This is a genomic window from Arthrobacter sp. CMU6 (assembly GCF_059090205.1).
This window is the reverse complement of sequence record NZ_JBNHFL010000007.1, coordinates 57,672-115,342: the sequence shown is the minus strand read 5'-3', so window position 1 is coordinate 115,342 and position 57,671 is coordinate 57,672. Positions and strand designations below refer to the sequence as shown.

46 protein-coding genes and 1 tRNA gene (2 of these 47 cut by a window edge) are annotated in these 57,671 nt (G+C 68.0%); 25 read left to right on the top strand and 22 right to left on the bottom strand.

From position 1 onward, the window contains the following. Both AC5RWD_RS06890 and AC5RWD_RS06885 read left to right on the top strand, forming a co-directional pair. Positions 1-131: the final stretch of a dicarboxylate/amino acid:cation symporter gene (locus AC5RWD_RS06890; RefSeq protein ID WP_494019304.1), read on the top strand. The gene continues 1,273 nt to the left of window position 1, outside the view; 131 of the gene's 1,404 nt are visible here — the last part of the coding sequence; its start codon lies beyond the left edge, outside the window; it ends in the stop codon at positions 129-131. Between the two features lie 136 nt (positions 132-267). Beyond that, positions 268-972 (top strand): alpha/beta fold hydrolase, encoded by a 705-nt coding sequence (locus AC5RWD_RS06885; protein ID WP_494019303.1) that lies wholly within the window; start codon positions 268-270, stop codon positions 970-972. Positions 973-1,042: 70 nt separating this feature from the next. Here AC5RWD_RS06885 and AC5RWD_RS06880 read toward each other — a convergent pair whose 3' ends face one another. Then, positions 1,043-1,606: a hypothetical protein gene (locus tag AC5RWD_RS06880; RefSeq protein ID WP_494019302.1), complete on the bottom strand. Its 564-nt coding sequence runs from the start codon at positions 1,604-1,606 to the stop codon at positions 1,043-1,045. A 190-nt stretch (positions 1,607-1,796) separates the two neighbouring features. Between AC5RWD_RS06880 and AC5RWD_RS06875 the strand changes: the two genes are divergently transcribed. The 4 genes from AC5RWD_RS06875 (at position 1,797) to AC5RWD_RS06860 (ending at position 7,794) form a co-directional block, all read left to right on the top strand. Next, positions 1,797-2,588 carry a TetR/AcrR family transcriptional regulator gene (locus tag AC5RWD_RS06875; RefSeq protein ID WP_494019301.1) on the top strand — a complete coding sequence of 264 codons (792 nt, stop codon included), beginning with the start codon at positions 1,797-1,799 and terminating at the stop codon, positions 2,586-2,588. A gap of 1 nt (position 2,589) precedes the next feature. Beyond that, complete coding sequence (locus tag AC5RWD_RS06870) at positions 2,590-5,145, top strand: MMPL family transporter (RefSeq protein WP_494019300.1); 2,556 nt, start codon at positions 2,590-2,592, stop codon at positions 5,143-5,145. 75 nt (positions 5,146-5,220) lie between these two features. Beyond that, positions 5,221-5,880: a Maf family protein gene (locus AC5RWD_RS06865; RefSeq protein WP_494019299.1), complete on the top strand. Its 660-nt coding sequence runs from the start codon at positions 5,221-5,223 to the stop codon at positions 5,878-5,880. 102 nt (positions 5,881-5,982) lie between these two features. After that, the gene (locus AC5RWD_RS06860) at positions 5,983-7,794 is read left to right on the top strand and encodes an acetyl/propionyl/methylcrotonyl-CoA carboxylase subunit alpha (protein WP_494019298.1); all 1,812 of its coding nucleotides are present in this window, start codon (positions 5,983-5,985) and stop codon (positions 7,792-7,794) included. A 114-nt stretch (positions 7,795-7,908) separates the two neighbouring features. Here AC5RWD_RS06860 and AC5RWD_RS06855 read toward each other — a convergent pair whose 3' ends face one another. Next, complete coding sequence (locus tag AC5RWD_RS06855; protein ID WP_494019297.1) at positions 7,909-9,321, bottom strand: MFS transporter; 1,413 nt, start codon at positions 9,319-9,321, stop codon at positions 7,909-7,911. A 279-nt stretch (positions 9,322-9,600) separates the two neighbouring features. On the opposite strand from AC5RWD_RS06855, the gene AC5RWD_RS06850 reads away from it, so the two are divergent. The 4 genes from AC5RWD_RS06850 (at position 9,601) to AC5RWD_RS06835 (ending at position 15,585) form a co-directional block, all read left to right on the top strand. After that, on the top strand, positions 9,601-11,034 hold the full coding sequence (locus AC5RWD_RS06850; protein ID WP_494019296.1) for an MFS transporter: 1,434 nt from the start codon (positions 9,601-9,603) through the stop codon (positions 11,032-11,034). 1 nt (position 11,035) lies between these two features. Beyond that, the gene (locus AC5RWD_RS06845) at positions 11,036-13,249 is read left to right on the top strand and encodes a molybdopterin oxidoreductase family protein (protein WP_494019295.1); all 2,214 of its coding nucleotides are present in this window, start codon (positions 11,036-11,038) and stop codon (positions 13,247-13,249) included. Beyond that, entirely contained in the window at positions 13,246-14,808 is a 1,563-nt protein-coding gene (locus AC5RWD_RS06840; protein WP_494019294.1) for an FAD-dependent oxidoreductase, read from the top strand. The genes AC5RWD_RS06845 and AC5RWD_RS06840 overlap by 4 nt, the downstream gene beginning before the upstream one ends. Positions 14,809-14,877: 69 nt before the next feature. Further along, positions 14,878-15,585, top strand: a complete 708-nt coding sequence (locus tag AC5RWD_RS06835; RefSeq protein WP_494019293.1) for a hypothetical protein — start codon at positions 14,878-14,880, stop codon at positions 15,583-15,585. 34 nt (positions 15,586-15,619) lie between these two features. On the opposite strand, the gene AC5RWD_RS06830 is transcribed toward AC5RWD_RS06835, so the two are convergent. Both AC5RWD_RS06830 and AC5RWD_RS06825 read right to left on the bottom strand, forming a co-directional pair. After that, positions 15,620-16,000: a hypothetical protein gene (locus AC5RWD_RS06830; RefSeq protein ID WP_494019292.1), complete on the bottom strand. Its 381-nt coding sequence runs from the start codon at positions 15,998-16,000 to the stop codon at positions 15,620-15,622. A gap of 182 nt (positions 16,001-16,182) precedes the next feature. Continuing rightward, complete coding sequence (locus AC5RWD_RS06825) at positions 16,183-17,598, bottom strand: NAD(P)H-quinone dehydrogenase (protein WP_494019291.1); 1,416 nt, start codon at positions 17,596-17,598, stop codon at positions 16,183-16,185. A 117-nt stretch (positions 17,599-17,715) separates the two neighbouring features. Between AC5RWD_RS06825 and AC5RWD_RS06820 the strand changes: the two genes are divergently transcribed. Further along, on the top strand, positions 17,716-18,534 hold the full coding sequence (locus AC5RWD_RS06820; protein WP_494019290.1) for a purine-nucleoside phosphorylase: 819 nt from the start codon (positions 17,716-17,718) through the stop codon (positions 18,532-18,534). On the opposite strand, the gene AC5RWD_RS06815 is transcribed toward AC5RWD_RS06820, so the two are convergent. Next, complete coding sequence (locus AC5RWD_RS06815; protein ID WP_494019289.1) at positions 18,531-19,025, bottom strand: RrF2 family transcriptional regulator; 495 nt, start codon at positions 19,023-19,025, stop codon at positions 18,531-18,533. The genes AC5RWD_RS06820 and AC5RWD_RS06815 overlap by 4 nt on opposite strands. Positions 19,026-19,157: 132 nt before the next feature. Here AC5RWD_RS06815 and AC5RWD_RS06810 point away from each other — a divergent pair, with 132 nt between their 5' ends. After that, positions 19,158-20,927 (top strand): phospho-sugar mutase, encoded by a 1,770-nt coding sequence (locus tag AC5RWD_RS06810; RefSeq protein ID WP_494019288.1) that lies wholly within the window; start codon positions 19,158-19,160, stop codon positions 20,925-20,927. Between the two features lie 32 nt (positions 20,928-20,959). Here the strand turns inward: AC5RWD_RS06810 and nirD are convergent, their stop codons facing one another. Beyond that, positions 20,960-21,322: a nitrite reductase small subunit NirD gene (gene nirD / locus AC5RWD_RS06805; protein WP_494019287.1), complete on the bottom strand. Its 363-nt coding sequence runs from the start codon at positions 21,320-21,322 to the stop codon at positions 20,960-20,962. A gap of 295 nt (positions 21,323-21,617) precedes the next feature. Here nirD and nirB point away from each other — a divergent pair, with 295 nt between their 5' ends. The 6 genes from nirB (at position 21,618) to AC5RWD_RS06775 (ending at position 28,686) form a co-directional block, all read left to right on the top strand. Then, positions 21,618-24,263: a nitrite reductase large subunit NirB gene (nirB, locus tag AC5RWD_RS06800; protein WP_494019286.1), complete on the top strand. Its 2,646-nt coding sequence runs from the start codon at positions 21,618-21,620 to the stop codon at positions 24,261-24,263. 2 nt (positions 24,264-24,265) lie between these two features. After that, on the top strand, positions 24,266-25,300 hold the full coding sequence (gene cobA / locus AC5RWD_RS06795; protein ID WP_494019285.1) for a uroporphyrinogen-III C-methyltransferase: 1,035 nt from the start codon (positions 24,266-24,268) through the stop codon (positions 25,298-25,300). Between the two features lie 14 nt (positions 25,301-25,314). Then, positions 25,315-26,466, top strand: a complete 1,152-nt coding sequence (locus AC5RWD_RS06790) for a uroporphyrinogen-III synthase (protein ID WP_494019284.1) — start codon at positions 25,315-25,317, stop codon at positions 26,464-26,466. A 252-nt stretch (positions 26,467-26,718) separates the two neighbouring features. Further along, the gene (locus tag AC5RWD_RS06785) at positions 26,719-27,579 is read left to right on the top strand and encodes an FAD-dependent oxidoreductase (RefSeq protein WP_494019283.1); all 861 of its coding nucleotides are present in this window, start codon (positions 26,719-26,721) and stop codon (positions 27,577-27,579) included. Between the two features lie 83 nt (positions 27,580-27,662). After that, the gene (gene deoC / locus AC5RWD_RS06780; RefSeq protein ID WP_494019282.1) at positions 27,663-28,406 is read left to right on the top strand and encodes a deoxyribose-phosphate aldolase; all 744 of its coding nucleotides are present in this window, start codon (positions 27,663-27,665) and stop codon (positions 28,404-28,406) included. Positions 28,407-28,452: 46 nt separating this feature from the next. Next, positions 28,453-28,686: a hypothetical protein gene (locus AC5RWD_RS06775; protein ID WP_494019281.1), complete on the top strand. Its 234-nt coding sequence runs from the start codon at positions 28,453-28,455 to the stop codon at positions 28,684-28,686. 75 nt (positions 28,687-28,761) lie between these two features. Here AC5RWD_RS06775 and AC5RWD_RS06770 read toward each other — a convergent pair whose 3' ends face one another. Continuing rightward, positions 28,762-29,583, bottom strand: a complete 822-nt coding sequence (locus AC5RWD_RS06770; RefSeq protein WP_494019280.1) for a metal-dependent hydrolase — start codon at positions 29,581-29,583, stop codon at positions 28,762-28,764. A gap of 5 nt (positions 29,584-29,588) precedes the next feature. Next, positions 29,589-33,302, bottom strand: a complete 3,714-nt coding sequence (gene mfd, locus AC5RWD_RS06765) for a transcription-repair coupling factor (protein ID WP_494019279.1) — start codon at positions 33,300-33,302, stop codon at positions 29,589-29,591. Positions 33,303-33,578: 276 nt separating this feature from the next. Here mfd and AC5RWD_RS06760 point away from each other — a divergent pair, with 276 nt between their 5' ends. The 4 genes from AC5RWD_RS06760 (at position 33,579) to AC5RWD_RS06745 (ending at position 36,233) form a co-directional block, all read left to right on the top strand. Further along, a complete protein-coding gene (locus AC5RWD_RS06760) occupies positions 33,579-35,093 on the top strand; it encodes an SDR family oxidoreductase (protein ID WP_494019347.1) in 1,515 nt (504 codons plus the stop codon). Positions 35,094-35,139: 46 nt separating this feature from the next. Further along, complete coding sequence (locus AC5RWD_RS06755; RefSeq protein ID WP_494019278.1) at positions 35,140-35,637, top strand: DUF2505 domain-containing protein; 498 nt, start codon at positions 35,140-35,142, stop codon at positions 35,635-35,637. A gap of 4 nt (positions 35,638-35,641) precedes the next feature. Then, the gene (locus tag AC5RWD_RS06750; protein ID WP_494019277.1) at positions 35,642-35,863 is read left to right on the top strand and encodes an SCO4848 family membrane protein; all 222 of its coding nucleotides are present in this window, start codon (positions 35,642-35,644) and stop codon (positions 35,861-35,863) included. A gap of 139 nt (positions 35,864-36,002) precedes the next feature. Beyond that, positions 36,003-36,233, top strand: a complete 231-nt coding sequence (locus tag AC5RWD_RS06745; protein WP_494019276.1) for a hypothetical protein — start codon at positions 36,003-36,005, stop codon at positions 36,231-36,233. Positions 36,234-36,260: 27 nt separating this feature from the next. Here AC5RWD_RS06745 and sufU read toward each other — a convergent pair whose 3' ends face one another. The 9 genes from sufU to AC5RWD_RS06700 form a co-directional block, all read right to left on the bottom strand. Continuing rightward, positions 36,261-36,710: a Fe-S cluster assembly sulfur transfer protein SufU gene (gene sufU, locus AC5RWD_RS06740; protein ID WP_494019275.1), complete on the bottom strand. Its 450-nt coding sequence runs from the start codon at positions 36,708-36,710 to the stop codon at positions 36,261-36,263. Positions 36,711-36,740: 30 nt separating this feature from the next. Then, entirely contained in the window at positions 36,741-38,066 is a 1,326-nt protein-coding gene (locus AC5RWD_RS06735; protein ID WP_494019274.1) for a SufS family cysteine desulfurase, read from the bottom strand. A 577-nt stretch (positions 38,067-38,643) separates the two neighbouring features. Then, positions 38,644-41,409: a LuxR C-terminal-related transcriptional regulator gene (locus AC5RWD_RS06730; protein WP_494019273.1), complete on the bottom strand. Its 2,766-nt coding sequence runs from the start codon at positions 41,407-41,409 to the stop codon at positions 38,644-38,646. Then, on the bottom strand, positions 41,387-44,125 hold the full coding sequence (locus tag AC5RWD_RS06725; RefSeq protein WP_494019272.1) for a helix-turn-helix transcriptional regulator: 2,739 nt from the start codon (positions 44,123-44,125) through the stop codon (positions 41,387-41,389). Before AC5RWD_RS06725 ends, AC5RWD_RS06730 begins: the two co-directional genes overlap by 23 nt. A 174-nt stretch (positions 44,126-44,299) precedes the next feature. Beyond that, on the bottom strand, positions 44,300-44,884 hold the full coding sequence (gene pth / locus AC5RWD_RS06720; RefSeq protein WP_494019271.1) for an aminoacyl-tRNA hydrolase: 585 nt from the start codon (positions 44,882-44,884) through the stop codon (positions 44,300-44,302). A gap of 118 nt (positions 44,885-45,002) precedes the next feature. Further along, positions 45,003-45,614 (bottom strand): 50S ribosomal protein L25/general stress protein Ctc, encoded by a 612-nt coding sequence (locus AC5RWD_RS06715; protein ID WP_494019270.1) that lies wholly within the window; start codon positions 45,612-45,614, stop codon positions 45,003-45,005. Between the two features lie 288 nt (positions 45,615-45,902). Continuing rightward, positions 45,903-46,883: a ribose-phosphate diphosphokinase gene (locus tag AC5RWD_RS06710; protein WP_494019269.1), complete on the bottom strand. Its 981-nt coding sequence runs from the start codon at positions 46,881-46,883 to the stop codon at positions 45,903-45,905. Between the two features lie 5 nt (positions 46,884-46,888). After that, on the bottom strand, positions 46,889-48,379 hold the full coding sequence (gene glmU / locus AC5RWD_RS06705; protein ID WP_494019268.1) for a bifunctional UDP-N-acetylglucosamine diphosphorylase/glucosamine-1-phosphate N-acetyltransferase GlmU: 1,491 nt from the start codon (positions 48,377-48,379) through the stop codon (positions 46,889-46,891). Positions 48,380-48,501: 122 nt separating this feature from the next. Continuing rightward, a tRNA-Gln gene (locus AC5RWD_RS06700) sits at positions 48,502-48,573 on the bottom strand. A 245-nt stretch (positions 48,574-48,818) separates the two neighbouring features. Between AC5RWD_RS06700 and AC5RWD_RS06695 the strand changes: the two genes are divergently transcribed. After that, positions 48,819-49,418: a TetR/AcrR family transcriptional regulator gene (locus AC5RWD_RS06695; protein ID WP_494019346.1), complete on the top strand. Its 600-nt coding sequence runs from the start codon at positions 48,819-48,821 to the stop codon at positions 49,416-49,418. A 22-nt stretch (positions 49,419-49,440) separates the two neighbouring features. Here the strand turns inward: AC5RWD_RS06695 and AC5RWD_RS06690 are convergent, their stop codons facing one another. The 5 genes from AC5RWD_RS06690 to AC5RWD_RS06670 form a co-directional block, all read right to left on the bottom strand. Then, positions 49,441-51,267: an ABC-F family ATP-binding cassette domain-containing protein gene (locus tag AC5RWD_RS06690; protein WP_494019267.1), complete on the bottom strand. Its 1,827-nt coding sequence runs from the start codon at positions 51,265-51,267 to the stop codon at positions 49,441-49,443. A gap of 33 nt (positions 51,268-51,300) precedes the next feature. Continuing rightward, complete coding sequence (locus tag AC5RWD_RS06685; protein WP_494019266.1) at positions 51,301-52,269, bottom strand: 4-(cytidine 5'-diphospho)-2-C-methyl-D-erythritol kinase; 969 nt, start codon at positions 52,267-52,269, stop codon at positions 51,301-51,303. After that, positions 52,269-53,156, bottom strand: a complete 888-nt coding sequence (gene rsmA / locus AC5RWD_RS06680) for a 16S rRNA (adenine(1518)-N(6)/adenine(1519)-N(6))-dimethyltransferase RsmA (protein ID WP_494019265.1) — start codon at positions 53,154-53,156, stop codon at positions 52,269-52,271. The genes AC5RWD_RS06685 and rsmA overlap by 1 nt, the downstream gene beginning before the upstream one ends. A gap of 194 nt (positions 53,157-53,350) precedes the next feature. Continuing rightward, entirely contained in the window at positions 53,351-54,538 is a 1,188-nt protein-coding gene (locus tag AC5RWD_RS06675; RefSeq protein ID WP_494019264.1) for a resuscitation-promoting factor, read from the bottom strand. A gap of 269 nt (positions 54,539-54,807) precedes the next feature. Beyond that, a complete protein-coding gene (locus AC5RWD_RS06670) occupies positions 54,808-55,695 on the bottom strand; it encodes a TatD family hydrolase (protein ID WP_494019263.1) in 888 nt (295 codons plus the stop codon). 305 nt (positions 55,696-56,000) lie between these two features. On the opposite strand from AC5RWD_RS06670, the gene AC5RWD_RS06665 reads away from it, so the two are divergent. Beyond that, a complete protein-coding gene (locus AC5RWD_RS06665; RefSeq protein ID WP_494019262.1) occupies positions 56,001-57,110 on the top strand; it encodes an AAA family ATPase in 1,110 nt (369 codons plus the stop codon). 13 nt (positions 57,111-57,123) lie between these two features. Continuing rightward, positions 57,124-57,671, top strand: the start of a protein-coding gene (locus tag AC5RWD_RS06660; RefSeq protein ID WP_494019261.1) for a DUF58 domain-containing protein. 877 nt of this gene lie beyond the right edge of the window; only the first 548 of its 1,425 coding nucleotides appear in the window; it begins with the start codon at positions 57,124-57,126; its stop codon lies off the right edge, out of view.

The window sequence follows — 57,671 nt, the reverse complement described above, 5'->3', positions numbered from 1 at the left end:
CCACCATCGTGGCCAAGCGCCAGGGAATCCTCAACGAAACCCTCTACAACGCACCGCGCACCGGGGAGGCCTTCCGCGAGGAAGAGGCTCCTGCTGCCGCCGAGCGTGAGCTGGCCGGGTCGCAGGCCTGACCTCTTTGTGACTGCGTGTGCCCCGGGGAGTTCCCCGGGGCACACGCATTTAAGTCCACCGCCTTTAAGTCCGCCGCCTTTAAGTCCGCCGCCCAAATGGGCCCCGGGCGGCGGACCGCAAGGGTAGGGTACCGGCATGGACATCATTCTGGTTCCCGGTTTCTGGCTCGATGGCTCATCCTGGTCCGGTGTCACTCCCCCGCTTGTGGAGGCCGGACACCAGATCCATGCACTGACCCTTCCGGGCCTCGAAGGGAAGGACGCCAAGCGGACCGGCATCGGGCTCCGCGACCACATCAACGCGGTCGTGGAAGCGATTGACGGCATTGAGGGCCCGCTGGTCCTCGTGGGCCACTCCGGTGGCGGCGCCATCATCCATGGCGCCGTGGACGAGCGCCCGGACCGCGTGGTCCGGGCCGTCTACGTGGACAGCGGACCGCTCGGGGAAGGCGGGGTCATCAATGATGAACTGCCGGCAGACGGTGACGAGATCCCCCTGCCCTCCTGGGACGTGTTCGACGACGCCGACCTCACCGACCTCGACGACGGGCTGCGGGAAGCATTCCGGGCACGGGCCATCCCACAGCCAAAGGCAGTGGCATGCGACAAGCAGCACCTGCACGATGTGCGGCGCTACGACGTCCCTGCCACGGTGATTGCCTGCGAGTTCCCGTCCTCATTGCTGACGGAGTGGATGGACGCCGGGCACCCCTACGTTGAAGAGCTCGCCCGTATCCGCGATGTGGAACTCGTGGATCTTCCCACCGGGCACTGGCCCCAGTTCACCAAGCCCGCGGAACTAGGAGCGGCAATCCTCGCCGCCGTCAACCGAACAAGCTGACCGCCAGCCCCCCCGGCGTGACCGGGCCACCGGCTGACCCGATCGCGGGTTTTCGGCCCGCCGGCCAAGCCTAGTGGCCGCCGATCACGCCCTTTTCCACGGCCTTCGTCACGGCGTCTGCTTCGGCCTGGGTGAGCGTGCCGTCCTTCACCGCCTGATCGAGCCGGCCCTTCAGGGCAGCCGCACGGTCCGCCTGCGCCTGGGTGCGGAGTTCCTCGAGTGCGGCCTTGACCTTGGCTTCATCAATGCCCAGGGACTTGGCCAACGATGCTGCCAGCGCCGCTTCCTTCGCTGCCTTGTCCGGCCTGGTGCCGTCCGCGCGGCGGCCGCCCGGATGGTTGGCCTGGCGGAAGTCCCGCAGCGCGTCCTCGAGCCGGGCCTGATCAACGCCCAGCTTGGCCGCCAGCGCCGCGGCATCCCTCTTGAGCACCCCGTGACCGCGCCCGTGTCCATGCCCGTGCCGCCCGCCCTCGAAACGCAGCCCGTCCGAGAGGCCGCTGGAGGGACTGCTTGCCGTAGGCGCAGGCGTCGGAGTGGCTGTAGTCGCGGCCGCCATTCCGGAGACACCGAAGCCTGCGCCAAGTGCCAGGGCAGTCGCGCCCAGTCCGAGAGCCACTTTCTTTGAACGCTCCATGGTCCGCTCCTCGATCCGCCGGCCTTGAGCATCATTGCCGCCGTGCCGGCCACGAGAACAGGATGCACCCTGCTCCTCAAGAACGGCTCTTGTCCGGCTGTGAAGACGCTGTGAATTTCTCCGGCCAAGCAGCGATTAAGCAATTCCGCCTCACTTGCACAGAGTGCAAACTTGCACATAGTGTAACTGGGTGTCCACTTCCACTTCCCCCTCTGCAGCGTCCTCGGACGCCGTCCCGGCCGAGGCCGGCGGGCCGGTTTCCCGGCGCGAGCTGAACAAGGCCGCCACCCGGCAGTCAATCACCGACTCAACGCTGGCCCTTCTGCGGCAGCACGGGCCGGGCAACTTCACGGTCGAGGACATTGCCGAAGCCGCGGGCATTTCACGCCGGACCTTCTTCAACTACTTCAGCAGCACGGAGGCCGCCATCGCCTCGGTGACCAACGGCTTCCTGGACAGCGCCCTCGAACTGTTCCGCCGGCGTCCCGCGGACGAACCCATCCTCGAGTCCGCCCGGGCCGCCCTCGTTGGACTGGCCGATCCCATGATCGTTGCTCCGCTGGCTGAGCTGTTCGGCCTGACCCAGGGCAACCCGCTCATGGCCCGCTCCGAACTTGAGGCCTGGGACCACTGCACCGAACAGATCATTGCCGCGGCCCGCGAGCGCTCCCCCCGGACCAAAGACGGCGCCGGCCCTGACCAGGACGGCACCGAACACAGCACCGGCGCTAAACGGGACGGCATTGACCAGGACGAGCTCTACGTCCGGGCCCTCGCAGGATCGGTCATCTCATGCGGCAAGGCCGCCATGGACGTATGGTTCCGCCGCTGCGGACCCGATCTCTCCCCCGAGTCGCTGGCGATCCTCCGCCAGCTGCTCATCGATTCGATGGGGCTCCTGGGATCCGGTTTCGCCCGGACACCAACGGTGCCCAATGAATCTTCCGCCAAAACCTCCACCCGCAACGCAGAACGGTCCTGACATGGCACTTCTCCTGTACCGCCTTGGCAAGTTTTCCTACCGGCACCGGTGGCTCGTCGTCTCGCTCTGGCTGGCGGTCCTACTGGCGGCCGGCGGCGCAGCGGCAGCCTTTCACGGCACGCTGTCCAACAACTTCCAGATTCCAGGCACGGAAACCCAGCAGATGGCCGACAAGCTCCAGAAGGAGCTGCCCGCGTCATCCGGCGGCTCGGCCGGCGTGGTCTTCCAGGCAAATGGCGCCCGGTTCAGCCAGGCCGGCGAGGACGCGGTGTCTGCTGCCCTGACCAAGCTTGAGGCCCTTCCGGACGTGCGGGGAACCGTCGACCCGTTTGCCACTCAGGCCCAGCTGGACCAGGCGGCAAAAGATCTGGCCGCCGGCGAGGCCAAGGCAGCCGCGGGCAAGGCCCAACTGGATAAAGCCGCCGCCGAACTGGCAGCCGGCACGAAACAGCTGGCCGCGGCCGAGGCGCAGATGACCGCTGCCGGCCTGCCCGCGTCGGCCGTCGAGGCCCAGCTGGGCGAGCAGAAGGCCGCCCTGGCCGCAGGCCAGGAAAAGCTCGGCGCCGGCACCAGGGAGGCAGAGGCCGGCGCCGCCAGACTGGCACTGGCAAAGCGCCAGGTCGAAGCCTCGCAGGGATTGCGTTTCGTCTCGGAGGACGGCAAGGCTGCCATTGCGCAGGTCCAGTTCAAGACCTCCATCAACGGCCTGGCCCCCCAGGTGCGGCAGGAAGTCCAGGACATCGTGCAGGAGGTTTCCCCGGCGGGCGTCACCGCACTGCCGAGCAAGGAAATCAGCGAGGACGTCTCCGAGATCTTCGGCGTGAGCGAGATCATCGGCATCGCCGTTGCTGCACTGGTTCTGATCGTCATGCTCGGCACGCTCGTCGCCGCCGGGCTGCCGCTGCTGATGGCCGTGATCGGCGTGGCGGTGGGCGTCGGCGCCACCATGGCACTCAGCGGCCTCATCGACATGAGTTCCATTTCCCCGATGCTCGCCCTCATGCTGGGCCTCGCCGTCGGCATCGACTATTCGCTGTTCATCGTCAACCGCCACCGCGGGCAGCTGCTGGCAGGGATGGACGCGGAAGAGTCGGTGGCGCGCGCCACCGGCACCTCCGGAAATGCCGTGCTCTTCGCCGGCCTGACGGTCATCATCGCCCTGGCGGCGTTGGTGGTTCCGGGCCTTCCGTTCCTCGGCGTCATGGGCCTATCCGCGGCCGGAACCGTCGCGGTTGCCGTCCTGGTCGCACTGACCCTGACCCCGGCGATCCTCTCCCTCGTGGGCAGGAAGCTGATCTCCAAGGGGGCCTGGGCCAAGGCCGAGCGGCACAATGCCGATCCCAACCGAGAGGCCGAGGACCGTGCCAAGGACGAGCACCGCAGCAGCCACGGCTGGGGTGGGCTCGTGACCCGGCACCCGGTCCTGGCCATGCTGGCCGGCGTCCTCGCGCTGGGCATTGTGGCGCTGCCCGCTGCCCAGCTGCGGCTCGCACTGCCCGACGGCGGCTCCGAACCTGCCGATTCCCAGGCCTTCAAGGCCTACGACGCCACCAAACGCAGCTTCGGCGAAGGCATGACCGGACCGATCATCGTGGTGGGTGATTTCCCCGACAGCCTGAGCGAAACCGGAGCGCAGGCCAAGCAGCTGGACGTCGCAGACATCCTGCGCAAGACCGGGAACGTCACCGCCGCCATTCCGGTGGCATTGAGCGAGGACCGCGGGACAGCGGTGTTCCAGGTCATCCCGAAGGAGGGGCCGGCCAGCGCCAGCACCGTCAACGTGGTCTCCGACATCCGCGCCGAACGCGCCGAAATCGAGGACGCCACCGGAGTCAGCATCGGCCTGACCGGCCAGACGGCAGGCAACATCGACGTCTCCAGCAAACTGGGCGACGCCCTGCCCTCGTACCTGGCCATCGTGGTGGGGCTCTCGCTGATCCTGCTGCTGCTGGTGTTCCGCTCGATCGTGGTGCCGCTGCTGGCGACCGGCGGCTTCCTGCTTTCGCTCGCGGCCGCATTCGGCGCCGTGGTGGCGGTCTACCAGTGGGGCTGGCTGGGTGCGGTGTTCGGCGTCGACAACCCCGGCGCCGTGCTGAGCTTCCTGCCCATCATCCTGATTGGCGTCCTATTCGGGCTGGCCATGGACTACCAGGTGTTTATCGCCTCGGGCATGCGGGAGTCCTTCATGCACGGCGAGTCCGCCAGGCACGCCGTCCGCTCCGGCTTCAGCCACGCTTCCGCGGTGGTCACCGCCGCCGCCATCATCATGGTCAGTGTCTTCGCGGGCTTTATCTTCTCGCACCTGAACATGGTCCGGCCGCTCGGTTTTGCGATGGCCTTCGGCGTGCTGGTTGATGCCTTCGTGGTGCGCATGACGATCGTCCCGGGGGTCATGTACCTCCTTGGCGAAAAGGCGTGGTGGCTGCCGCGCTGGCTGGACCGCATCCTGCCGGATGTTGACGTCGAAGGGGTGAAACTCCGCAAGCCCGGGCACGCCACGGGTGCCGCGACCGACGCCGAGCCGGACGCGGACCCCGCGGAGGCCGCCGCGCGCTGAGCAGTGGCGCTCGCAAAGCAACGCGGGCTACAGGTGGCCCCGCGTTGCTTTGCCGGGATGAATTAAGCTGGAGCCGTGACCCGCCTCATTCTTGCCTCCCAGTCCCCCGCCCGCACCAAGCTCCTGACTGAGGCCGGCATCGAACACGAAGTCCTCGTGTCCGACGTCGACGAGGACGCCGTGCAGGAACGCTACGGCGTTACCGATCCACACGACACCGCCCTGCTCCTGGCCCGGGCCAAGGCCGAGGCCGTCGCGTCGCTGCCGGCGGCTGAAGGGGCGCTGGTGCTCGGCTGCGATTCGGTTTTTGAGTTCGACGGCGAGTCGCACGGCAAGCCGTACACCGTGGACGTGGCCAGGCAACGGATGCTGCGGATGAGCGGCAACAGCGGGGTCCTGCACACCGGCCACTGGCTGGTGGACTGCCGCGACACGGACGACGACGGGGGCTCCGGCGCGACGCTGGGCAGCGTTGCCTCCGCCGAGGTGCACTTCATGGAGATGCAACTCGCGGAGATCGACGCCTACATCGCCACCGGCGAGCCGCTGCACTGCGCCGGTTCCTTCACGATCGACGGTTTGGGCGGCGCCTTCATCCGGAAAGTCGACGGCGACCCGCACGCCGTCGTGGGGTTGTCGGTATCCACCCTGCGCTCCCTGCTGGCCCAGGCGAACGTGAGCATCACCGAGTTCTGGCAGGACCTGCCCGACTCGGCAATTTCCGGGGAGTTGTAGCTTCCCTACAAAGGCCGGGCCTCTTACACGCGGATTCCGCCAGCAATATCAGCGGATTCCTCAAAATCAGGCTAGGCTCCCTGAAGGAAAGAAGGAGTCGTCTTGTCAGTAAAGCCGGAGCAGTCCGCAGGTCCAGTGCATTCAAAAATCACCAAGGTTCTGATCGCGAACCGCGGTGAAATCGCCGTCCGCATCATCCGCGCAGCCCGGGACGAGGGCATCACCTCGGTCGCCGTCTACGCGGATCCTGACCGGGACGCCCTCCACGTCCGGCTCGCCGACGAAGCATATGCCCTGGGCGGCAACACGGCAGCCGAGTCCTACCTCGTCATGGACAAGCTGCTCGAGGTGGCCCGCCAGTCCGGCGCCGACGCCATCCACCCCGGTTATGGCTTCCTGGCCGAGAACGCCCAGTTCGCAGCCAAGGTCATCGACGCCGGCATCACCTGGATCGGCCCGTCGCCGGAAGCCATTTCCGCGCTGGGAGACAAGGTCCAGGCCCGCCACATCGCCGAGAAGGTGGGCGCCCCGCAGGTGCCCGGCACCGCCGACCCCGTGGAATCCGCCGAGGAAATCCTCGAGTTCGTCGACAAGTTCGGCCTGCCCGTGGCCATCAAGGCCGCCTTCGGCGGCGGCGGCCGCGGCATCAAAGTGGCCCGCACCCGGGAGGAAATCCCCGAGCTCTTCGATTCCGCCGTCCGCGAGGCCACCGCAGCCTTCGGCCGTGGCGAGTGCTTCATCGAGCGGTTCCTCGACTCCCCGCGCCACGTCGAAACCCAGTGCCTCGCAGACGCGCACGGCAACGTTGTAGTGGTCTCCACCCGCGACTGCTCACTCCAGCGCCGCAACCAGAAGCTCGTGGAGGAGGCTCCGGCACCCTTCCTTACGGAGGACCAGAACCGGCGCCTCTACGAATCATCCAAGGCCATCCTGAAGGAAGCCGGCTACCTCGGCGCCGGCACCTGCGAGTTCCTCGTGGGCCAGGACGGCACCATCTCCTTCCTCGAGGTCAACACCCGCCTGCAGGTGGAGCACTGCGTCTCGGAGGAAGTCACCGGCATCGACCTGGTCCGCGAGCAGTTCCGCCTGGCCTGCGGCGAGGAGCTGGGCTACGGCGACCCCGAGGTCCGCGGCCACTCCTTCGAGTTCCGCATCACCGGCGAGGATCCGGGCCGCAACTTCATGCCCGCACCCGGCACCGTGAGCACCCTGAAGAACCCCACCGGCCCCGGCATCCGCATTGACTCCGGCATCGAAGAGGGCGACGTCATCAGCGGCAACTTCGATTCGATGCTGTCCAAGCTGATCGTCACCGGAGCGACCCGCCCCCAGGCCCTGCAGCGCGCCCGCCGCGCCCTTGAGGAGATGGTGGTGGAAGGCATTCCCACCGTCATTCCCTTCGACCTGGCCGTGGTCAGCAACCCGGCGTTCGCGCCGGCCGAGGGTCCGTTCAGCGTCCACACCCGCTGGATCGAAACCGAGTTCGTCAACGACCTTCCCGCCTGGACACCCAACGGCGCCGCGCCGGAGGGTGAGGACGCCGGTGAGCGCCGCACCGTCGTGGTGGAGGTGGGCGGCAAGCGCCTGGAGGTGGCACTGCCCGCCAGCCTCGGCTTCGCCGGAGCGGCAGCAGCCGGCGCGAAGCCGGCCAAGTCCAAGAAGCGCAGCCGCGCCGGCGGCGCCACCGCCGCCGCGGGCGGCAACGCCCTGGCCTCCCCCATGCAGGGAACAATCGTTAAGGTGGCCGTGGCCGAGGGTGACGTCGTCGCCGAAGGTGATCTCGTCGTCGTACTTGAGGCGATGAAGATGGAACAGCCGCTCACGGCACACCGTGCCGGCACCATTACCGGCCTGTCCGCCGCGGCCGGCCAGACAGTGGCGGCGGGCGCCGTCATCGCAACGATCGAAGACTAAGGCGGCCGGCGCGCCCCCCGCCCCGTCTATTCAGCGCATGAAAATGCCCGGTGTGATTTCACACCGGGCATTTTCGCTTCCGCGGTCAAACGCTTCCGCAGCTAAACCTGGAAATCAGGCCACGTTGTTCTCGTAGTCCGTGTCCTTGGTCTCGCGGGTGATCCACAGCGCGATGAACGTCAGCACGGCAGCCGCCGCCATGTACACGCCGACGAGCCAGGTGCTGCCGCCGGCTACCTGCCACAGGGCAATCGCGATGAACGATGCCGGTGCGGCCCCAATGACGCTGGAGAGGTTGTACGCAACAGCCGAGCCGGTGTACCGCACGTTGGCGGGGAACAGCTCGGGCAGGATCGCCGCCATCGGGCCGAAGGTCAGTCCCATCAGCGTGAAGCCGATAATGAGGCCGACGATTGCCGCGCCGGGTCCGGGGCCGAACATGGTGAACCACAGCGCGCCGAACACGAAGATGCCGGCGGTGACGCCCATGAGGAACTTGCGGCGCCCCCACTTCTCCGCCAGCGGGCCGGACACGAGGGTGAAGATGCCGAAGAAGACGACGCCGAGGATCAGCATCCAGAGGAAGTCGCCGCGGGGAACACCCAGGCCGGGAACAAAGTTGGCCACCTCGGCGGCGGACATCGGCTTGCCGGCCTTTTCTGCGGCGGCCTGCGCGGCCGCAACGGAGGCCGGCTTGGTGCCGTAGGTCAGGGTGAAGGAGGTCATGATGTAGAACAACACGTACGTGGCCAGCATGATGAAGGTTCCAGCCAGCACCGGGCGCCAGTGGCTCCTGAAGGTGGCGGTGAAGGGAACCTTGGCTACCTTGTCTTCCTTCAGCACCTTCTGGAAGGAGAGGCTCTCCACGAGCTTCAGCCGGACGTAGAGGCCCACGATCACCAGCACGGCGCTGAGCAGGAACGGTACGCGCCAGCCCCAGGCCGCGAATTCCTCGGGGCTGAGGGCGGCGTTGAACCAGATGAAAAGCAGGTTGGCCAGGATAAAGCCGATGGGGGCGCCGAGCTGCGGGAACGTTCCGTAGATGGCGCGCTTGCCCTGGGGTGCGTTCTCGGTGGCCAGGAGTGCGGCGCCGGACCACTCACCGCCCAGCGCCAGGCCCTGGGCGAAGCGCAGCAGCACGAGCAGCAGCGGCGCGAGGATTGTCCAGCCGGCGACGGAGGCCGTCGGCAGCAGGCCGATGAAGAAGGTGGCGAGGCCCATGGTGAGGAGGGAGGCCACCAGGGTGCCCTTGCGGCCGAATTTGTCGCCGAAGTGCCCGAACAGGACAGAACCGATGGGCCGGGCGATGAACGCCACGCCAAAGATGGCGAAGGAGCTCAGGAGCGCGTTGATCTCGGTTGCCTGGGGGAAGAACAGCTTGGGGAAAACCAGCACCGACGCGGTGGCGTAGATGTAGAAGTCGTAGAACTCGATCGTCGTTCCGATGAGGCTGGCAAAGATCACTTTGCCCTTGGAGTTCACCGGTTTGGCGGTGCCATGTTCCGTTGACGTTGCAGGCGATGACATGTGGGGACGCTTTCATGAGAACTGGAGTGGCCTCGCACGGAAGCCCTCCAAACAAGGGGATAAAACAGAGTTCAATCTTAGTTCCCGCCGTCCATGCGACGGACAAGCGGTCCAGTATCCGGACTTTCCGGTTTGTCTCAACATGAGGTCGTCCGACAAGCCTAACGCCGCCCGCAGCGGGCTGATAGGCAAATGTCACAGCACGTTAACAAACCGCGACCGTCTGCGAAACGCGCCTTCCCTACCTTGGAAGGACAACATTCCCCAAGGAGGTACACCGTGACTGCTGACCGCACCGCAGACGCCGGAACCCACAATTCCCTCGATCTTGCCGCCGCCACCACCACCGGCGCCCTCGATGCTCCTGCACTCGAAGTGCGCCCGGGCCGCTGGATCGCCAACTGGGACGCCGAGAACAAGCACCAGTGGGAAACCCAGGGCCGCTCCATCGCGCGCCGCAACCTCAACTGGTCCATCTTCGCCGAGTTCCTCGGCTTCGTTGTCTGGCAGCTCTGGTCCATCGTGGTGGTCCAGCTGCCCGCCGCAGGATTCACGTTCAGCACCTCCGAAATCTTCTGGCTGATCTCCATGCCGAGCCTCGTCGGCGCCACGCTCCGGATTCCCTACACGTTCATGGTTCCGCGCTTCGGCGGCCGGAACTGGACGATCGTCTCCGCGCTGCTCCTGCTGATCCCCTCGATCGGACTGGCCCTGTGCGTCTCCAATCCGGAAACACCGTTCGGCGTCATGCTGCTGGTGGCTGCACTGGCCGGCTTCGGCGGCGGCAACTTCGCCAGCTCGATGGCCAACATCACCTTCTTCTACCCCGCCCGTGAAAAGGGCTGGGCACTGGGCCTGAACGCCGCCGGCGGCAACCTCGGCGCAGCCGTGGCGCAGCTTGCTGTCCCGATCGCCATCACGCTGCTCGCCGCCGGCACGGTCAACCTGCCTGTAGCCGGGCTCATGTGGGTGCCGCTGATCCTGCTGGCAGCGTTCGGCGCCTACAAGTACATGAACAACCTCACCAGTGCCAAGGGCGACGTGGCCGGGTCCCTTGCAGCGATCAAGGAACCCCACCTGTGGGTCATGGCCCTGCTGTACATCGGAACGTTCGGCTCCTTCATCGGCTTCGCCGGCGTCTTCCCCAAGCTCATCAAGGACTACTTCCCGGCCTTCTCCTCCATCTCCGTCGGCGCAGTCGCACTCTCGCTGGCCTTCCTCGGTCCGCTGGTCGGCTCGCTGGCCCGCCCCTACGGCGGACGGATGGCTGACCGCATGGGCGGGGCGCGGATGACCGTGTCAGCCTTCGCCGCCATGGGCCTCATCACCCTGACGATGATCTGGACGCTGCCGCTGAAGAACTTCTGGCTCTTCCTGGTCCTGTTCCTGATGCTCTTCACGGCCAGCGGCTTCGGAAACGGCGCCACCTACCGCATGATCCCGGTGATCTTCGCGACCTCCAGCCGCGCGGCCCGCTCCGGGGCCAGCTCGGTGGAGACCCAGCGCCTCGCCTCCTCCGCACTCGGCCTGATCTCCGCCATCGGCGCCTACGGCGGGTTCGTCATCCCCCAGGTGCTGAACGCCTCCAACACCGCCAGCGGCTCCTACACGCCGGCCTTCTACGGCTTCGTCGGAGCGTACGCCCTGATGCTCACGGTCTGCTGGTTCTGCTACATCCGCAACGCCAACCGAAACGCGATGGGACACGTCTAACATGACCAAAAGCGCCGACACGCACTGCCCTTACTGCGCCTTGCAGTGCGCCATGACGCTCAAGTCCCCAGCGGCCAAGGCCGCAACGGGCCCGGCCCCGGCTGTGCAGCCGGGGCCAGGCCCCGTGCCGGCTGCCGCCCTCGAGGTCAGCGGCCGCGACTTCCCCACTAACCGCGGCGGCCTCTGCCGCAAGGGGTGGACATCAGCCTCGCTCCTGCAGCACCCCGGACGCGTCACCGAGCCCATGTTCAAAGGGCCCGACGGCATCTTCCGCCCCATCTCCTGGGACGAGGCCCTCGGCCGCGTCACCGCAGCCGTCAAAGACGCCCGCGCCAGGTACGGTGCGGACTCCGTCGGCGTCTTCGGCGGCGGCGGCCTCACCAACGAAAAGGCGTACCAGCTGGGCAAGTTCGCCCGCCTCGCTCTCGGCACCTCCCGGATCGACTACAACGGCCGGTTCTGCATGTCGTCGGCCGCCGCCGCGGGCATGCGGGCCTTCGGCCTGGACCGCGGGCTGCCCTTCCCGCTTGAGGCGCTCGACACGGCCAGCACCATCCTGATGCTCGGCTCCAACGTCGCCGAGACCATGCCGCCGTTCGTCCAGCACCTGCAGGGCGTCCGCGACGCCGGCGGCCTCATCGTGGTGGACCCGCGGCGTTCCGCCACCGCCGCGTTCACCTCCGACGGCGGCGGCATCCACCTGCAGCCCCTTCCAGGCACCGACCTCACGCTCCTGCTGGGCCTCTCCCACGTGGTGATCCACGAAGGACTGCTCGACGCCGAATACATCCAGGCCCGCACCAGCGGCTTCGACGCCGTGGTCCGGTCCGTCAACGCCTACTGGCCGGAGCGCGTCCAGTCCATCACCGGCGTTCCCGCAGAACTCATCCGCGAAACGGCCCGCCGGCTGGCCAGTGGCGCCCGCCGGGGCGGCAGCTACATCCTGACCGGACGCGGCGTGGAACAGCATGTGGACGGCACCGACACCGCCACGGCAGCCATCAACCTCAGCCTCCTGCTGGGCCTGCCCGGCAGCACCCGCAGCGGCTACGGCACGCTCACCGGCCAGGGCAACGGCCAGGGCGGCCGCGAGCACGGCCAGAAAGCCGACCAGCTGCCCGGCTACCGCAAGATCACCGACCCCGCCGCCCGGGCACACATGGCCAAGGTCTGGAACGTCCCCGAGGCGCTCATTCCGGGCCCCGGCCTGCCGGCCGTGCAGCTGCTCAAAACACTGGGACAGCCCGACGGCGTCCACTGCCTCTTCGTGCACGCCTCCAACATCGCCGTCGCCTCGCCGGATGCCAACGCCGTCATCCGCGGGCTCCGCAGCCTGGATTTCCTCGTGGTCTGCGACTTCTTCATGTCCGAGACCGCAGCCGAGGCCGACCTCGTCCTGCCGGTGCTGCAGTGGGCTGAGGAGGAAGGCACGCTGACCAACCTCGAAGGCCGCGTCCTCCGCCGGCGCCAGGCGATCCAGCCGCCCGCCGGTGCCCGCAGCGAGCTGTGGATCATGGCCCGGCTGGCCGAGGCCCTGGACGCGCCGTCCACCTACAGCGACGACCCGGAGACGGTCTTCGAGGAACTGCGACTGGCCTCCGCCGGTGGAGCGGCCGACTACTCCGGCATTGACTACGCCATGCTGGACAGCGGCGCGGCAGCGTACTGGCCCTACCCTGCCGGCAGCACCGGCACCCCGCGCCTGTTCCTGGATGCGTTTGCCCATCCGGACGGCAAGGCGGTCATGACACCGGTGGCGCCCAGACGCCGCCGTGCTTCAATGGCTGACCCCGGCCGGGACATCGGAGCTCCGGCCGCCAAAGCCATGACCCTCATTACCGGCCGCCTGCTGGAGCACTACCAGTCGGGCGCGCAGACCCGGCGGGTGGCGGAGCTGCTGGCGTCCCAGCCCGAAGCCAGGATGCAGATCCACCCGGCTGCCGCCGCGGCCATGGGCATCACGGACGGCGCGGAGGTCTCGGTGGCCAATGAGCGCGGCCAAGTGGTCTGCCGGGCGGAGCTCAGCACCGCCATCCGCCCCGAGACCGTCTTCCTGCCGTTCCACTTCCCCGAACTGGAAAGCGCGAACCGGCTCACGGAAGCGGCCACGGATCCCATTTCGGGAATGCCCGAATTCAAATTCAACAAAGTGTGGGTCCGGCTGGCATCGGACCCCCGAATCACCAGTGTTCTTCAGACATCGGAGGCCTCATGAGCGAGCAGATTGTAATTGTCGGATTCGGTCCGGTGGCGGCCCGGCTGGTCGACGAACTGCTGCCCGCCCTGCGGGCCGGGCAGGTGGGGCTGACGGTCATCGGCCAGGAAACCGAGGCCGCGTACAACCGCGTGCTGGTGGCCGACCTCGGGGTTGGCCGCACCACTGCCGAGGCGCTGGCCCTTGCCGACGCCGCAGCCCTGGTGGCCGACGGCGTGGATGTCCGGCTCGGCGTGAAGGTCAGGCGCGTGGACCGCGCACGGCAGACCGTCAACCTCTCCGACGGCACCTCGGCCCACTACGACCGGCTGGTCTTCGCCACCGGTTCACGGCCCGTGATCCCCAACCTGACAGGGCTTAATCCGGACCCCGCGGCTCCCGTCCTGCCGCCGGGCGTCACGGCACTTCGAGACCTCCGCGACGCCGAGGTGCTGCGCACGGCAGTGGAGGGCAGCAAGCGCGTGGTGGTCCTGGGCGGCGGCGTGCTGGGGCTCGAGACGGCCCTCGCCGCCGCAGAGGAAGGCGCCACGGTCACCGTGGTGCACAACGGCCCGCACCCGCTGGGCCGCAATATCGACCGCGGCGGCGGCGCCGTCCTGGCCGCGAGCCTGCGCAACTGCGGCGTCCGGATCGCCGGCAACGCCCGTTCCACGGGCATTGAGCACAACGCGCCCGACGGCGGGTTCTCGGCTTTGCTGCTCGACGACGGATCGGCGATCGACGGCGACCTGCTGGTGCTGTCCTGCGGCGTCCGGCCGCGGATTGAGCTCGCCGAGGGCTGCGGGCTCTCCACCGGAACAGGCATTCTGGTGGACCACCGGCTGCGCGCACACCACGAGCCGCACATCTTTGCGATCGGTGACTGTGCCGAGGTCCGCTGCCCGGATCCGGCCTGCATCGAGTGCCGCACCGCGCGGGGACCGTCCGGCCTGGTGGGTCCCGGCTGGCGGCAGGCCGAATGGCTCGCCGAATACCTCCTGCTGCTGTCCGAGGGTGCCGCGGAGGACGCCGACTCGCTGCCCCCGCTCCCGCAGGAAAAGCCGGGCGTGATCGTCCTGAAGGCGCGCGGCATGAACATGGCGGTGGCCGGGGACAACTCCGCAGAGCCCTGGGATGAGGAAGTCCTGGCTGCCGGCGCCGTCAACGGCAGGCCGCGCCTGCAGATCGCCCAGTGGGCAGACCCCGAGCACGGGCGCTACGTCAAGATGACCACCCGCGGCGGAGTGCTGGAGGGCCTGGTCAGCGTGGGCATGCCGCGCACCGCCGGGGAGCTCGTGCAGCTCTTCGAGCGCGGCGCCGAACTGCCCGCGGACAGGTCCCTCCTCCTGCGCCTCGACGGACCCGACCAGCTGGCGCCGGCGGGCGCCTCCAACGACCCCGAGAGCACGGTCTGCCGCTGCGCAGGCGTAAGCGGAGGCAAGATCGCCGATGCCGCAGCCGGCGGCTGCTCCACGGTGGCCGAGGTTTCCGCGGCAACCCGTGCCGGTACCGGCTGCGGCGGATGCCACGACGACATCAAGGGACTGATCGAGCGCCACTTTCAGGGAGCTGCCGCCTGAGGCCGCCTAGTAACCGGGGCCACGTCACACAAATCGGGCATGCCGCAGCAGGCCGGTAGCATCGGGACCATGAATGCCGACGAAGACGACGACATCACCGAAGAACTGCTGGCCGATGCCGAAAAGCTCACCGGACTGAGCCTTGAGCTCCTGGGGCTGGACCCGCACCCCGACGACATGACCGCCGAGCAGCGGCTCCAGTTCGACCCCGAGGATCTTGCCGAGATGGCCGCAGCGGACCCCGGCGAGCGGGAGCGGTCCGTGCGCCAGACCCGCCTGCTGGCGGGCCTGCTGTGGAACTCATCCAGCATCCTCATCGACCAGCTGTTCCGCGACCTTGGCACACTGCAGGGACTGGACACCGTCACCCCCGAGGCCATCGCCGGAACGTCAGTGCTGTCCTCGCTGCCCCCGCAGTTCGCTGCCAGCTACGACGCTAAGTTCACGCAGCGGTTCATTGTGGTGGCATCGGACGTCACGGCGTCCCTTGCCCGCGGCTGGACCGCCCCGGGCTGCCTCGCAGGCGAACTCGCGGTGCATTGCCTGCTTGACCAGGCCCGGATCACCGAGGACATCTACGAACTGGACCTGCCCGAGGAATGGCGGGCCACCGTTGAGGAAGTCCTGCTGGAAGACGCCGACGCGGAAACCCTGTACGCGGACGGCGCCGCCGGAGCGGACGCCGCCGTCGACCCGCACGCCGGAAACCTGGACATCCGGCACTGGTTCGAGCCCCTCGCGCCCGGCGACGCCGTTCCCCCGTACGCCTGCTCCTGAGCCGCCGGCCACCAGCCCGGAGGTCCAGCGGCGGCTACTTGCGTCCGCGTCCGGCTTCCGTTTCCGTGATGTTGAAGGAACCGTCCAGCTTTACTGTGGCCCGCGAGCCGTCAGCCTTCGTGATGTGGGCTTCGTAGACCGCGCCCTCGGCGTCGGTCTCAACCCGGTGGACCGTCGCGCCGGGGTTGGCCGCCAGCACCGCGTTCCGCACCCGTGTGGCAGTGCTCCCCGTCAGCAGCTGCTCGGTAATCCCGTTGGCCTGGTGGCCACCTTCGGCGGAGTCCGTGCTGGACTGGCTTCCCGTACCGCTGGTGGACGAGGCAATGACGGGATACCCCATGGCGAGATAGGCCCCGCCGCCCACGAGGGCAGCTATGAGGGCGGTGTTGATTGCGGCTTTTTGGACAGTGATCATGGCACGCTCCTGGCTTCCGCGGTCCGGCCGTTCGGAAGGAAATCTCCGCATGGCTGACCGCTGGTGATCGGTCTGTCGGAGCCCGGCGCCGCCAATCCCGGGGATCGACAGTCTGAATTTTACTCAGCTCTGCCGGTGGCGACTAGGAGAATGCCGCCATTCACAGGTTGGGCGGCAGCCACTTACATGTGCACGTGCAGGCGCCGTGCGGCCTCGGAGATGGAGCCGCTCAGCGACGGGTACACCGTGAAGGTGCTGGCGACGTCGTCGACGTGCAGTTTCTGCTTCACCGCGATGGAGATGGCGAAGATCAGCTCCGAGGCGTTCGCGCCGACCACCACGCCGCCGATCACGGTGCCCGAACCCTTGCGGGCGAAGATCTTGACGAACCCGTCCTTGACGTTGCGCATCTTGGCGCGGGCATTGCTCTGCAGGGAGAGCTTGACGATGTCCCCCTGGTACTTGCCGGATTCGATCTCGGCCTCGGAAACACCCACTGACGCGATCTCGGGCGACGTGAAGATGTTGGACGCCACCTGGTGCAGCTTGATAGGGGTCACTTGGTCACCCAGGAAGTGCGCAATCGCGATCCGGCCCTGCATGGCGGCCACGGAGGCGAGCGCCAGGACACCGGTGCAGTCGCCGGCGGCGTAGATGTTCGGCGCAGTGGTGCGGGACACCCCGTCCACCTTGATGTGGCCGCTTTCGGTCAGCGCCACACCCGCTTCCTCCAGGCCGATGCCGGCGGTGTTGGGAATGGAACCCACGCACACCAGGCAGTGGCTGCCGGTGACCTTGGAGCCGTCGCCGAGGGTGACCACCACCCCGTCGTCGGTCCGTTCCACTGCCTCGGCCCGCGAACGGGACAGTACTGTCACGCCGCGGCGTTCGAAAACGTCCTCCAGGACCTCGGCGGCGTCGGTGTCGGATCCCGGTAGGACGCGGTCGCGGCTGGAGATCAGGGTGACCTTCGAGCCCAGGCCGTTGTAGGCGGAGGCGAACTCGGCGCCTGTCACGCCGGAGCCCACCACGATCAGTTCTTCCGGCAGCTCGTCCAGGTTGTAGATCTGCGCCCAGTTCAGGATCCGCTCGCCGTCCGGTCGTGCCGTGGGCAGCTCCCGCGGGTGCGCCCCGACGGTCAGCAGGATGGCGTCGGCCTCGACCGTTTCGGTTCCGTCGGCGGTCAGGACCTCGATGGTGTGGTTGTCCACCAGCTTCCCGGAGCCGTTCAGGATCCGGACGTTCTGGTGCTCCAGGCCCGTCTGGATGTCGAGGGACTGCTGGCGGGCGAGGCCGAGCAAGCGGTCGTTGATGTGCTTGAGGTCGGCGCGCATGACCGGAACGAAGTCCCCGCCGTCGACGTCGAACTTGACCCCCAGCTCCCCGGCGCCGCTGACGCGGGTCATCAGGTCCGACGTCGCGATCAGCGTCTTGGACGGCACGACGTCGGTCAGCACCGCGGAGCCGCCGAGGCCTGAGCGCTCGATGATGGTGACTTGGGCTCCCAGCGAGGCGGCCACCATGGCGGCTTCATAGCCACCCGGACCTCCGCCGAGAATTGCGATTCGGGGGGCGCTGAAATCAGGATGCATAGTCACAAACGACTATTCTCCTGCATCCTGCGCCGGACCACCAACCGTCCCGGGCAGGCCGGGCGGGCCCAGGGGACGCGTTCCTGCTGCCCGCAGCGGCTCCGGCACGGTAGCTTGGACCGGGTGAGCACAACAGATTTCCTGGACACGGACCCCTTCGAAGCAGCCCGGACGGCCGCGGACTACATCGCGTCGGAGACCGGCGTCGAAGCACACGACACCGCCCTGGTCCTGGGCTCCGGCTGGGCCGAGGCCGCCGACCTCATCGGCGAGACCACCGCGACGCTGGCCGCCTCGGAGGTCCCCGGCTTTTCCGCCCCGGCCGTGGAGGGACATGTGGGCACGATCCGTTCCGTGCTGACCCGGGAAGGCAAGCGCGCACTGGTCCTCGGTGCCCGCACCCACTACTACGAGGGCAAGGGCGTCCGCGCCGTTGCCCACGGCGTGCGCACCGCGGCAGCCGCCGGCTGCCGGACACTGGTGATCACCAACGGCTGCGGCGGACTCAACGAAGAGTGGGCTCCGGGCACCCCCGTGCTCATCAAAGATCACATCAACCTCACCGCGGCGTCTCCGCTCGAAGGCGCAACGTTCGTGGACCTGACCGATCTGTACTCATCCCGGCTCCGTGATCTGGCCCGCGACGTTGACCCGTCCCTGAACGAAGGTGTCTACGCCCAGTTCACCGGCCCGCACTATGAGACGCCGGCAGAAGTGCAGTACGCCAAGCGGATCGGCGCCGATTTGGTGGGCATGTCCACAGCCCTGGAAGCCATCGCCGCCCGGCACGCCGGCATGGAGGTCTTCGGCATCTCGCTGGTCACCAACCTCGCGGCCGGCATCAGCCCGACCCCGCTGAGCCATGAGGAAGTGCTCGAAGCCGGACACGCCGCCGGGCCGCGCATCTCCAAGCTCCTGGCGGAAATCATCGGCCGGCTCTAGTCCCGCCCGTTGCTTGCGGCAAAAAGCAGGGCGAGCGAGTCGGCACGCGCCTGGGGAAAGCGCCGTTCGAGGGACTGCGCAATGCCGGCCACGGTCTGCCGCGCGAGTTCGGTGCGCCAGGCCAGCTCCGCCTGGCGCATGGACTGCGAAATGATGCAGCTCCTAAGGTAGTCCTGGTCCTCGTCACCGCCGGGGCAGTTCGCCAGGATGCCGTCGCACCGGAACGCCAGCTCCCGGCCTTCGATGGCCAGCACCACGTCCAGCACTGAGATCCGGTCAGCACGGCGAGCCAGCTGGAACCCTCCCCTGGGGCCGGACACGGACTGCAGGACGCCCGCCCGCACCAGGCACTGAAGCTGCTTGTTCAGGTATGCCGGCGGCAGCTTGTACAGCTCGGCCAGCCGTCCGCTGCTGACCGGGTCCCCCGCGGGCGCCCACGCCATGTTGACGCAGCAGTGGAGGGCCCACTCCACCCCCTGGTTCAACTTCACAACCCAGACGCTACGTGTCCAGAATTTTAGCTGTCAAGGAGCGTTCCGGCGCCCCCGGAGCGGTGCAGTTATGACAGGCCCGCTGCCCGGTCCGGCACCGCTCCCCCGGGTTTTGACGATAGTTTGGTTTCCATGACGCCTTCCGAAGCCGATCTGCAGCTGCTCAATGACGCCCGTGCCTGGGCTGCCCAGGATCCGGACCCGCGCACCGCGGCAACGCTGACCGAACTCGTGAAGCTCACCGAGGCCGGCACGCCCGCCGCGCGGCAGGACCTGGAAGACAGCTTCCGGGGAACGCTGCAGTTCGGAACGGCAGGCCTGCGCGCCGCCCTGGGCCCGGGGCCCAACCGGATGAACCGCGTCGTGGTCCGGCGCGCAGCGGCGGGCTTCGCAAATTTCCTGGTCCGCGCGGTGGCGGAGGCTGCGCCCGGCACACGGCCACGCGCCGTCGTCGGCTATGACGCCCGCTACAACTCAGACATCTTCGCCGCGGAGACGGCGGCGGTGCTCACCGCAGCCGGAATTGAGACGTTCCTGATGCCTGCTGCCCTGCCGACGCCGCTGCTGGCGTACGGGGTCCGGGCGCTGGAATGCGACGGCGGTGTGATGGTCACCGCCAGCCACAACCCTCCGCAGGACAACGGCTACAAGGTGTACCTCGGCCGCCATGCCGTGGAGGAAAACGGCCGGGGTGCGCAGATCGTGGCGCCGTACGATGCCGCGATCGCCACCGAAATCAGCAACGTGGGTGACCTTGCCTCGATCCCGCTGGCCCAGGACGGCTGGACGGTCCTGGACGACGGGATAGTCCAGGACTACGAGGCCGCCACGGCGGGGCTTGCCGACCGCGGGCTGTTCCCGGCCCGGAACCTGAAAATCGTCCTGACACCGTTGCACGGCGTAGGCGGCACCACGGCTGTCGCCGTCCTCCGGGCAGCCGGGTTCACCGACGTGACGCTGGTCAGCGAGCAGGCCGAGCCGGACCCGGACTTCCCCACCGTGAGTTTTCCCAACCCCGAGGAACCCGGCGCCCTGGATCTGGCGCTCGGCGCAGCGATGCAGGCCGACGCGGACATTGTCCTGGCCAACGACCCCGACGCGGACCGTGCCGCCGTGGCCGCGAAGGACCCGGACACGGGGGCGTGGCGGATGCTGCGCGGCGATGAAGTGGGCGCCCTCCTGGGCGCGCATGTCGTGGCTCGGCTGGCCGCCGCCGGGGTGGACGGCTCCGAACAGCACGGCTCCGAAGGGGATGCGGGCGGCCGGGTGTTCGCCAATTCGATCGTTTCGTCCCGGCTGCTTTCACGCATCGCCGCGGCAGCCGGGTACGCCCATGAGGAGACTCTCACAGGGTTCAAGTGGATTTCCCGGGTGCCGGGCCTCGTCTACGGCTATGAGGAGGCGCTGGGCTACTGCGTCGCACCGGATCTGGTCCGCGACAAGGACGGACTGTCCGCCGCGGTGCTGATCGCGGAGCTGGCGGCCGCGGCCAAGTCCGGGGGCAAGACAATCTTCGACACCCTGGACGAGCTGTACCTGGTCCACGGGCTGCACGCGAGTGACCAGCTGAACATCCGCGTGGGTGACCTCGGCCTGCTGGACGCCATGATGAACCGGCTGCGGGTCAACCCGCCCGAATCGTTTGGCGGTTCGGCCGTGGAGTCATTCGTGGATCTGGCCGAAGGCAGCGAACACCTGCCCCCGACCGACGGACTGCTCTATGTGACCAGGGACCTCAGCCGTGTGATCATCCGGCCCAGCGGCACGGAGCCGAAACTCAAGTGCTACCTGGAGGTCATCAGGAGCGTCGGGTCTGCAGCCGAACTGCCCGAAGCCCGGCTCGCTGCCAGGGCCGCGCTGGACCAGGTGCTCACTGACGTGCGCGAGGCCCTGGGCCTGTAGCTGATTCCTGGTCCGGCTTTAGAAACCCAGCCCTAGAGCTCAACCTCGATGACGCCATCGACAATGCGCGTAGCGAACGTGGCCAGGCGCAGGTCCCCGTTGCTGAAGCACTCGCCCGTCTCGAGGTCGTAGACCTCCTTGTGCAGCGGCGAGGCGATGGTGGGGCGCGTGCCGCGTGAGCCGAGGATGCCGCGTGCCATGACGAATGCGCCGGTGGCCGGGTCCTCCTGGGCTACGGCAAAAACCTCACGGGGCGCCGTGCGGAACAGGGCCACCTGACGGCCGGCCACCAGTGCCGCTTCGCCCCAGGCCAGTTCCAGGTCCTCCACGGCGCAGACGCTGTGCCAGCCTGCATATCCGGTGGCGAGATCCTCAAGTTCCAGTGTTGCCGTCATGTCCGGCTCCTCTCCCTTTTGCGTGCTTTCCGGCGGCGGGCCGGTCCTGCGAGACGTGTAGTTGCGCCTGCTGTTGCCGCAGCTGCGGCCGTATACCAAAGCTAGGGCGGCGGTGTTTCGAAGGGGTGCAGTCAATGTGTCAAGAACGTAAAAGACACCTCACATGGCCCGAAACAAGCCCGTGATGCAGAAGTTAAGTTCACGAAACAAAAGGGAAACTGAAGCGAAACTGCGCCTCCCTAGTCTGGATGGACAAGCTGCAGAGCACCGTCTGCGGCCCAGCGAAAGGCCCACAGTGACCGAACAGACTTCAACCTCATCGACTCCGCGCCGCATTGTGGTCGCCGGCGGCGGCCCTGCAGCCCACCGTTTTGCGGACGCCATGCATGCCCGCGGCCTCGAAGGCTGGCAGGTAACTGTTCTAACCGAGGAAGCCCACCTGCCCTATGACCGCGTTGCCCTCAGCAAGGCCCTCACGGACAGCACCGTTGACCTGACGCTGGGTGCCGCTTCCATGTGGGACCACGAATCGCTCACCCTCCGGACCGGAGAGCGCGTGGTGAAGATCAACACGGCGGGCAAGTCCGTTGAAACCGCAGCCGGCAACACCTATGAATACGACGAACTGGTGGTCGCCACCGGTTCGGACGCCGCCCGGCTCCCGCTGCCCGGCGCCGAGCGTGTGCATGTCTATCGCACCCTCGAGGACGTCTGGGCCATCAACAAGTCCATCGCCGAACTCACCGAAAAGCTCGGCCGCAAGGTCAACGCCGTCACCATCGGCGGCGGGCTCCTGGGCCTCGAATCCGCGGCCGGCACCGAACAGCTCGGCGCCACCCCCGTCGTCATCAATGGCGCCCCCTGGCTCATGAACACCCAGCTCGACGAAGGCGCCGGGCAGGCCCTGGGCCGCCTCATCGAGGCGAAGGGCTTCGAAGTCCACGGCGGCGTGTTCCCGTCCGAAATCCAGGCGGACGACGACGGCCAGGTCACCGGTGTACTCATGGCAGACGGCCGCGTCATCCCCGCAGACATCGTCATCGTGGCCATCGGCGTCAGGCCCCGCGACGAGCTCTTCCGCGCCGCCGAAGGCGAAGAGTCCCTGTTTGACCTGGGCCCTCGCGGCGGAGTGGTGATCAACGACTACTGCGCCACCCAGGTGCCCGGTGTCTGGGCCATCGGTGAGGTAGCAAACTTCGAAGGCATGTGCCTGGGCCTGGTGGCCCCGGCCAACACGATGGCCGAGATCGTCGCCGACCGGCTGCACGGCGGCGAGGCCACGTTCCCCGGTTTCGACACCGCCACCAAGCTCAAGCTTTCGGGCGTGGACGTGGCCAGTTTCGGCGACGCGTTCGCCAGGACGGAGCACGCCCTCGAAATTGTTTACGCCGACCCGGCCCGCGGCGTCTACCAGAAGATCGTCACCACCGATGACGCCAAGACGCTCCTCGGCGGCATCTTCGTCGGCGACGCAGCACCCTACACCAGCCTCCGCCCGCTCCTGGGCCGTGAGCTCCCGGCCGAACCGGGCGCCTACCTGACCGCCGCCGGCGGCGGGGAAGCCCCCGAGACCGAACTGCCGGACGACGCCACCCTATGCTCCTGCAACAACGTCACCGCCGGGACCATCCGCGACGCCATCAACGGCTGCGGCGCCTGCGACGGCAACGCCCCCGTCCAGGAACTCGGCGAACTCAAGGGCTGCACCCGCGCCGGAACCCAGTGCGGTTCCTGCGTGCCGATGCTGAAGAAGCTGCTGGAAACCGAACTGACCAAGTCCGGCGTCGAGGTCTCGAAGGCCCTCTGCGAGCACATCGAGCTGTCCCGCCAGGAACTGTTCGACGCCATCCGCGTCCTGGAACTGACCTCCTTTGAGGAGATCATGGCCAAGTACGGCACCGGCGCAGGCTGCGACATCTGCAAGCCGACCATCGCCAACATCCTCGCCAGCCAGAACAGCAACTACGTCCTGGACGCCGGCCGCGGCACCCTGCAGGACACCAACGACCGCGCGCTGGCCAACATGCAGAAGGACGGCACCTACTCGGTGGTCCCCCGCATCGCCGGCGGCGAGATCACCCCGAAGAAGCTCGGCGTCATCGCCGCCGTCGCCGAAAAGTACAACCTGTACACCAAGATCACCGGCGGCCAGCGCATCGACATGTTCGGTGCCCGGCTGGAGCAGCTCCCGGAGATCTGGAAGGAGCTGGTGGACGCCGGCTTCGAATCCGGCCAAGCCTACGGCAAGAGCCTGCGCACGGTGAAGTCCTGCGTCGGTTCCACTTGGTGCCGCTTCGGCGTCCAAGACTCGGTGGCCATGGCCATCCAGCTGGAACTGCGCTACCGCGGCCTCCGCAGCCCGCACAAGCTCAAGATGGGCGTGTCCGGCTGTGCCCGGGAGTGCGCCGAGGCCCGCGGCAAGGACGTCGGCGTGATCGCCACCGCGGACGGCTGGAACCTGTACGTCGGCGGCAACGGCGGTGCCACCCCGGCCCACGCCCAGCTGCTGGCCAAGGACCTGGACGACGAGACGCTGATCAAGTACATCGACCGCTACTTCATGTACTACATCCGCACGGCCGACCGCCTGCAGCGCACCGCGCGCTGGCAGGAGGAACTCGACGGCGGCATCAAGCATGTCGAGGACGTCGTGGTGCACGACACCCTGGGCATCGCCGAGGACCTCGAGGCAGCCATGGCCAAGCACGTGGACACCTACGTCGACGAGTGGGCAGACACCCTGAAGGACCCCGAGCGCCTGCGCCGGTTCCGCTCCTTCGTCAACGCCCCCGACCAGAAGGACGACTCCATCACCTTCGTCCCGGACGAGCGCGGCCAGATGCGCCCGGCCACGGCCGAGGAGAAGGCGCTGGCCGGTCAGCAGCCAGTGCTGATCGGGGCCTCCATCCCCATGCGTCCCCGCGATGAGAACGAGGTATAGGCATGCAGCTCAGCATTGATCTCACCGGCCGCGAGGTCCTGGTCACCGGTTCGGATTTCGCCGCGCGCCAGGCCGTCCGCCGCTATGAGGCAGCCGGCGCCCTCGTCTCGCGCCTGAGCACCCCGCAGGGGGCCGGGCACGACGGTCCCCTGCCCGAGCGTCCCTTCCTGGTCGCGGCGGTGGACGACGGCCAGACCGGCTGGGAGCCGCTGCTGGACCGCTGCCGCGCCGCCGGCATCCCGGTGGCGGCCGAACCGGCCGCCGGCCGGGCCGGCCACGTCACGCTGGTTGGCGGCGGACCGGGCACCGGCGAACTGCTGACCGTGGCGGCCGTCAAGGCCCTGCGCGATGCCGACGTCGTGTTCTACGACCGGCTGGCCCCCTACCAGGAGCTGACATCCCTCACCTCCGCCGAGCTGGTCGACGTCGGAAAGCGCCCGGGACACCACAAGGTCAGCCAAGGCGACATCGAGAAGCTTATGGTTGCCTCGGCCCTGGAAGGCAACAACGTGGTCCGCCTCAAGGGCGGCGACCCGTACGTCTTCGGCCGCGGCGGTGAGGAAGTTGCTTCCTGTGTCGCCGCCGGCGTCCCCGTCCGCGTCATTTCCGGCGTGACCAGCGCCATCTCCGTGCCGGCCGCCGCGGGCATCCCGGTGACGCACCGCGAAGTCAGCCACATGTTCACCGTGGTGTCCGGCCACGCGCCGCTCACGGAGAAGGAACTCACGCACCTGGCTGGCCTCGGCGGAACCATCGTGGTGCTGATGGGCATCGGCACGCTGCACCACCTCGCCGCCGGACTGCGCCGCGCCGGGATGCGCACGGACATGCCCATGGCGGTGGTGGAGCGCGGCTACCGGCCGGGCCAGAAGACCACCATCGCTGAACTGGGCACCATCACTACTGCCGCCGCCGGCTGCAGTAACCCCGCTGTCCTGGTGATCGGCGAGGTGGTGCGGGTGGCTGAGGCCAACCGCGGGCATGCCGAGGCCGCGGCGGAACTCGACCGTCTGGCGGCCTCGCTGCTGGGTTCGTGATAGGCATGAACGCAATGAATGCACTAGCCCCCGCTGACACACCGCCCACCGAGACCGCGCCGGAGGCGGCTGCCGAAGCCCCGCTGGAGGGCTTCCGGATCGGCGTGACATCCCACCGCCGTTCGCGGGACCTCATCGAGGCCCTGGAACGCCGCGGCGCGGAGGTCCTGCATGCCCCGGCCCTGAAGATCGCCCCGGTGAACGAGGACATCAGCCTCATCGAGGACACCAAGGCGATCATCGCGGCCAAACCCGATCTCTGCATCGCCACCACCGCGTACGGCATGCGCCGCTGGTGCGAGGCTGCGGATGCGTCGGGCATCGGCGAGGAGCTGCTGGAAACCCTGGGCGCCTGCCGGATGTTCGTCCGCGGACCCAAGGCCCGCGGCGCCGTGCGCGCCGCCGGCCTGGCCGACGTCGGAATCAGCAGCGACGAGACCACGGCCACGCTGGTGGACATGCTGCTGGCCGAGGGCGTGCGCGGCAAGACCGTGGCAGTGCAGCTGCACGGCTACACGGATGTCCGCCAGCTGGAACGGCTCCGGATGTCCGGCGCCACCGTCCTGACCGTGACCCCGTACCGCTGGGTCAAGCCCGACGGCGCCGACCGGCTGCCCCGGCTCATCGAGGCTGCCGTCAGCGGCAACCTCGACGTCCTCACCTTCACGAGTGCCCCCGCCGTGGACGCCATGTGGAGCACGGCCCATGAGATGGGACTGTACAAACAGCTGGTGGAGAGCCTGAAGACGACCGTAACGACCGCCGTCGTTGGTCCGGTGACGGCGCAGCCGCTGCTGGACGCAGGCATCACCCCGCTGGTGCCGGAACGGTTCCGGATGGGCGCGCTGATCCGGCTGGTGTGCGAGCACCTCGCGCTGAACCACGTCCGCCGCCTCGACACGCGCTCAGGAAACGTGGAACTGCGCGGCCGCTCGCTGCGCATCGACGGCGAGCCGGTGGAGATCGCCCCGGCGCCGCTGCTGCTGCTCCGGGCGCTGCTGGGCGCCGGCGGTGCGGTCCTTTCCCGCGAGTCCCTGTCCGAGCTCCTGGAACTGCGCGGCTCGGTGCACGCGCTGGACATGACGGTCAGCCGGCTGCGCTCATCCCTGCCGGACGGCAAGCTGGTGGAAACGGTGGTGAAGCGCGGCTACCGCATCCGCGTCTAGCGGACACCCGGTGTGATGCGAACAACAGAGGGAGTTTTTGTCCAGATCATGGCCCCAAAACGTCGATTAGGGCGCGATATCTGGACAAAAACTCCCTTTTGTTGCCGGGCGGTAAAAAGCATTGAACGGCGGGCGACAATTTCGCAATGGCAGGGAAACACCCGCGAAAAACGCTCCCCCTAGGCTGGGTCCCATCAGCACAACAGGGCCCGAGACCGGCCCGCCTGGTGCAGCATTCGAAAGGGCCCGCACATGTCCGCTACGGCACAGTTTCCGTCCCCCGCCACCCCGTCAGCCAAAATCCTGATTGCCGGGGCAGGCCCGGCCGCCCAGGCCCTCGTGGCCCAGCTCGCCGCCGCCCAGTTCCCCGGAACGGTCACCGTGCTGAGCAGCCGTGACGACGCCCCCGAGGACCTGCTGGAACTGGCCGCCCTGCCATTCGTTTCGGTGCGCTTCGGCCAGCCCGCCAGCCACATCGACGCCACCGCCAAGGTGGTCACCACCGCCGACGGCATGGAATTCCCGTACGACGAGCTGGTCATCGCCACCGGTTCGGCCCCGGTGCACTCGCCGGTGGACGGCTCCGGCCGCTGCCTCAGCTACTCCACCATCGATGACGCCGCCAAGATCGGCAACGCCGTCAAGGAAGTCACCCGGGTGCTGGGCCGCAGGCCGCTCGGCATCCTGGTGGGCACCGGTCCCTCCGCCGGGCAGGCCGAAGCGGTGCTTCGCGCCCGCGGTGTCCGTCCGGTCCGCACCACTGCCCGGCCCGCCGCCGTGGTACCCACCCTGGCCGGATCTGTGCTGCCGGCCGCGGGCATTGTGTTCGAGGACGGCAGCCGCATGAATGGCGACCTCGTGGTCCTCGCCGAGGACCGCGCGCCCCGGGACGGGCTGGCGGCCGCCGCCGGCGTAAAGACGGCGGCGGCGGGCGGTATCGTCGTCGGCCGCGACTTCCGCTCCTCCGTGCCGGGCATCTGGGCCATCGGGGATGCGGCAGCGTTCGACGGCGTGCGGCTGGGTCTGCTGGTGGCGTCCGGGTCCGCCGCCGGTGCCTGTGCGGCCGAGCTCATGGCGGCACTGTCCGCGGGGCAGCTGGCCATCGCTGCCTGACTTTCCCGCTGTGGCAGGATGGTTCGCAGGGACGCCGCGACACCCGGGGCGCCTTCGGCCTGAAGCCCATGGAAAGGACCAGCATGAGCAACGAAGCCAGCCCCGGAACGGGCACCGCGACCAGCCCCGCAGGATCTCCCGGGGAGGGCAGCGGGGCCCCGGGCATCGCTTCCTTCATCGACCACACGCTGCTGAAGCCGGAGGCCAGCGAGGCGGAAATCCTCAAGGTGTGTGCGGAGGCCGCCGAGTACAGGTTCAAGTCGGTGTGCGTGAACCCGGTGTGGGTCAAGACGGTCAAGACGGCACTCAAGGGAACCGGCGTGCTCACCTGTTCCGTGGTGGGCTTCCCGCTGGGCGCCACGCCCAGCGACGTCAAGGCGTTCGAGGCGCGCGGGGCCGTGCTGGACGGCGCCGACGAAGTGGACATGGTCATCGACATCGCTGCGGCCCGCGCCTCGGACCGGGGCGCCCTGGTGGACGACATCAAGGCCGTCGCCGAGGCCGTCCACGCCGAAGAAGCGATCCTCAAGGTCATCATCGAGACCGCCCTGCTCACCGATGACCAGAAGGTCCTGGCCTGCGAAGCGGCTGTGGAGGCCGGCGCCGACTTCGTCAAGACCTCCACGGGCTTCAACGGCGGCGGCGCCACCGCCGCCGACATCGCCCTCATGCGGCGCACCGTGGGCCCGGATGTGGGCGTCAAGGCCTCCGGCGGCGTGCGGTCCCTCGAGGACGCACAGGCTATGATTGCTGCAGGTGCAACACGTATTGGCGCCAGCTCCGGTATTGCAATCGTCAAAGGCGAACAGGGTTCGTCTGCGTACTGACCGGCGGCTGCCACAGTTTGAGCCCCGCGGGGCCGAGGAGGAATGAATGTCCAGCAAGATTGACCAGCAGGTAAAGACGCCCCAGAACGAGAACACGCTGGTTGGCAGCATCGTTCTGTTCGTCGTCATCATGGCCCTGTTCCTGGGTGCCATCTACTCGCTGTCCTTCCTGACGCTGGACAACCCGTGGCCGATGGCTGTGTGCCTTGGCCTGTTCGCCCTCGCCTTCTGGATCCCGCAGACCATCACCGGCCGCTCGGACAGCGCCGGCGAACACTAAAGACCAGCTGACCCAAAGCCGGAGCCCCGGACCGTGAACTGTTCACCGTCCGGGGCTTCGGCTTTTAAGTCCCGGTCACGGCAGGCCGAGCATGCTGCTGGCCAGCCGGCCGGCCAGGGCCAGCGCCGCAGGGAAATGGGTACCGGCCAGCGACCACGCGGCCAGGCACATTCCCACCATGGCGTAGCCGCTCACCGGAATCAGCACCAGCCACTCCCGCCGGGACCCTGCCCGGCCCAGCAGCGGGATGGAGAAGGCGCCGTTGGGCCGCCAGAAGTTCCGCAGCACCCACATCCGGCGCAGGAACTTCGGCGGCTTGATCACCAGCGGCCAGAGGAGCGGAACACCGCCGGTGGTCACCATGTCCCCCACGATGTGCACCACGACGCCGATCAGCATGGACATGGGCAGCCACGTCCACTGGTGGGGCGCAAACCAGGTCACCAGGCCGGCCATGACCAGGGCGAAGACCCAGTTGGTGATCCATCCGGACTTCGGAAACAGTTTCAGAGCCTTGGCCGCGATGTTGATCATGAACATGCACAGCAGCCCGGCACCCACGGACAGCACACCCCACGGCGTGTCCACCTGGATCTGCGCCGCGACCGCGGCGAGCAGCACGAACATGGCTGCCCCCAGCACCGAATGCGTGCCCTGCCGGTGGCCGCCGCTGGCATTCTCGATGCCCACGGCGATCATGTTGGACAGCGGCGGCAGCGAGTGTGCCACGGTGCTGGAGCGGTGGTCCCAGTCGCACACCAGGGCGGTGCCCGCCGTCGCCATGCCGCCGATCAGCACGCCGGTGGCGTCGAGCGGGTACCAGCCCAGGGTGTACGGCCCCGTCGCGGCAACAGCCACCCACGCCGCGGCTCCTGACGCGGCGTGGTGTCCTCCCATCACGGCTAGCCCTTGGTGGCTTCGAGTGGGACCGGGGCGTCGGCGAAGATGTTGCGGATGACGCCGTCGGCCCACTCCAGGATTTCGGCGTCCTGCAGGTCGCGCCCGCCGATCCTTGCCGTTTTCGGCTTGGGGATGAGCACGGCGTCCAGGGCAGGCTTGGACTGCGCGCCCGGGTACATGCGGTTGAGCCGCATGGTCTTCGATTCGGGCAGCTGCGCCGGGGAGAACCTGATGAAGTTTCCCTGCAGGGCGACGTCGGAGAGCCCGGCTTCGCGGGCACCCACCCGGAAGCGGGCGACGGCGACCAGGTTCTGTGCGGGCAGGGGCGGCTCGCCGTAGCGGTCCACGAGCTCGGCGAGGACCTCGTCGATGGCCTCGTGGGTGACGGCGGACGCCAGCTTGCGGTAGGCCTCCAGCCGCAGCCGCTCCCCCGGGACGTAGTCGTGCGGCAGGTGCGCGTTCACGGGCAGCTCGATCTTCATCTCGGCGGCCTTCTCCTCCGCTTCGCCGCGGTACTCGGCCACGGCCTCGCCCACCAGCCGGATGTAGAGGTCGAAGCCGACGCCCTGGATGTGGCCGGACTGCTCACCGCCCAGCAGGTTTCCGGCGCCGCGGATTTCCAGGTCCTTCATGGCCAGCTGCATGCCCGCGCCGAGCTCGTTGTGGGTGGCCACGGCCTTCAGCCGTTCCAGGGCCACCTCGCCCAGCGGCTTCTCCGAGGGGTAGAGGAAGTAGGCGTAGGCGCGTTCCCGCCCGCGGCCCACGCGGCCGCGCAGCTGGTGGAGCTGCGACAGGCCGTACTTGTCCGCGCCGTCCACGATCAGGGTGTTGGCATTGGAGATGTCCAGGCCCGTTTCGATGATGGTGGTGCACACCAGGACATCGAAGCGCTTCTCCCAGAAGTCCACGATGATCTGCTCCAGCCGGCTCTCGGACATCTTGCCGTGGGCCACCTCGACCCTGGCTTCGGGCACGAGTTCGCGGATTTTGGCTGCGGTCTTTTCGATCGTGGACACGCGGTTGTGCACGAAGAAAACCTGGCCCTCGCGCATCAGCTCGCGGCGGATGGCGGCGGAGGTCTGCTTGTCCGTGTAGGGCCCCACATAGGTGAGCACGGGATGCCGTTCCTCCGGCGGGGTGGCGAGGGTGGACGTTTCGCGGATGCCGGTCAGGGACATTTCGAGGGTACGCGGGATCGGGGTGGCGCTCATGGCCAGGACGTCCACGTTGGTGCGCATCTTCTTCAGCGCTTCCTTGTGCTCGACGCCGAAGCGCTGCTCCTCGTCCACGATCACCAGGCCCAGGTCCTTGAACTCAAAGTCCTTGGACAGCAGCCGGTGCGTGCCGATCACCACGTCCACGGAGCCGTTCTTCACGCCCTCGGCGGTTTCCTTGGCTTCCTTGGACGCCTGGAACCTGGACAGCGGCTTCACGCGCAGCGGGAACCCGGAGAACCGCTCGGTGAATGTCTCGTAGTGCTGCTGGGCGAGCAGCGTGGTGGGCACCAGCACCGCCACCTGCTTGCCGTCCTGCACGGCCTTGAACGCGGCGCGGACGGCGATCTCGGTCTTGCCGTAGCCGACGTCGCCGGAGACCAGCCGGTCCATGGGGATCTCACGCTCCATGTCGGCCTTGACCTCGTTGATGGTGGTGAGCTGGTCCGGGGTCTCCACGTACGGGAAGGCCTCCTCGAGCTCGCGCTGCCACGGCGTGTCCGGGGCGAAGGCATGGCCGCGCGACGCCATGCGGGCCGAGTAGAGCCGGATGAGCTCGCCGGCGATTTCCTTGACCGCCCGGCGCGCCTTGGACTTTGTGCTGGCCCAGTCCGCGCCACCCATCTTGCTCAGCACGGGAGTGTCGCCGCCCACGTAGCGGGTCACCTGGTCCAGCTGGTCGGTGGGCACAAACAGCCTGTCCCCCGGCGCCCCGCGTTTCGACGGCGCATACTCCAGCACCAGATATTCGCGGACTCCGTCACCGCCACCCGCCACCTTGCGCTGGATCAGTTCCACGAACCTGCCGATGCCGTGCTGTTCGTGCACCACATGGTCCCCGGCCACCAGCTGCAGCGGATCCACGGCGTTCCGTCGCTTGGACGGCATGCGGCGCATGTCCTTCGTGGAGCCTGCGGAGGTGCGGCCCAGCAGGTCGGCCTCGGTCAGGAGGCCGAGTTTCAGTCCGTCCAGGACAAAACCGCGTCCGACGGCGGCGGTCGTCACCTCGATGATCCCCGCCTGGGGTTCGTGGTCCAGGGTGTCCACCCGGGCGCAGGGGATGTCGGCGTCGTGGAACAGTTCGGCCAGGCGCTGCGCCGGGCCGGGGCCTTCGGTGGCCACCACGATCCGCCACTGGTCCCGCACGTGCGAGCCGATGAAGTCCATCATTTCCGCCACGTCGCCCTGGTAGCCGCGCGGTTCGCGGGCGTGGAGGTTGAGCACGTCGATGTCCGGTGTCAGTTCCTCGTCCGTGGCCAGCGACGTGATGGACCACCAGGACACCTCATGCCCGAGGGCAGCGGAGCGGGTCTCTGCGAGCGAACGGAAACTGGCGGAATGCAGGGCGGCGGACGCCTGCGAGCTGAGATCCAGCGGGGCCGTTCCGCCGTCGGATGCGGTGGACCAGGCCGCCTCCAGGAATTCCTCGTTGGTGGCCGCGAGGTCGTGCGCTCGGGTGCGGACCTTCTCCGGTTCGATGACCACGGAGATGGACCCCGCGGGCAGCTGTTCCATGAACGGCACCATGGCGTCCACCAGGACGGGGGCCAGGGATTCCATGCCTTCCACGGCGATGCCGCCGGCGATCTTCTCGAGCATGTCGGCAGCCGCGGGCAGCTGGGGCTTCAGCGTCGCAGCCCGGGACATCACCGAGGGGGTGATGAGGATTTCGCGGCAGGGCGGGGCGTGGAGTTCGGTGGGGTGGTGCACGCCGGGGGCGGACAGCGAGCGCTGGTCGGCGACGGCGAACCAGCGCATCTGGTCCACCTCGTCACCGAAGAACTCCACCCGGATGGGGTGGTCCTCGGTGGGCGGGAAGACATCGAGCATGCCGCCGCGGACGGCGAACTCACCACGGCGGGTCACCATGTCGACGCGGGCGTAGGCGGCGTCTGCGAGATTCTTGACCACGCTGCTGAAGGGGGCCTCCTGGCCGACCTTCAGGGTCACCGGAACCAGTTCCCCCAGGCCGGCCACGATCGGCTGGAGCACGGCGCGGACCGGGGCCACCACCACCCGGAGCGGTCCCGCCGCTGCGGTTTCCGGGTGGGCGAGACGCCGCAGGACCGACAGCCGGCGGCCCACCGTGTCCGAACGCGGGGAAAGCCGCTCGTGCGGGAGGGTTTCCCAGCTGGGGAACTCGGCCACGGCGTCGGCTGGCAAGTAGGCGCGGAGCGCGGCGGCAAGGTCCTCGGCCTCGCGGCCGGTGGCGGTGACGGCCAGGACGACACCCGGTGCGGCCTGACCTGCTGCGGAGCTCCCGTCACCCGCAGCGTTCAGCAGGCCGTCGGCCACCTCCGCCAGGAGCACGGGCCGCAGGCCAGCCGGGGCGCTGACCTGGTAGTCCTCGCTGCGTACGCTGAAACCCCTCCCCGCCTCGGCCTGCACGCGGGCGAACGTCCTGTCCGCGGAAAGGACGCGGCGCAGGCCGTCGAGGGGCAGGCCGTCAGAGGACAGGCCAGTGGAGGGCTGGCCCTTGGGGCGCTGGCCGCTGGGGCTCATGGCAGGATCTCCTGGAATCTCATTCGAACGCAGGCATCACGAAAAGCCGAGATTCTCGCGAATGCCGGGGCTTCCAGCCTACCCCTGAGGGCACACCGGCGGCATCCGGGCCGCGGAGGCCGCATTGCTAAGCTTGCTGAGCAAGTGAAGTTCGGCACAGATCACCTCAACCATGGCGCCGCCCCCAAGGAGACTCCCGTGAGCGATCAGCCCGGAAAAGACAGCAACGGAAATGACAGCAGCACCGGAGGCGCGGCAGCAGCCGATGCCCGGACGGTGCTTGTCACCGGCGCCACGGGGTACATCGGCGGGCGGCTGGTCCCCCGGCTGCTGGACGCCGGCCACCGCGTCAAGGTGCTTGTAAGGTCCCCGGAGAAAATCGCCGGCGTGCCGTGGTTCGACGACGTGGAGGTGGTCCGCAGCAGCCTCGACGACTCCGCGGCGCTGGAGGAAGCCCTGCAGGGGGTCGACGTCCTCTACTACCTGGTCCATTCCATGGCGGCGGGCTCCGGTTTTGAGGCCAAGGAAAAGGCCATGGCCGAGCTCGTGGCCGGGGCCGCCGCGGCTGCCTCCGTCCGGCGGATCGTTTATTTGGGCGGACTGCACCCGCGCAATACGGCACTGTCTACGCACATGCGCTCCCGCGAGGCGGTGGGCGAGGTATTTCTCTCCGGCCCGGTGGACGCCGTCGTGTTCCAGGCCGGGGTGGTCATCGGTTCCGGCTCGGCGTCGTTCGAAATGATCCGCCACCTCGCCGAAACGCTGCCCCTCATGCCGGCGCCCAGCTGGGTCCGCAACCGGATCGAAGCCATCGCCGTCCGGGACGTGCTCTACTACCTCGTCGGGGCCGCGTCCCTGGTGGAATCGCTCAACCGCACCTTCGACATCGGCTCCCGGGACGTCCTGACGTACGCCGGCATGATGAAGGAGTACGCCACCGAGGCGGGCCTGCCGCGGCGCCCGGTCCTGGCCCTGCCGGTGCCGGCACCCAGGCTGGCCGGATTGTGGGTTGCCCTGGTGACCCCGATTCCGCTGTCCATGTCCGTGCCGCTGGTCCAGTCCCTGCAGCACGATGCGGTCTCTGCCGAACACGACATCGACAACTACATCAAACAGCCCGACGGCGGTCTGACCGGCTACCGCAGGGCCGTGTCCTTGGCGCTCGGCAAGGAACGCGACGGCCAGGTGGAAACGACCTGGGCCAACGCCGGCGCCGATGCCGACCCTTTGCCGAGCGACCCCGGCTGGGCCGGGCACAGGGTGTATGTGGACGAGCGGACCTTTGACAGCGATGTGGACCCGTCACACGTGTGGACGATCATCGAGGGGATCGGCGGCCGCAACGGCTGGTACTCCCTCCCGCTGGCGTGGAGCGTCCGCGGCTGGCTGGACAAGCTCTCAGGTGGAGCAGGGTTGTTGCGGGGACGGCGTCATCCGCACCATCTGGTGGCCGGCGAGGTGGTGGACTGGTGGCGCGTGGAACGGATCGAGCGCGGCCGCCTGCTCCGCCTGCGGGCGGAAATGCGCGCGCCGGGACGCGCCTGGCTGGAGCTCTGTGTGGAGCCCGAAGGCGGCGGAAGCCGCTACCGCCAGCGTGCGATCTTCTTTCCCAAAGGACTCAGCGGGCGGCTCTACTGGCTTGCCGTTCTTCCGTTCCACAGCATCATCTTCCCGGCCATGTCCCGCAACATTACGGCGGCGGCGCGGAGGCTGTCCGGCGAGGCCGAATCCGGCGTCGCAGAGCCGGGTCCGGCAGGTCCCGGTGCCGGGGAAGCACGGCCAACCCCGTAGGATGTGGTGAGCAAAAAGCGTTCTGACCCACAATGACGGAGGATCAATGGCACTAAGTGCATCCACCACCCTTCCCCACGGCGTCGACAGCGTCACCGCAGTCTTCGCGAACGAGGACTTCCAGCGCCACACGAGCGAATACGTCGGCGGCAGCCTCGAGTCCTTCACCGTGACGGGCGACATCGCCGGAGAGTTCAGCACCACGTCCGTGCGCACCCTCCCCACGACGCGCCTGCCGGAAATCGCCCGCAAGTTCGTCGGTGAGAGCCTCAAGGTGACCCAGGTGGAGAACTGGGAAGCCCCGGCAGCAGACGGTTCGCGCCAGAGCACCATCTCCCTGAAGATCGCCGGCGCGCCGATCGACGTGTCCGCGGTCCAGCGCCTCGTTGCTGACGGCGGCAGCACGCGGGTTGAACTCGAAGGCAACGTCACGTCCTCCGTGCCGTTTTTGGGCGGCAAGATCGCCGATGCCGCCGAGCCCATGGTGGGCAAGGCGCTGAACATCCAGTCGCAGCAGGCCCAGGCCTGGCTCGAAAGCCACTAGTCCCGTGGACGTCCCTGCCTTCCTTGCCCTGGTCCTGATTGTTTCGGGCGTGTGGTCCCTGGTGGTGTGGCCTCAGTTCCTGCGCCGCGTCATGAAGGACCCGCGGGCACGGGACGCCGCCGGCAAGGCCACGAAGTTCCTCACCGTCCACGTGGTCCTGGTAACGGTATCCATGGTGTTGGGTGCTGCCACGACCGCCATCGGAATAGCGGCGCTCGTCAGCTGACCGGCAAAGGACAACCGGCGCCGGCGGGACGCCCTACTCGGGATCCGCTGGCTGGGCGGGCCGAAACCCTGGTTTCGGCCGGCCCAGCCAGCGGCAGTGGGCTTCGGACGGACTCCTCGCACTCGGCGGCGGAACCGGCATGGCTGAACGCCTGGAACACCTGCTCCGGCTGAGTTTCGGCCCGGGCTCAGCCCGGGACGGCCACGCAAAGGTGGCCATACTGGCCGGGTGGCTGGCCGCTGCGGCGCTGGCCGCCGTCGTGCTTAAGGCCCGCAACAGGCACTACCAGCGCCTGGAAGAGATGGAGGCACGGGACGACGACGGCGACGGCGTGCCGGATGTCTTCGAACGGTCCGGGCAGGACGACTAAATCAGGCAGGACCGCTAAGAAGGGCGGTCAGGCTGCCTGGTTCAGGGCATCCTCGGCCGCAACCCAGGAGATCATGGCGCACTTTACCCTCGCAGCATAGCGGGCCACGCCTTCGAAGGCAGCGGCGTCGCCCAGGATTTCAGGGTCGGCCGGGATTTTTCCACGCGACCGCAGGACCTCGCGGAAGTTCCCGATCACCGAGCGGAGTTCGTCCACTGTCATGCCCTCGGCCAGTTCGCTCAGCACGGACGCGGAGGCCATGGAGATCGAGCAACCGGCCCCGTCCCACGCCAGCTGCGTGACGGTGCCGTGGTCAACGGCCACGCGCAGGGTGACCTCGTCCCCGCACACGGGGTTGAGCTGGTGCGACTGGCCGGTGGACGCGCCGTCGGGGGCGGCCGTCGCGGCCAATCCGCTGCCGTGCCGGGCCTTGGAGTGGTCGAGGATGATCTGCTGGTAAAGCTGGTCGAGGCTCATGCTCTGGTACCTGTCGTCGGGGATCCGGGGCTAGGCCCGGAAGTAGGCGCGGACTCCGGACACTGCGTCCAGGAATTCGTCCACGTCGTCGGTGGTGTTGTACAAGTAGGCGCTGGCCCGGGTGGTGGCCGTCAGGCCCAGGCGGCGGTGCAGTGGCTGCGCGCAATGGTGGCCCACGCGGACTGCAATGCCCCGCGCGTCAAGGAACTGGCCGACGTCGTGCGCGTGGACACCCGCGACGTCAAAGGCGGCCAGGCCGATGCGGTCCTGGCCGGCGGCCGGACCCAGCACACGGATGCCGTCGATGGCTTCCAGGCCTGCCACCATCCGCTGGCCCAGCTCGGACTCCCAGCGGTGCACCCGGTCGATGCCGGTTTCCGTCAGATAGTTGATCGCGGCGGCAAGGGCCACTGCCTGCGAAATTTTCTGGGTTCCGGCCTCGAACCGCTGCGGCGCGGGAAGGTACTCCGCGCGTTCCATGGTCACGGTGGTGATCATGGAACCGCCGGTCAGGACCGGGGGGAGCACATCCAGGAGCTCCTGCTTGCCGTACAGCACTCCGACGCCGGTAGGTCCCAGCATCTTGTGGCCGGAAAACACGGCGAAGTCGACATCCAGCTGCTTGACGTCCAGGGCAAGGTGCGGTGCCGACTGGCAGGCATCCAGCACCACGAGGGCGCCCGCACGCCGGGCGAGGGCCACGAGGTCGCTGACCGGGTTGATGGTGCCCAGCACGTTCGAGGCGTGGGTGAACGCCAGCAGCCGGGTGCGCTCCCCCACGATTTCCTCCGCCTCATCCATGCGCAGCACCCCGGCGTCGTCAAGCGGGATATGCCGCAGCGTGGCACCGGTCCGGTAGGCCAGCTCCTGCCAGGGGATCAGGTTTGCGTGGTGTTCCATCTCGGTGACCACGATTTCATCGCCAGGCCCCAGGGCGAGCTCACGCAGCCGGGCGTCGCCGCGTCCCTGGGCTGCCCACAGCGAGGCGTTTGACAGCGCGTAACTGATGACATTGAGGCCTTCGGTGGCATTGGAGGTCCAGACGATCTCCTCATAGGCCGCACCGACAAAGTCGGCGACGGTCTGCCGGGCATCCTCGAACACCTCGGTGGCCTCCACGGCAAGGTGGTGGGCACCGCGGTGCACGGCAGCGTTCCGCTGCTCATAAAATTCCTGTTCCGCCTCGATCACGCTCAACGGATTCTGCGATGTTGCGCCGGAATCCAGATAGATGAGCGGACGGCCGTTGACGGTCTGGTTCAGCACGGGAAAGTCGTTGCGGATCCGCAGGACCTCGGCATTGTCCATCGCAGAAAGGGCACGCGTCAGCGTGGTTGGCGTTGATACTACGGCCAATGGGACTCCTTGGGTGCCTCGAGGTACCTCTCAATTGTCCCACAGCACGTTTGGGGCGCAGCAGGCAGGAGCCGGACCGGCCTGATCGGGCGCACGTTCCGGAATGCCTGAATGCGGGAATGCCTGAGTGGGCGCACACGAAGAGCGGCCCCCGTCGCTGCGGGCCGCCCTTTTCACGCCGTCGGATATTCGCTTGTTGCTGACTCACTACGTTTAAGGACCGGCGACGGCTGGGGGGAGAGCCTCGGTCTCAGAAGGCTCTGACGTCGCCGGCCCCGCCTTACCCGGACCCGAGGGCCGGAACTCTGGTGCGAGACCTGGAAAATCTGGTGGCAGCTTCGGGGGGAGATCAGCCCTGCTTCCGCTGCCACTATTAGTTAATCGCGTACCGGCGCCAGCGGCACCAGTATCCTGTACTCGTTTTTCTGAGTACTTAACTACTGGTTCCCGCAGGTGCCGGTGTCCGGCGCGCAACCGCGGGGAATTTGCCCGGAGGGGGCCCAAAAATATTTGCTTGGGAAGCGCTGCTTCTTCGGAAGGGGCTACTACTTCGGCAGGGCTACTTCTTCGACAGGGACTACTTCTTCGGCAGGGCAAGCGCGAGCTCGTCGCGCCGGCGGACGCCGAGCTTGACGTAGCTGCGGTACAGATGCCCCTCGACAGTCCGCACGGACACCATCAGCTGCTGCGCGATCTCGCGGTCGGAGAGGCCCTGCACCGCCAGCTCCACGATGTCCCGCTCGCGGCGGGTCAGGTGGACACTGGGGACCGAGGCGACGAACGGGCTCTCCCTGAAGCGCTCCCCCAGCTCCTGGTCGCATTTCTCCCGGTGCGCGATCGCCTGGCGGGCACGGCGCCGCTCCCCCGCGGCGTCCAGCAAGGCGCCGGCCCTGGCGTACGCCTCGCGCGCCAGGTTCAGCAGGCCGGCCTCCTCCAGGCCGGCGCCTGTGTCCATGAGGACATCGGCGTCTTCCGAGGCCCAGGCCTGGGCCAGCTGCCGCCAGCCGGCAGCCCACCGGCCCTCGACGGTGGCGGCGAGGGCGGCGAGTTCCTGCGCCAGCGACCGCTCGCCAAGATCCGAGCACAGGATGAGGCACTCCATCCTGGTTCCTGGATGGTCGGTAACGGACTCGGACGCCGCGAGTTCACGGAGCCTGTCCAGTCCGCTGCCCTTCCGGTCGAGGTATTCGGCCGCGGCGGCCGCATAGGCTTCCGCGACTGCGTCGCATCCGGGACCGCTCGAGTGCCTGGCGGAAATGAAGTCCTGTTCGAGCCGCTTGGCCTGGGCGGTGTCGCCCAGGCGCGCTGCCGCGTAGAAGGCAAGCGAGGAGCCGAACCTGAATTCCTGCAGCGGGTCGTTGACCCGGAGCGCCTCGACCGCGGGCAGGAGGACCTGGTAGGCGCGCTCCAGCTGCCCCTGCCGCAGCAGTCCAAGGCCCCGCAGTGCCTGGATGCCGCCGCCGAAGGTCGAGGCACCCTCGGTGCGCTCAGCCGGGTATCCGGACAGTTCGTGTTCGGCCGATTCCCAGTTGCCGGCAGCGAGCGTGCTGATCGCCAGCCGGGTCAGGACAAACTCGTTGAAGAAATAGAGGCCGCCGCTGAGCGCGGGCAGGAAGGGACCGGCGGCTGTCGCGGCGGCGTGGGCCTGGTGTGACCGGCCGGCAGCCACCAGCGTCTGGGCAAGCAGTGCCTGCGCCACGGTGTGCAGTGTCGCCTCAACGCCGGATGCAGTGTCCGGATCAATGGTGCCCAACGCCTCGATCACAGCACCAATGCCTTCATGGTCTCCGGCGGCAGCCATCTCCAGCAGGCCGTGGATCCTGTCCTGCCAGGCATCGTCGGGTGCGATCCCGGCTTCCTCCAGCTGGTGGCGCGATTCCGCCCGGAGCGCCGAAACTGACTTTCCCAGCGCCATGTGGGATGACGCCCTGAGCATGAGGACCTGCGGAGCTCCCGGATCCCCGGCCAGATCAAGCCAGCAGCTGTCAAGGAGTTCGGCGGCCTCGCGGTATTTCCCTTCGTTGAAGTGGGCCCGCGCGGTGATGGCGTGCGCGTGGGCCTGCAGTTCCGGTGCCCGCACATGACCGGCCATAAGCCGGGCGCCGGCATTGTTGAACGTGGTCGCAGCGAGCAGGCCGGCGTCCAGCAGGTCCCGGTCGGGCACCTCCATGCCGCATTCCAGCGACCATTCGACCAGCCGCAGCCTGCCCTCCGGGCTTGCCGCTGCGGGTTCCAGGTGCGCGTCAAGCTTCTGCCGCAGCTGCAGGCTCCGCGAGACGGACACCTGGCGCCGCGTCGATTCGCCCAGGATCGCATGGGTAAGCCGCAACTCGGTTTGCGTAGCCGCTGATTCGCTCACCACCTGGTTATCCAGCAATGAACGTACGACGCCGGCGCCGCAGACGTCCTCGATCAGGCGCCTGGGCACCGGTTCCGCCAGGGCGATCACCTTCAGCGCGTCCTGCTCCTCCGGCGTTCTCCGGAGCAGATCCTTGACCACGAGATCCGAAAGCCTCGGTCCGTCGGCCGGCAACGGTCCGAGCAGCACCCAGATCCCGTTCCGCTGGACCAGGGTTCCGGCGGCTGTTGCGTCGCTGAGCAGGCAATCGAGGAGCAGCGGGTTGCCGCCGGAGGCGGACCACAGCGACTGGACGGTGCTGACGGGGACGGTCCCCTGGAGAGTGTGTTCCACCACCTCCCTGACCTGCTCGCCGTTGAGCGGCCGGAGATCGATGCGTTCGGCCAGGCCGTCGTACCAGAGCTGGTTAAGGGCCTGGGGCAGGCCCGGCCGCGGCCGTCCGGCTGCCAGCACGGTCGCCCAGCCTGCCGATGTCATGTCCACCACCATGCTGGCCGTGGCGTCGTCGAGGTGGTGGGCGTCATCCACCACCAGCAGTACGGGGGCGTCGTTGCCGCCGTTGGGGCCGCCGTTTCCCTTCAGCTCCTGGAAGTGGGCCCAGACGGCCCGCAGCACCGCGACCGGCGAGTCCGCCTCCTCCGGGGCCAGCCCGGAGGTGTATGGTGCCAGCACGCCGTAGGGGACCTTGGCCAGCGAGGAGCTGCCGTGGATGCGGAGCACGGTCATCTCCCCCGCCAGCTTCTCCCGCACGGCGTCCGTCACCGAGGTCTTTCCCACGCCGGGGCCGGCCATCAGGTAGACGGCCTGGCTGGCACGGCTGCGGATGATGGTGCAGACATGCTCTATCGCTTCACGGCGGCCGGTGAGCTGGCGGGCTTCGGTTGCCGCTTTGGAACCGCGGCCATTGGACGAGGCGCCGTGGGACGAATGGCTGGGCGAAGCGCTGTTTGCTGAGGAGCTGTTAGACGAGGCCAGGCAGATCACCCCTGGATGTCACGCCGAGCTTGGTGAACACCTGGTACAGGTGGCCCTCCACTGTTCGGACTGATACCCCCATCTCCAGGGCGATGTCCCGGTTGGATACGCCCCTTCCGGCCAGCCGGGAGATCTGGCGTTCACGCGCGGTAAGGAGCGGGCTGCCGCTGCTGGGAACGATCGGGAGGCTTGGCACCGTGGCGGTAAGGCTGTCCAGCCGTGCCTGGGCCACGCGGGCGGAGGCGGAATCGCCGGAATGGCGGGCAAAGTCGACGGCGAGCGCGACGCACCGGGCCTCAACGGCGTCGAGCTCCAGTTCGGCGCACAGGTGCGCGCCTTCCAAAAGAACCTTGGCGTCCTTCGTGCGGGTGCCCACGGCGATGAGGCGTGAGATCTCGGCGAGGGTCCCCTGGCGGTGGCCCGCCACCTCCTCCATCAGGCGGAAGTCCTCATCGGAGCCGTTGACGGTCGCGCCGAGCAGGCTGATGCCCGCCAGCGTGTACCGGCCGGCATCGATGTCGCGGCGTGCTGCCGCGAGCAGGCGCTTCACGGCGTCGGTGTCCCCCAGCCACCGCCCCGCCATGTCGGCGCAGAACTCGGTGACAAACACGGTGCCGAAGTTGCAGTGGCCGCGCACCCCGCGGAGCTTGTCGAGGTACTTGTGCGCCTGCCCGGCGTTGCCGATCTGGGCGTAGGCGAAGGCCGTGGCGGCGTAGGCGGCCTGCAGCATGTTCAGCACGGGGCGGAGCTCGAGCTGGGCAACGGCGGACAGCAGAGAGTCCAGCGCCACGGCGCCGCGGCCGGAGAAGACGTACGCGATGCCGGTGGCCAGCTCCGTCGCAGACGTCCGGTACGCCAGCCGGCGTTCCTCCTGCCCCTTGGGCGGGCCGACGAGTTCCAGGCACCGTTTCCACTGGCCGGCCTGCAGCAGCACGTTGAACGCCGTCATCGCGAACCGTTCCCGCAGTCCTGTCAGCGGCCCCGCATCCGAGAGCTGCCCGCCGACGCGCCGCATCAGCTGGAGCGCGTCCATTTCCCGGCCGACCGCCGACAGGGCGTGCATTAGGAGCAGTGCTGCCTGGATCCTGAAGGCCGGGTCCCTGTTGATCGCGGGGTCGGAGGCTTTCTCCAGGTCGCTGACCATGGAGGCGTAGTCGCCGATGAAGGACTTGTATTCAAACTCGGCCAGGGTGATGACGTTGGCGGCCGTGCCAAGCGGATCGGGCCAGCTGGATGCCACCCCTGCACCCACGCCCAGGCGCTTGCGGGCCGCTGCGAGCTCGTCCGGCACCTGGCCGCACAGTTCCGGCAGCCAGACCATGACCCGGCTCTTGGCTGCCACCACGCGGGCGAAGGCGTCCTCGCTGAGCGCGTCCAGCTGCACCCGGGAAATGTCCTCCAGCGAGGCCATGGCCTGCAGCGGCAGGTCAAGCAGCAGGTAAGCGGTGGCCTTGTGCAGCTGCGCTTCCACCCAGACGTCGTCGGTCTTCTTGATCCCTTCAACGCAGGAGATCGCGAACCGCGGGTCAAAGAGCTGCACCGCCGCCTCCGCTGCGGCCACCGCCATGGCAGGGCTGAGCTCGGCCTGGCACTCCTTGGTCCAGGCCGCGAACTCGATCCGTTCCTCCATGGTCAGGGCGGACAGCTCGGGCTCGTGGCCGCCCAGCAACAGGGCGCGGAGTTCACGGCGGCGGGAGATGCTCAGCCAGGACCGCACGACGTCCCCGAGGTACTGTTCCCGCAGGCAGACCCAGCGGTCGCCGGTGTCGGCTACCGTCAGCAGCCCGGCGTCCTCCATGTCGGCCACGGTGGCTGTACCGTAAATTTCGGTCAGCCTGGTCAGCGGGACACGCCGGGCACAGGCAAGCATCTCGATGACTTCACGGGTTTCCGGCTCTTCCCGGGACCAGCGGGACCGGACGATGTCATCCAGGCCGGTGGCGCCGTCGAGCACCACCCTGTCCCGCAGGGTCCAGACGGAATCGGACAGGACGAGGTTTCCGGACTGCTGCTGCTCCGTGACGAGCGCCTTGAGCAGGAGCGGATTGCCGCCCACGATCGCATGGTAGGTGCTCACGAGCGAAGCCGAGACCCGGTGGCCCAGCAGGGTCAGCAGCACCTGCCGGGTTTGCAGCTCGTTGAGGTTGTCCAGCCGGACTTCGGTCAGCCGCCGGTCGGTGAGCAGCCAGTGGAAGTCAGCCGGAAGGTCGCTGGTGCTGGGTGCAATGGCGATAACGCGGGCGGTGTGCGTCAGCATGATGTTCAGGATGACGCCGGCACTCATGTCATCGATCTGGCCGGTGGTGTCCAGGGTGATGATGCAGTCGCGGCCGGCGGCGTCGGACCGGATCAGGGAGGTGATGCCCTGGAGGATGGCGGTGGGGGAAGCCAGCGCGGACTGCGGAAGCCTGGCCAGGAGGAAGGCGAGGCAGCCGTATGAGGTTTGTGAGCCGGTCAGGGGGCTGCGCAGCTGCAGCGGCCAGACGTCGGGGCCCAGCTCGGCGACGGCGGTGCGGGCTAGCGAGGATTTCCCCACACCGCGCGCGCCGGTGATGACTACGCCCAGGGACTCGGGATCTGTCAGCGCAGTGCGGATGGCGTCAAGGTCTGCGCTGCGCGCCGGAACCGACCATCGTTGGAGGTCCGTTCCGCCCGCGACGCCCGCCGGTCCCGCCAGCACGCCCGCCGTAGACCCACGTCCCCAGCTCAGTGGCTCAATTGACATGAACTTTTCCTTACATCCCGCCCGGCAGGATAAAGGCTCCATCGCCTCCCCCGCTTAGAAAGTAGACTACCCCGTTACATTGCAGGGATATAGGGAACTGCGAGCACATTTCGCAGACCTTGATGCGACCTTGAGGGTTGGGGCGGCGGGGAGGAATAGCCGTGGGAGGCGGCGCTACACCTTGGCGGTGTGGAACTGCTGCTGTGCGGCGGTCAGGCCTTCCCTGATGAGGAGCTCGACGGCGTCCGCTGCGTCATCGAGCAGGAAGGGCAGTTCCTTCTTTTCAGTGGTGCCAAAGTCCCGGAGCACGTAGTCGGCGGTGTCCATCCGGCCCGGCGGCCGACCGACTCCCACCCGGACGCGGAGGTAGTCCTTGGTGGCGAGGGCCTTGGAGATGTCCCGGAGTCCGTTGTGCCCTCCCTCACCGCCGCCGATCTTCAGCTTCACCGTGTTGAAGGGGATGTCAATCTCGTCATGGACGGCCACCACGCGGGACGGCTCGACGTCGTAAAACCTGGCAAGGGCGGACACGGGACCGCCGGAGACGTTCATGTATGTCCCTGGCTTGGCCAGCACCACGCGGGGACCGCCGATGCCCAGCCGGCCTTCGAGGATCAGGGCCCTGGCCTTGTGCGCCTTGAACTTCCCGCCGATCCGGGCGGCCATGCCGTCCAGCACCATCTGGCCGACGTTGTGCCGGTTGCCGCTGTACTCAGGTCCGGGGTTGCCAAGGCCTACGATCAGCCAGGTGTCAGTCATGAATCAATCCTAAGGCGGGGGTTTGCATGCAAGTGGGGCAGGGACGGCAGTGGCCGGGCCCGTAAAGGACCCGGCCACCGGTCCGCGCTCTATGGAACGCGGAAGGATTGTGCCCGAATTACTCGGCAGCAGCTTCTGCGGCCGGGGCCTCTCCTGCGGGGGCTTCCTCGGCTTCGCCCTCTTCTGCAGCCGCTGCGGTGGCCTCGGAGATGTTGACGACCAGGGCCTCGGCGTCGGTCAGCAGGACGGAACCCTTGGGAAGCACGAGGTCGGAGGCGTGGATGTGCTCGCCGGCGGCGCGGCCCTCGATGTTGACCTCGACGGACTCGGGCAGGTGGGTTGCCTCGGCCTCCAGGGAGACGACGGTCAGCTCCAGGTTGTGCGCGGTGCCCGGGGCGGTTTCGCCGGAAACGTGCACGGGAACGTCAACGGTGACCTTCTCGCCCTGGCGGACGGTCAGCAGGTCGATGTGCTCGATGATCTGCTTGATCGGATCGCGCTGGACGTCCTTGACGAGGGCCAGGTGGCCTTCACCGTTGAGGTCCAGGGACAGCAGGGCGTTGGCGGTGCGGACAGCCAGGGTGGTGGCCTTGGCCGGCAGGGTGATGTGGATGGGCTCTGCGCCGTGGCCGTAGATCACGGCGGGGATCTGGCCGGCTGCGCGGGCGCGGCGGGCGAAGCCCTTGCCGAATTCGGTGCGTGCTTCTGCTGCGAGCTTCTGCTCAGACATGTGTACTCCTGGTGGATTGTTGGTTCAGCAAGGGCGGAGGTCTGGAGTGACCTTCAACGCCGGGCGGCCCGAAGGCGGCCCCACCAGAAGGGTGATTCAGACCCAGTCGATTACGGAGACAGGCAGTCCGGTGTTCCGCGCCTGCGGAATTCCGGCGCTCTCCCTCGCCAAGGTATCGGAAAGAAGCTTACCAGTGCCCGGCCTGTTTACTGAAAACAGTCCCCACCAGCCCCCTAGCTCGCGAGCTCGCTCAGGGAACCCGGCTGGCGTGGGCCCATTTCAGTGTGGCTAGGCGTTGCCGTCGAAAAGGCTGGTGACCGATCCGTCGTCGAACACTTCCCGGATGGCCCGGGCGATCAGCGGAGCGATGGAAAGCACGGTGAGCTCGGGGAAGCGCTTGGCGGCCGGGATGGGCAAGGTGTCGGTGACCACAACTTCGCGGGCGCCCGACTCGGACAGCCGGCGGGCTGCCGGGTCGGAGAAGACTGCGTGCGTCGCGGCGATGATGACGTCCTTGGCCCCGGCGTTCTTGAGCACCTGCACCGCGCCGGAGATGGTTCCGCCGGTGTCGATCATGTCGTCGATGAGCACGCAGGTGCGGCCCTCGATCTGGCCCACCACGGTCTTGGATACGGCCTGGTTGGGAACGGTCAGGTCGCGGCTCTTGTGGACGAAGGCGAGCGGGGCGCCGCCGAGGCGCTCGGCCCACTGTTCCGCCACGCGCACGCGGCCGGTGTCCGGCGAGACAACGGTGATGTTGTCTGCGGCGACGCGGGTGCGGATGTAGTCGGCAAGCAGCGGAATGGCCATGAGGTGGTCCACCGGGCCGTCGAAGAAGCCCTGGATCTGCGAGGTGTGCAGGTCCACGCTCATGATGCGGTCGGCGCCCGCGGTCTTGTACAGGTCTGCCACGAGGCGGGCAGAGATGGGCTCGCGGCCGCGGCCCTTCTTGTCCTGGCGCGAGTACGGGTAGAACGGCGAAACCACGGTGATCCGCTTGGCCGAGGCACGCTTGAGCGAATCGATCATGATCAGCTGTTCCATGAGCCAGTTGTTCAGCGGTGCGGGGTGCGCCTGGATGACGAAGGCATCCGTTCCGCGGACGCTCTCCCCGGCGCGGACGTAGATCTCGCCGTTGGCGAAGTCGTAGGCGTCCACAGGCAGCAGTTCCGTGCCCAGCTCCTTGGCGATCTCCCGGGCAAGCTCCGGGTGTGCACGCCCTGCGGCGAGCACCAGTTTCTTCTCGCCGTGAGCCGTAATTTCGGTCATGGTTGCTAGCCCTCTTCTGTAGATGCGGGGGAATTTGAGGAATCAGTGCGGCCTTCGCGGGCCGCGGCGGCTTCTGCCAGTTCCGCGGACAGCGAGCCGGGACGGTTGGCGGCCACCCAGCCTTCGGCGTTGCGCTGTGCTGCCATGGACAGCGCCAGGGCGCCGGCAGGCACGTCCTTCCGGATCACGGCTCCGGCGCCGCTGTAGGCACCGTCCCCCACCGTGACCGGAGCGACGAATACTGTGTTGGAGCCGGTGCGGACGCCCGAACCGATCACCGTGCGGTGCTTCTTCTCGCCGTCGTAGTTCGCGGTGATGTTGCCGCAGCCGATGTTGGTGTCCTCGCCGATTTCGGCGTCCCCGGCGTAGCCCAGGTGGGACAGCTTGGAGCCGCGGCCGATCCTGACGTTCTTGGTTTCGTAGAACGCGCCGATCTTGCCCGTCTCGCCGAGGACGGTTCCCGGGCGCAGGTATGTGAAGGGGCCAACGGTGGCTCCCGCGCCGATCTCCGCGCCGGAACCGTGGGTGCGGGTCACCTTGGCACCTTCCCCGATGCTGACATCGGTCAGCGTGGAGTCGGGGCCGACGACGGCGTCCCGCGCCACCGTGGTGGCGCCGTACAGCTGGGTGTTGGGCAGGATCCGGACGTCCTCCGCCAGGGTCACCGTGGAGTCGATCCAGGTGGTGGCGGGATCGACGACGGTAACACCGGCGCGCATCCAGGCTTCCACGATCCGGCGGTTGTGCTCCGCCCCGAGGGCGGCGAGCTGGACGCGGTCGTTGGCGCCTTCCACCTGCCAGCGGTCGGCGGTGACGACGGCGGCCACGCGGCCACCGGCCTCGCGGGCAAGCCCGAGGACGTCGGTCAGGTACTTTTCCCCCTGCGAGTTGTCGGTGGTGACGTGCTGGAGTGCGTCCCGGAGGACGGCGGCGTCAAAGGCGTAGATGCCGGAGTTGATCTCGCGGATTACACGCTCGGCGTCGGTGGCGTCCTTGTGCTCGCGGATGCCGGTCACGGTGCCGTCTTCGCCGCGGAGAATGCGGCCGTAGCCGGTGGCGTCGTCCAGGATCGCGGTGAGCACCGTGACGGCGTTGCCCTCGCGCTCGTGGGTGGACACCAGCTCGGAGAGCATCTCACCCGTGAGCAGCGGCACATCGCCGTAGGTGACCACGACGGTCCCGGCGACGGGCTCCTTGGCGTCAAGGGCTTCGAGGGCAACCTCGACGGCGCGTCCGGTGCCCGGCACCTCGTCCTGGTCCACGATGAGGGCGTCCGGATCGAGTTCGGTGAGGTGGGCGGCGACGCGGTCGCGCTCGTGCCGGACCACCAGGGCCAGGCGGCGGGGGCTGATGCTGCGGGCGGCCAGGAGGGCGTGGCCCACCATGGAACGGCCGCCGATTTCGTGGAGGATCTTGGGGGTACGGGATTTCATCCGGGTACCGGCACCTGCAGCTAGGACGATAACGGCGGCTGGGCCGGATTTCTCGGGGCTCACGTACGGGCTCTCCTTGCTCGGTTGCGCTGTACTGCATCCGCGGCTGCCTGCGCGGCGGTGTCCGAACCTGTGCCCGGAACCGGCAACAGGGTTCATCCTACTGGACACCGCTGATGCAGCTGTTCCGCCCATAGGATTCGAACCTATACTCCACGGCTCCAAAGGCCGGGGTGCTGCCATTACACCAGAGCGGACCATGCCCGGCACTTAGCCCGGGCACGAGAACCAATTCTGCCACGAACGTTGACGCTCATGCGACCTCGGCGCATCCGGTGCGCCGGCGCCGGTACGGGCAGCGCACCGGAACCGGCTGCCACCCCTGCCGCCGCTTGGCATAAGGCATGATTGGACGGTGAGCAACAGCACAGGGACAACTGACGGTCCGGGGAACCTGCCAGCAAGGCCCGAAGCAGCGGCGGGGCGCATCCCCCGGTCGCGGATGACCGGACCCCAGCGCCGGTCGCAGCTCATCGAAGTAGGGCGGGCCCTGTTCGCCATGCGGGGGCTGGACGGCACCACCATCGAGGAGATCGCTGCCGCCGCCGGCGTTTCCAAGCCCGTGATCTACGAGCACTTCGGCTCGAAGGAGGGCCTGTACACGCAGGTCGTCGAGTACGAGTTCCGGATCCTGCTCGCCGACATCAACAGCGCACTGGCCGACGAAGCCAAGCCGCGCGTCCTCGTGGAGCGCGCCGCGTTGGCCCTGCTCACCTACATCGAGGACCGCACCGACGGCTTCCGCATCCTCATGCGGGACGCTCCCCCGTCCCAGCCCGAAGGCGCCTTTTCCACGCTGCTCTCCCACGTGACGGCCCGCGTTGAACACATCCTGTCCGACGAATTCGCCCGCCGCGGGTTCAGTGCCGCCGACGGCGCCATGTACGCGCAGATGCTCGTGGGCATGGTGGCGATGACGGGCCAATGGTGGCAGGACGCCCGCCAGCCCGACAAGCGGGCTGTGGCCGCCCACCTGGTCAACCTCGCCTGGAACGGCCTGACCGGCCTGAAAAAGGACCCGGAACTCCGCAGCGAGCCCTGAGTTCGCCCTGTTTGCCGTTGCCCTATTCGCCGAGGACTTCTGACGCCTCGAGCCATTCCAGTTCGAGGGCGTCCTTTTCCTCGGTCAGGTCCTTGAGCTGCTTGTTGAGGTCGCCGAGGCGGTCGAAGTCGCCGTCGTTGGTGCTGGCGGCCATCTGGACGTGGATCTTCTCTTCCTGCTGGGCGAGCTTGTTGAGCTGGCGTTCCACGCGGTTGAGGGACTTGCGGGCCTCGCGCTTCTCGGCTTCGGAGGGACCGGCGGGTGCTGCTTCCCCGCCGGCTGACGGGCCGGTGACGGGATTTCCGCCGCCGGTGACGGTGGAGCCGGCGAGCGTGTTCTCGCGGAGTTCGAGGTACTGGTCGACGCCGCCGGGAAGGCCGCGGATCTTGCCGTCGCCGAGCAGGGCCATCTGGTGGTCGGTGACGCGTTCGAGCAGATAGCGGTCGTGGCTGACCACCACGAGCGTGCCCGGCCAGCCGTCCAGGACGTCTTCGACGGCGGCGAGGGTATCGGTGTCGAGGTCATTGGTGGGTTCGTCGAGCATCAGCACGTTGGGCTCGCCCACCAGCAGCCGCAGGAGCTGCAGGCGGCGCCGCTCGCCGCCGGACAGGTCGCGGACCGGGGTCCACTGCTTCTGGTTTGTGAAGCCGAGCTGCTCCACGAGCTGACCGGCGGTGAACTCCTTGCCGCCCACGTTGAAGGACCGCTTTTCGCGCTCGATGACCTCGATGACGCGGAGGTCGGCGACGTCGTCGAGCTCCTTGACCTCCTGGGTGAGGACGGCGGTGACCACCGTCTTGCCCTTCTTGACCTTTCCGGCCGACGGCTGGATTTCACCGTTGAGCAGTTTCAGCAGGGTGGTCTTGCCGGCGCCGTTGACGCCCACGATGCCCAGCCGCTCCCCCGGCGCGAGCCGCAGCGTGATGTTGTTGAACAGTTTCTGCCCGGCCTCGCCGCCCAGGAAATCGAGCGTCACGTTCTCCAGGTCCAGCACGTCCTTGCCCAGGCGCGCGGTGGCCATCCTGCTCAGGGCCGTGGCGTCGCGCGGCTCCGGGACGTCGGCGATCAGGGCGTTGGCCGCTTCGATCCGGAACTTGGGCTTGGACGTCCGGGCCGGGGCGCCGCGGCGCAGCCAGGCGAGTTCCTTCTTCACCAGCTGCTGGCGCTTGCTTTCGACGACGGCGGCCGTGCGGTCCCGCTCGGCGCGGGCCAGGACGTAGGCGGCGTATCCGCCGTCGAACGGGTCAACGATCCCGTCATGGACTTCCCAGGTCTTGTTGCAGACTTCGTCGAGGAACCAGCGGTCGTGGGTGACCACGAGGAAAGCCCCCTGGTTGGGCCGCCACCGGGTCTTCAGGTGCCGCGACAGCCAGGCCACGCCCTCGACGTCCAGGTGGTTGGTGGGCTCATCGAGCATGATGACGTCATGGTCCTCGATGAGGAGCTTGGCCAGCGCGACGCGCCGCTTCTGGCCGCCGGACAGGGCGTGCACATTGGCGTGCCAGTCGACGTCGGACACCAGTCCGCCCATGATTTCGCGGATCCGGGGGTTCGCGGCCCACTCGTGGTCGGCCTTGTCGCCGACGATCGCGGCGCCCACCGTCAGGTCGGCGTCGAGGACGTCGCTCTGGTCCAGGTAGCCGATGTTGACGTCCCCGCGCTTGGTGACCCGGCCGGAATCCGGTGTGGACCGGAGCGCCAGCAGCCGCATCAGCGTGGACTTGCCGTCGCCGTTCCTGCCCACCATCCCGATCCGGTCGCCCTCTTCAAGCCCAAGGGTGATGCCGTCCAGAACGGTGCGGGTTGCGTACGAAACCTTGAGGTTCTCGCCGCCGAGCAGGTGTGCCACGGGGAACTGCTTTCTGCTGTGAAGGTAAAGGTATTAAAGGAGCGTATCGGAGATGATGCGGGCTCCGGGCACCGGGCCGTGGACGGCCAGGGCGTTGAGGCCCTTGTGCTCCAGCTCCCCCGCGAGGTTCTCCGCCGCTTCCGGATTGTGGGTCAACAGGGCCACGGTGGGTCCGGAACCGGAAACGATGCCGGCGATGGCTCCGCAGGATTCGCCAAGGCCCAGGGTGTCCCGGAGCCCGGGGGCGAGTTCGATGGACGCCCGCTGCAGGTCGTTGACCAGCACCCTGCTCAGGGCGTCGGCGTCGCCGTTGCGCAGGGCCTGCAGGATCTTGGGATCCACTGCCGTGGGCTCCTCGACGTCCAGCCCCTCGGCCTCGCGGAGCCGGTCCAGGGTGCGGAACACCTCCGGCGTGGACAGCCCGAACTCGGCCGTCACCAGCACCCAGTCCATCTGGGCCTTCGCCAGGGCAGGCGACAGGTCATCGCCCACGCCCAGCCCCACGGCCGTGCCGCCCAGCAGCGCGAAGGGAACGTCCGCCCCGAGTTCGGCGGCCAACTGGGCGAGTTCGTCCCGGGACAGGCCGCTGTTCCACAGCGCGTCGCAGGCCAGGAGCGTAGCGGCAGCATCCGCGGAGCCGCCGCCCATGCCGCCCGCTACGGGGACCCGCTTGGTGATTTCAAGGTGCACGCCGGTGGAGTGTTCTGATACATCGGCCATGATGGCGGCCGCCTTGTATGCGAGGTTCCGCTCATCGAGCGGGATGTCCACCCCGTCGAGGTCCAGTGTGCTGTCGGGACTGATGCTGACCGTGATGCCGCCGGAAGCTGTGCTGGTGGCCGCGACTTCCTCGTACAACGACACCGCCAGGTACACGCTGGCCACCGAGTGGTAGCCGTCCGGGCGCAGCGGCCCGACATCCAGTGAGACGTTTACTTTGCCCGGTGCCTTGACCCGGACGGTCCTTGCCGCGAAGCGCCCCCTCAGGCCGTGGACGGCCATCAGGCGTCCGCGGCCGCGCGGGCTTCGGCGATCCTCGCGAACGCGGCGATATCGATCACTTCGCCCCGCGCGGTGGGGTCGACCCCGGCTGCGACCAGGCAGCGCTCCGCTTCGGCGGCGCTGCCGGCCCACCCGGCCAGGGCCGCACGGAGTGTCTTGCGGCGCTGCGCGAACGCAGCATCAATGACAGCGAAGACCTCCTCGCGGCTGGCGGTGGTGGCCGGGGGCTCACGCCGGGTGAAGGCCACGAGGCCGGACTGGATCTTGGGCGCGGGCCAGAAGACGTTCATGCCTATGACGCCGGCCTTGCGCATGCTGCTGTACCACGCAGCCTTGACCGAGGGCACGCCGTAAATCTTGGAGCCGGGTTCGGCGGCGAGCCGGTCGGCGACTTCGTCCTGGACCATGACGAGGCCGTGCCGGATCGACTGGAAGTACTGCAGCAGGTGGAGCACCACCGGCACCGCGACGTTATATGGCAGGTTGGCAACGAGGGCTGCGGGCTCGGCCGGCAGCTCCGTCACCTTCATGGCGTCGGCGAGGACCAGGTGGAAGTCACCGGCGGCGTCGGGGCGCCATTGCCGGATGGTTTCCGGCAGCTTCGCGGCCAGGACGGGGTCAATTTCGACGGCGACCACCGCCTTGGCGGCGTCGAGGAGCCCGAGCGTCAGCGAACCCAGCCCGGGTCCGATTTCGAGGACCGTCTCCTCAGGCCCGATGCCGGCGGCGGCCACGATCCTGCGGATGGTGTTGCCGTCGATGACGAAATTCTGGCCAAGTGTCTTGGTGGGGCGGACGCCGATCTCCCCGGCCAGCCTGCGGATATCGGAGGCACCAAACAGTGGAGCGGGCGCAGTGCCGGAGGCGGAGGGGGTCGGGTCAGTCACCTAGGTATCCTATCCCGGCGTTCCGGATGGAACGGGGCCCGGTGTTCATCAGGGGCCAGACACTGTGGGCGGGAACGGCGAAGGCCGGGTCCGGAAGTTCCGGACCCGGCCTTCGCGGCCACCGCGGCTGTGGTCAGCTGCCGTGATGGCGGGGGTTGTTGCGCAGGGTTATCGCACCAGGTGGTTGCCGGCGGCTAGCTGCTTGCGGCCCAGCCACAGCCCCACGGCTGGAGGCCCCGCTCGGCATAGACCCGGTTGGCGATGTCGATCTGCTGGGCCTTGGTAGCCTGGCTGGCGTTCGGGGCGTAGGCGCCGCCGCCGGCGCCGATCCACGTCTGGACGTCGAACTGCAGGCCGCCGTAGTAACCGTTGCCGCTGTTGATGGACCAGTTGCCGCCGGACTCGCACTGGGCGATCTTGTCCCACATGCCCACGTTCATCATGGCCGGGGCTGCGGCGCCGGTGTTTCCGCTGTCGGCTTCCGCTGCTGCTGCCGGCTTGGGCTCTTCCTTGGTGCCGACCGTGATCTTCTCGGTTACCGGCTCCCGGGTGGTGGTCTTGGAGACGAGTGTCCTGGAGGCCTCACGGCCATCGACCAGGACCAGCTTGTAGGTGAGGGTCGTCTCGCCCGGGACGCCTTCCTGGGTGACCTTCTCTTCACCCTTGGGAAGGGTGGCACTGTCCGTGGTCAGCCTCTGGAACGCGACCCCTTCGGTGACGGTGGCTGTCTTGCCGACAACGCGGGAGACCTTGATCACCATGTTGTTGACCACCGGGGCGTGTGCCGGCTGCGATGTCCGGTCAGCGGCGGCAAGCCTGATCTTGGCGTCCTTGAGGACCTCGCCGACGTTGGTCGCCGTGGTGGTGGTCTTCCTGGCCTTGCCGTCGGCGATGATGCTGACGGTCTTCGGCGTCGAGATGGCCACGAACGAACCGTCCACGGCCAGCTGCGCGTCCTTCGGCACGGAGAGCTCCGAGGAGCTGGCCACGCCGAGCTGGGTCACGAGCCCGGCCACGTCCTGCGCCGTCGTGCTCACGGTCTTCTCGGCACCGTCGAGGCTGACCTTCACGGCCTTCGCCAGGTTCACGTTGATGACGGAGCCGTTCTGGACACTGGCCTCGAGTGCGGGCGAGACGCGGTCGGCCGGGTGCAGCTCGACATTCGCGCTCTTGACCACCTGTTCGACGGTGCCGCCGAAGGTCTGGACGGAGCTTACTTTCCCGTCGACGTTCAGGGTGACTGTCTTGTTGTTGCCCACAAAGGCCACGAGCCCCAGCACGAGGGCGCAGAGCACCACCAGTTGCGTGCCGACCTTGATGAAACTGAACTTGCCGTCTGACGTGAAGAAGTTGACCACGATTGCCCGTAACTTTTGAGCCATCCGGGCACGGGGAAAAACGCACAGGGGGACCCGCAGCGGTCACCCAAGAGGTGGCTCCGGGCAAGCCGGAGCAGACTGCAGGCATGTGCGTCGCCACACTCACATGGCAGGGCATCCGGAGGCGCCCTGCCTGTCACGAAAGTGAGTTACATCATCCGGAGGCCTTCCCCGACCCCGGCTAATAATTTTTCACTGTAACCGAAGCGTTATAACCGTCCAAAATATCTGCCTACCAGGTATGCAACCGTCAGCTCATATCGAGCCGGGCATTAGTCCCAGGATCCGTAGGCCCGTACGGTATTTGCGCTGACCTGGCCACAAAGCCCGGCAAGGTCTGTTTCTGTCAATTCCGCCATCGCCCGCACGGTGTACGGCACCATGTAGCTGGCGTTGGGGCGGCCGCGGTGCGGGTGCGGCGTGAGGAATGGAGAGTCGGTTTCAACCAGCACCAGCTCCGGATCGGCCACGGCGAGCGCTTCCCTGAGGTTGGTGGCGTTCTTGAAGGTCAGTGTCCCGGCGAAGGACATGAACCATCCTTCGCTGTTGCAGATCCGGGCGAGCTCCGCGTCCCCGGAAAAGCAGTGGAAAACAACCCGGTCCGGGGTGTCTTCCTCGCGCAGGACCTGGACTACGTCGTCGTGGGCGTCGCGGTCGTGGATCTGCAGGGTCCGGTCCAGCCGCTTCGCGATGTCGATGTGCCGCCGGAAGGAGTAGCGCTGATGGGCCAGCCCCTCCCCTTCCGTGCGGAAGAAATCCAGGCCGGTTTCGCCGATGGCGCGTACGCGGGGGTGGGCTGCGAGCTCCTCAATCTCCGCCAGAGCGTCCTCAAGCTCACCGCGGGCAGCGTAGTCCGGTGCATCGTTCGGGTGCAGGGCCACCGCCCCCAGAAGGCGCGGATCCAGATCGACGGCGCGCACGGTAAACCTCGAGGATTCGAGGTCGCATCCCACCTGCACGGCGCCGCAGACACCCACGGCCTCGGCTGCATCGAGGGCAGCCGCGATGTCCACCCGGACGTCGTCAGTCGGGAAGTCCAGGTGCGTGTGGTTGTCCATCACGGGAACGGGCAGCGGTTCGGGCGCCGGCGGGAAACCGCGCTTGCCGGAACCGTCGCTGCCGGGAGCCCGGTAGGGCCTGGGTGTCAGGGAATGCCGCATTCCTCCAGCCTAGCGGCCGCCCCGGCTCCGCCTTTCCCACCGTCCCGGCTCCGCCCTTCCCACCGCCCCGGCTCCGCCTTTCCCACCGCCCCGGCTCCGCCCTTCCCACCGCCCCGCCCTGCCTGTTCCCGCTCAGCGTTGACCGCCGTTTAGGCTCGGCATTACCCGGAGATTTACGGGGAACTCTCTGTTAGCCACGGCAGTTGTGTTAGTACGCTGGTTACGGACGGATGTGAGCGCCCAACGAGGGCAACGGCAGACCTCCGCCGCTTCGTTCCGCTTCACTCTGGGCTGAAAGGTTGCCGATGGAACCGCACCGACGCATCACGATCGACGAAGCACTTCCCGGCGGAGAGGGCTTCACCGAAAGTGCTGCACGCAACGTCAACCCCCTCAACGGACACAAAACAGTTCCCCTGGAAGCACCGGCGTTCCGAGCCGCCAGCGAACGCATCCTCAGTGCCATCAACACCGTCATCGATGGCAAGGCCGAGGCCGCGAAGCTGGCGCTGACGGTCCTGCTCGCCCAGGGCCACCTGCTCCTGGAGGATGTCCCCGGCGTGGGCAAGACGCTGCTGGCCAAAACGCTGGCACGCACCATCGACTGTTCCGTCAGCCGGATCCAGTTCACCCCCGACCTTCTCCCCTCGGATGTCACCGGCGTCTCGATCTACAACCAGTCCTCCCGCCAGTTCGAGTTCCGTCCGGGAGCCGTGTTCGCCAACATCGTGATCGGCGACGAGATCAACCGGGCCTCCGCCAAAACGCAGTCCGCCCTGCTCGAATGCATGGAGGAGCACCAGGTCACGGTGGATGGACACTCCTACAAGCTCGGCGAACCGTTCATGGTGGTGGCAACCCAGAACCCCATCGAGATGGAGGGGACGTATCCGCTCCCGGAAGCCCAGCGGGACCGCTTTATGGCGCGGATCTCCATGGGGTACCCGGACAAGGACTCCGAGATCGAAATGCTCGAGACCCACCAGGCCACGTCCCCTCTGGCCCGGGTCAAGGCGGTCGTCACGGCGGCGGACGTCGCCGCCATGATCGCCACCGTCCAGCAGGTGTTCGTTTCCCAAGCCGTGAAGGAGTACACCGTGGCAGTCGGCCGGGCCACCCGGGACAGCGCCATGCTGCGCCTGGGTGCGAGCCCGCGTTCGCTGCTGCAGCTGCTCCGCGCCGCGAAGGCGACGGCGGCGCTGGACGGCCGGGATTTCGTGCTGCCTGATGACGTCGTGGCTGTCGCCGAGGCGGTGCTGGCGCACCGGATCATCCTGGACCGCAAGGCCGCCAGCACGGGCGAGACTCCGCAAGGGGTGATCCGCAGCGTCCTTGCCCGGATCCCGGTCAGCCAGGAGATGACGGACACGGCAAACTCCGGGCGGACCTCGCCCGAACTCCGCCACAGCCGCTAGTCAGGAAACCGCCGTGGCACTGCTGGACAACCTCCCCCGACATCTCTTCAGCTCCCGGGGCTGGGGACTCCTGGCGGCAGGCGCCGTCTCGCTGCTCTGCGCCCAGGTCATGGGTCGCCGCGACCTTCTGGCCCTCGGCGTCCTGCTGGTTGTCCTCCCGCTCGTTTCACTGGCCGGCATCAGGGTGGTCAAACCGCGGTTCCGGGTGTATCGGGAATTCAGCCCCTCCACGGTCGAGACCGACTCTGTCACCACGGTCCGGCTCGCCGTTGCCCGGACCGGGCTGGGCACAGGACGCGTCATCATGGAGGAGCGGCTGCCGCCGCGATTCGGTGAATCACCGGCCTTCCGCTTTCCCGCCAGGTCCGCCTCGGGCGGCACCAGCCGCTACGAGTACCACCTGCGGTCGGGAAAGCGCGGACAGTTCACCATCGGCCCCGTCACGGCCGAGTTCACGGATCCGTTCGGGCTGTCACTGCACAGGCATTCGATCGACGACGGCGACACCCTCACAGTGACGCCGGCCGCCGTCGAACTCCCGTCCACCGGCCTGGCCGGCGC

Excerpts from the sequence above, each read along its gene's own strand:
- AC5RWD_RS06810 (WP_494019288.1), top strand. The coding sequence starts at position 19,158 with ATGACGCCTTCCGAAGCCGATCTGCAGCTGCTCAATGACGCCCGTGCC.
- AC5RWD_RS06755 (WP_494019278.1), top strand. The coding sequence starts at position 35,140 with ATGGCACTAAGTGCATCCACCACCCTTCCCCACGGCGTCGACAGCGTC.
- AC5RWD_RS06790 (WP_494019284.1), top strand. The coding sequence starts at position 25,315 with ATGAATGCACTAGCCCCCGCTGACACACCGCCCACCGAGACCGCGCCG.
- AC5RWD_RS06665 (WP_494019262.1), top strand. The coding sequence starts at position 56,001 with ATGGAACCGCACCGACGCATCACGATCGACGAAGCACTTCCCGGCGGA.
- AC5RWD_RS06840 (WP_494019294.1), top strand. The coding sequence starts at position 13,246 with ATGAGCGAGCAGATTGTAATTGTCGGATTCGGTCCGGTGGCGGCCCGG.
- AC5RWD_RS06670 (WP_494019263.1), bottom strand. The coding sequence starts at position 55,695 with ATGCGGCATTCCCTGACACCCAGGCCCTACCGGGCTCCCGGCAGCGAC.
- AC5RWD_RS06715 (WP_494019270.1), bottom strand. The coding sequence starts at position 45,614 with ATGTCTGAGCAGAAGCTCGCAGCAGAAGCACGCACCGAATTCGGCAAG.
- AC5RWD_RS06775 (WP_494019281.1), top strand. The coding sequence starts at position 28,453 with ATGTCCAGCAAGATTGACCAGCAGGTAAAGACGCCCCAGAACGAGAAC.
- AC5RWD_RS06695 (WP_494019346.1), top strand. The coding sequence starts at position 48,819 with ATGACCGGACCCCAGCGCCGGTCGCAGCTCATCGAAGTAGGGCGGGCC.
- AC5RWD_RS06745 (WP_494019276.1), top strand. The coding sequence starts at position 36,003 with ATGGCTGAACGCCTGGAACACCTGCTCCGGCTGAGTTTCGGCCCGGGC.
- deoC (WP_494019282.1), top strand. The coding sequence starts at position 27,663 with ATGAGCAACGAAGCCAGCCCCGGAACGGGCACCGCGACCAGCCCCGCA.
- AC5RWD_RS06870 (WP_494019300.1), top strand. The coding sequence starts at position 2,590 with ATGGCACTTCTCCTGTACCGCCTTGGCAAGTTTTCCTACCGGCACCGG.
- pth (WP_494019271.1), bottom strand. The coding sequence starts at position 44,884 with ATGACTGACACCTGGCTGATCGTAGGCCTTGGCAACCCCGGACCTGAG.
- nirD (WP_494019287.1), bottom strand. The coding sequence starts at position 21,322 with ATGACGGCAACACTGGAACTTGAGGATCTCGCCACCGGATATGCAGGC.
- AC5RWD_RS06710 (WP_494019269.1), bottom strand. The coding sequence starts at position 46,883 with ATGACCGAAATTACGGCTCACGGCGAGAAGAAACTGGTGCTCGCCGCA.
- AC5RWD_RS06880 (WP_494019302.1), bottom strand. The coding sequence starts at position 1,606 with ATGGAGCGTTCAAAGAAAGTGGCTCTCGGACTGGGCGCGACTGCCCTG.
- mfd (WP_494019279.1), bottom strand. The coding sequence starts at position 33,302 with ATGAGCCCCAGCGGCCAGCGCCCCAAGGGCCAGCCCTCCACTGGCCTG.
- AC5RWD_RS06830 (WP_494019292.1), bottom strand. The coding sequence starts at position 16,000 with ATGATCACTGTCCAAAAAGCCGCAATCAACACCGCCCTCATAGCTGCC.
- AC5RWD_RS06845 (WP_494019295.1), top strand. The coding sequence starts at position 11,036 with ATGACCAAAAGCGCCGACACGCACTGCCCTTACTGCGCCTTGCAGTGC.
- AC5RWD_RS06835 (WP_494019293.1), top strand. The coding sequence starts at position 14,878 with ATGAATGCCGACGAAGACGACGACATCACCGAAGAACTGCTGGCCGAT.
- AC5RWD_RS06885 (WP_494019303.1), top strand. The coding sequence starts at position 268 with ATGGACATCATTCTGGTTCCCGGTTTCTGGCTCGATGGCTCATCCTGG.
- AC5RWD_RS06855 (WP_494019297.1), bottom strand. The coding sequence starts at position 9,321 with ATGTCATCGCCTGCAACGTCAACGGAACATGGCACCGCCAAACCGGTG.
- cobA (WP_494019285.1), top strand. The coding sequence starts at position 24,266 with ATGCAGCTCAGCATTGATCTCACCGGCCGCGAGGTCCTGGTCACCGGT.
- AC5RWD_RS06785 (WP_494019283.1), top strand. The coding sequence starts at position 26,719 with ATGTCCGCTACGGCACAGTTTCCGTCCCCCGCCACCCCGTCAGCCAAA.
- AC5RWD_RS06675 (WP_494019264.1), bottom strand. The coding sequence starts at position 54,538 with ATGGCTCAAAAGTTACGGGCAATCGTGGTCAACTTCTTCACGTCAGAC.
- sufU (WP_494019275.1), bottom strand. The coding sequence starts at position 36,710 with ATGAGCCTCGACCAGCTTTACCAGCAGATCATCCTCGACCACTCCAAG.
- AC5RWD_RS06725 (WP_494019272.1), bottom strand. The coding sequence starts at position 44,125 with ATGTCAATTGAGCCACTGAGCTGGGGACGTGGGTCTACGGCGGGCGTG.
- AC5RWD_RS06770 (WP_494019280.1), bottom strand. The coding sequence starts at position 29,583 with ATGGGAGGACACCACGCCGCGTCAGGAGCCGCGGCGTGGGTGGCTGTT.
- AC5RWD_RS06685 (WP_494019266.1), bottom strand. The coding sequence starts at position 52,269 with ATGGCCGTCCACGGCCTGAGGGGGCGCTTCGCGGCAAGGACCGTCCGG.